Source organism: Streptosporangium sp. H16 (genome assembly GCF_051918855.1).
Classification (GTDB): domain Bacteria; phylum Actinomycetota; class Actinomycetes; order Streptosporangiales; family Streptosporangiaceae; genus Streptosporangium.
In genome coordinates this window covers 1-57,007 of the sequence record NZ_JBPXMD010000034.1, presented here as the reverse complement: position 1 = coordinate 57,007, position 57,007 = coordinate 1, and the positions used below count along the sequence as shown (strand labels likewise).

The 57,007-nt window shown below is 70.5% G+C and carries 49 protein-coding genes, 2 tRNA genes and 1 pseudogene (1 of these 52 cut by a window edge); 23 read left to right on the top strand and 29 right to left on the bottom strand.

What is annotated here, in order from left to right; all coding sequences use genetic code 11:
• From ACTOQ2_RS36355 to ACTOQ2_RS36320, 8 genes and pseudogenes are all read right to left on the bottom strand, one after another.
• Nucleotides 1-103 carry the 5' end (the start) of a cytochrome P450 gene (locus tag ACTOQ2_RS36355; RefSeq protein WP_440105398.1) on the bottom strand. Its footprint begins 1,244 nt before the window's first position, so 103 of the gene's 1,347 nt are visible here — the first part of the coding sequence; it begins with the start codon at nt 101-103; the stop codon falls past the left edge of the window.
• Entirely contained in the window at nt 100-6,054 is a 5,955-nt protein-coding gene (locus tag ACTOQ2_RS36350) for an SDR family oxidoreductase (RefSeq protein ID WP_440105396.1), read from the bottom strand. Before ACTOQ2_RS36350 ends, ACTOQ2_RS36355 begins: the two co-directional genes overlap by 4 nt.
• Nucleotides 6,055-6,060: 6 nt before the next feature.
• Nucleotides 6,061-7,464 (bottom strand): acyltransferase domain-containing protein, encoded by a 1,404-nt coding sequence (locus ACTOQ2_RS36345; RefSeq protein WP_440105394.1) that lies wholly within the window; start codon nt 7,462-7,464, stop codon nt 6,061-6,063.
• A 26-nt stretch (nt 7,465-7,490) separates the two neighbouring features.
• Nucleotides 7,491-8,012: a PaaI family thioesterase gene (locus ACTOQ2_RS36340; protein ID WP_440105392.1), complete on the bottom strand. Its 522-nt coding sequence runs from the start codon at nt 8,010-8,012 to the stop codon at nt 7,491-7,493.
• On the bottom strand, nt 8,012-8,149 hold the full coding sequence (locus ACTOQ2_RS36335) for a hypothetical protein (RefSeq protein ID WP_440105390.1): 138 nt from the start codon (nt 8,147-8,149) through the stop codon (nt 8,012-8,014). Before ACTOQ2_RS36335 ends, ACTOQ2_RS36340 begins: the two co-directional genes overlap by 1 nt.
• 416 nt (nt 8,150-8,565) lie before the next feature.
• Complete coding sequence (locus ACTOQ2_RS36330) at nt 8,566-9,123, bottom strand: AfsR/SARP family transcriptional regulator (RefSeq protein WP_440070052.1); 558 nt, start codon at nt 9,121-9,123, stop codon at nt 8,566-8,568.
• A gap of 54 nt (nt 9,124-9,177) precedes the next feature.
• Nucleotides 9,178-9,339: pseudogene (locus ACTOQ2_RS36325) on the bottom strand (AfsR/SARP family transcriptional regulator); the annotation flags it as partial.
• Between the two features lie 254 nt (nt 9,340-9,593).
• Nucleotides 9,594-11,753: a BTAD domain-containing putative transcriptional regulator gene (locus tag ACTOQ2_RS36320; protein WP_440105388.1), complete on the bottom strand. Its 2,160-nt coding sequence runs from the start codon at nt 11,751-11,753 to the stop codon at nt 9,594-9,596.
• An 823-nt stretch (nt 11,754-12,576) separates the two neighbouring features.
• Here ACTOQ2_RS36320 and ACTOQ2_RS36315 point away from each other — a divergent pair.
• The 3 genes from ACTOQ2_RS36315 (at nt 12,577) to ACTOQ2_RS36305 (ending at nt 17,919) form a co-directional block, all read left to right on the top strand.
• Entirely contained in the window at nt 12,577-14,028 is a 1,452-nt protein-coding gene (locus ACTOQ2_RS36315) for a sensor histidine kinase (RefSeq protein WP_440105386.1), read from the top strand.
• A 110-nt stretch (nt 14,029-14,138) separates the two neighbouring features.
• A complete protein-coding gene (locus ACTOQ2_RS36310) occupies nt 14,139-15,962 on the top strand; it encodes an ABC transporter ATP-binding protein (RefSeq protein ID WP_440105384.1) in 1,824 nt (607 codons plus the stop codon).
• A gap of 268 nt (nt 15,963-16,230) precedes the next feature.
• On the top strand, nt 16,231-17,919 hold the full coding sequence (locus ACTOQ2_RS36305; protein WP_440105382.1) for a PQQ-dependent sugar dehydrogenase: 1,689 nt from the start codon (nt 16,231-16,233) through the stop codon (nt 17,917-17,919).
• Nucleotides 17,920-18,010: 91 nt separating this feature from the next.
• On the opposite strand, the gene ACTOQ2_RS36300 is transcribed toward ACTOQ2_RS36305, so the two are convergent.
• From ACTOQ2_RS36300 to ACTOQ2_RS36290, 3 genes are all read right to left on the bottom strand, one after another.
• Nucleotides 18,011-18,628, bottom strand: coding sequence for a response regulator (locus tag ACTOQ2_RS36300; RefSeq protein WP_440086337.1), 618 nt, complete (start codon nt 18,626-18,628; stop codon nt 18,011-18,013).
• Between the two features lie 61 nt (nt 18,629-18,689).
• Nucleotides 18,690-19,943 carry a sensor histidine kinase gene (locus ACTOQ2_RS36295; protein WP_440105380.1) on the bottom strand — a complete coding sequence of 418 codons (1,254 nt, stop codon included), beginning with the start codon at nt 19,941-19,943 and terminating at the stop codon, nt 18,690-18,692.
• 54 nt (nt 19,944-19,997) lie between these two features.
• Nucleotides 19,998-21,368 (bottom strand): alpha/beta hydrolase family protein, encoded by a 1,371-nt coding sequence (locus ACTOQ2_RS36290; RefSeq protein ID WP_440105378.1) that lies wholly within the window; start codon nt 21,366-21,368, stop codon nt 19,998-20,000.
• A 188-nt stretch (nt 21,369-21,556) separates the two neighbouring features.
• Between ACTOQ2_RS36290 and ACTOQ2_RS36285 the strand changes: the two genes are divergently transcribed.
• Nucleotides 21,557-21,637, top strand: a tRNA-Tyr gene (locus tag ACTOQ2_RS36285).
• A 2-nt stretch (nt 21,638-21,639) separates the two neighbouring features.
• Nucleotides 21,640-21,713: transfer RNA gene (locus ACTOQ2_RS36280), tRNA-Glu, on the top strand.
• Between the two features lie 125 nt (nt 21,714-21,838).
• Here ACTOQ2_RS36280 and ACTOQ2_RS36275 read toward each other — a convergent pair.
• The 3 genes from ACTOQ2_RS36275 to ACTOQ2_RS36265 all read right to left on the bottom strand — a co-directional run bounded on the left by ACTOQ2_RS36275 (nt 21,839) and on the right by ACTOQ2_RS36265 (nt 23,205).
• Nucleotides 21,839-22,225 carry a VOC family protein gene (locus ACTOQ2_RS36275; RefSeq protein ID WP_440105376.1) on the bottom strand — a complete coding sequence of 129 codons (387 nt, stop codon included), beginning with the start codon at nt 22,223-22,225 and terminating at the stop codon, nt 21,839-21,841.
• Entirely contained in the window at nt 22,222-22,515 is a 294-nt protein-coding gene (locus tag ACTOQ2_RS36270; protein ID WP_362844530.1) for an ArsR/SmtB family transcription factor, read from the bottom strand. Before ACTOQ2_RS36270 ends, ACTOQ2_RS36275 begins: the two co-directional genes overlap by 4 nt.
• 408 nt (nt 22,516-22,923) lie before the next feature.
• The gene (locus ACTOQ2_RS36265; protein WP_440105374.1) at nt 22,924-23,205 is read right to left on the bottom strand and encodes a hypothetical protein; all 282 of its coding nucleotides are present in this window, start codon (nt 23,203-23,205) and stop codon (nt 22,924-22,926) included.
• A 564-nt stretch (nt 23,206-23,769) separates the two neighbouring features.
• On the opposite strand from ACTOQ2_RS36265, the gene ACTOQ2_RS36260 reads away from it, so the two are divergent.
• From ACTOQ2_RS36260 to ACTOQ2_RS36240, 5 genes are all read left to right on the top strand, one after another.
• Nucleotides 23,770-24,792, top strand: coding sequence for a LacI family DNA-binding transcriptional regulator (locus ACTOQ2_RS36260; RefSeq protein WP_362675839.1), 1,023 nt, complete (start codon nt 23,770-23,772; stop codon nt 24,790-24,792).
• A 66-nt stretch (nt 24,793-24,858) separates the two neighbouring features.
• Complete coding sequence (locus ACTOQ2_RS36255) at nt 24,859-26,124, top strand: sugar ABC transporter substrate-binding protein (RefSeq protein ID WP_440105371.1); 1,266 nt, start codon at nt 24,859-24,861, stop codon at nt 26,122-26,124.
• Between the two features lie 2 nt (nt 26,125-26,126).
• On the top strand, nt 26,127-27,071 hold the full coding sequence (locus ACTOQ2_RS36250) for a carbohydrate ABC transporter permease (RefSeq protein WP_440105369.1): 945 nt from the start codon (nt 26,127-26,129) through the stop codon (nt 27,069-27,071).
• Nucleotides 27,068-27,877 carry a carbohydrate ABC transporter permease gene (locus tag ACTOQ2_RS36245; protein WP_440105367.1) on the top strand — a complete coding sequence of 270 codons (810 nt, stop codon included), beginning with the start codon at nt 27,068-27,070 and terminating at the stop codon, nt 27,875-27,877. The genes ACTOQ2_RS36250 and ACTOQ2_RS36245 overlap by 4 nt, the downstream gene beginning before the upstream one ends.
• 18 nt (nt 27,878-27,895) lie before the next feature.
• A complete protein-coding gene (locus tag ACTOQ2_RS36240; RefSeq protein WP_440105365.1) occupies nt 27,896-29,872 on the top strand; it encodes a glycoside hydrolase family 127 protein in 1,977 nt (658 codons plus the stop codon).
• A 38-nt stretch (nt 29,873-29,910) separates the two neighbouring features.
• Here the strand turns inward: ACTOQ2_RS36240 and ACTOQ2_RS36235 are convergent, their stop codons facing one another.
• The 3 genes from ACTOQ2_RS36235 to ACTOQ2_RS36225 form a co-directional block, all read right to left on the bottom strand.
• Entirely contained in the window at nt 29,911-30,162 is a 252-nt protein-coding gene (locus ACTOQ2_RS36235) for a TraR/DksA family transcriptional regulator (protein WP_440105363.1), read from the bottom strand.
• A 180-nt stretch (nt 30,163-30,342) separates the two neighbouring features.
• Nucleotides 30,343-30,780, bottom strand: coding sequence for a hypothetical protein (locus ACTOQ2_RS36230; protein WP_440105361.1), 438 nt, complete (start codon nt 30,778-30,780; stop codon nt 30,343-30,345).
• Between the two features lie 275 nt (nt 30,781-31,055).
• The gene (locus tag ACTOQ2_RS36225; RefSeq protein ID WP_440105359.1) at nt 31,056-31,442 is read right to left on the bottom strand and encodes a hypothetical protein; all 387 of its coding nucleotides are present in this window, start codon (nt 31,440-31,442) and stop codon (nt 31,056-31,058) included.
• Between the two features lie 282 nt (nt 31,443-31,724).
• Here ACTOQ2_RS36225 and ACTOQ2_RS36220 point away from each other — a divergent pair, with 282 nt between their 5' ends.
• The 8 genes from ACTOQ2_RS36220 (at nt 31,725) to ACTOQ2_RS36185 (ending at nt 41,180) form a co-directional block, all read left to right on the top strand.
• The gene (locus tag ACTOQ2_RS36220; RefSeq protein ID WP_440105357.1) at nt 31,725-32,078 is read left to right on the top strand and encodes a sulfotransferase; all 354 of its coding nucleotides are present in this window, start codon (nt 31,725-31,727) and stop codon (nt 32,076-32,078) included.
• 115 nt (nt 32,079-32,193) lie between these two features.
• Nucleotides 32,194-33,696, top strand: a complete 1,503-nt coding sequence (locus ACTOQ2_RS36215) for a hypothetical protein (protein WP_440105355.1) — start codon at nt 32,194-32,196, stop codon at nt 33,694-33,696.
• Nucleotides 33,693-35,522 carry a TOMM precursor leader peptide-binding protein gene (locus ACTOQ2_RS36210; RefSeq protein WP_440105353.1) on the top strand — a complete coding sequence of 610 codons (1,830 nt, stop codon included), beginning with the start codon at nt 33,693-33,695 and terminating at the stop codon, nt 35,520-35,522. The genes ACTOQ2_RS36215 and ACTOQ2_RS36210 overlap by 4 nt, the downstream gene beginning before the upstream one ends.
• 41 nt (nt 35,523-35,563) lie before the next feature.
• On the top strand, nt 35,564-36,859 hold the full coding sequence (locus ACTOQ2_RS36205) for a hypothetical protein (protein ID WP_440105351.1): 1,296 nt from the start codon (nt 35,564-35,566) through the stop codon (nt 36,857-36,859).
• Nucleotides 36,860-36,877: 18 nt separating this feature from the next.
• A complete protein-coding gene (locus tag ACTOQ2_RS36200; protein WP_156046007.1) occupies nt 36,878-37,051 on the top strand; it encodes a hypothetical protein in 174 nt (57 codons plus the stop codon).
• Between the two features lie 69 nt (nt 37,052-37,120).
• The gene (locus ACTOQ2_RS36195) at nt 37,121-39,307 is read left to right on the top strand and encodes a hypothetical protein (protein WP_440105349.1); all 2,187 of its coding nucleotides are present in this window, start codon (nt 37,121-37,123) and stop codon (nt 39,305-39,307) included.
• The gene (locus tag ACTOQ2_RS36190) at nt 39,304-40,134 is read left to right on the top strand and encodes a lantibiotic dehydratase C-terminal domain-containing protein (RefSeq protein WP_440105347.1); all 831 of its coding nucleotides are present in this window, start codon (nt 39,304-39,306) and stop codon (nt 40,132-40,134) included. Before ACTOQ2_RS36195 ends, ACTOQ2_RS36190 begins: the two co-directional genes overlap by 4 nt.
• A 5-nt stretch (nt 40,135-40,139) precedes the next feature.
• Nucleotides 40,140-41,180 (top strand): thiopeptide maturation pyridine synthase, encoded by a 1,041-nt coding sequence (locus ACTOQ2_RS36185; RefSeq protein ID WP_440105345.1) that lies wholly within the window; start codon nt 40,140-40,142, stop codon nt 41,178-41,180.
• A 579-nt stretch (nt 41,181-41,759) separates the two neighbouring features.
• Here ACTOQ2_RS36185 and ACTOQ2_RS36180 read toward each other — a convergent pair.
• From ACTOQ2_RS36180 to ACTOQ2_RS36165, 4 genes are all read right to left on the bottom strand, one after another.
• The gene (locus ACTOQ2_RS36180) at nt 41,760-42,278 is read right to left on the bottom strand and encodes a hypothetical protein (RefSeq protein WP_440105343.1); all 519 of its coding nucleotides are present in this window, start codon (nt 42,276-42,278) and stop codon (nt 41,760-41,762) included.
• 84 nt (nt 42,279-42,362) lie between these two features.
• Nucleotides 42,363-43,439, bottom strand: a complete 1,077-nt coding sequence (locus ACTOQ2_RS36175) for an extracellular catalytic domain type 1 short-chain-length polyhydroxyalkanoate depolymerase (RefSeq protein WP_440105341.1) — start codon at nt 43,437-43,439, stop codon at nt 42,363-42,365.
• Between the two features lie 311 nt (nt 43,440-43,750).
• A complete protein-coding gene (locus tag ACTOQ2_RS36170) occupies nt 43,751-44,284 on the bottom strand; it encodes a TetR/AcrR family transcriptional regulator (protein ID WP_440105339.1) in 534 nt (177 codons plus the stop codon).
• A 142-nt stretch (nt 44,285-44,426) separates the two neighbouring features.
• Nucleotides 44,427-45,983, bottom strand: a complete 1,557-nt coding sequence (locus ACTOQ2_RS36165) for an MFS transporter (RefSeq protein ID WP_440105337.1) — start codon at nt 45,981-45,983, stop codon at nt 44,427-44,429.
• 479 nt (nt 45,984-46,462) lie between these two features.
• On the opposite strand from ACTOQ2_RS36165, the gene ACTOQ2_RS36160 reads away from it, so the two are divergent.
• Entirely contained in the window at nt 46,463-49,231 is a 2,769-nt protein-coding gene (locus ACTOQ2_RS36160; protein WP_440105335.1) for an AAA family ATPase, read from the top strand.
• 128 nt (nt 49,232-49,359) lie between these two features.
• On the opposite strand, the gene ACTOQ2_RS36155 is transcribed toward ACTOQ2_RS36160, so the two are convergent.
• The gene (locus ACTOQ2_RS36155) at nt 49,360-49,749 is read right to left on the bottom strand and encodes a nuclear transport factor 2 family protein (protein ID WP_440105333.1); all 390 of its coding nucleotides are present in this window, start codon (nt 49,747-49,749) and stop codon (nt 49,360-49,362) included.
• 2 nt (nt 49,750-49,751) lie between these two features.
• Nucleotides 49,752-50,063 carry a MoaF-related domain-containing protein gene (locus ACTOQ2_RS36150; RefSeq protein ID WP_440105331.1) on the bottom strand — a complete coding sequence of 104 codons (312 nt, stop codon included), beginning with the start codon at nt 50,061-50,063 and terminating at the stop codon, nt 49,752-49,754.
• Nucleotides 50,064-50,145: 82 nt separating this feature from the next.
• Between ACTOQ2_RS36150 and ACTOQ2_RS36145 the strand changes: the two genes are divergently transcribed.
• Nucleotides 50,146-50,262 (top strand): LuxR C-terminal-related transcriptional regulator, encoded by a 117-nt coding sequence (locus ACTOQ2_RS36145; RefSeq protein ID WP_440105330.1) that lies wholly within the window; start codon nt 50,146-50,148, stop codon nt 50,260-50,262.
• On the opposite strand, the gene ACTOQ2_RS36140 is transcribed toward ACTOQ2_RS36145, so the two are convergent.
• Genes ACTOQ2_RS36140 through ACTOQ2_RS36120 form a run of 5 tightly spaced genes read right to left on the bottom strand, consistent with a single transcriptional unit; the run spans nt 50,259 to nt 54,209 of the window.
• Nucleotides 50,259-51,200 carry a DUF5996 family protein gene (locus tag ACTOQ2_RS36140; RefSeq protein WP_440105328.1) on the bottom strand — a complete coding sequence of 314 codons (942 nt, stop codon included), beginning with the start codon at nt 51,198-51,200 and terminating at the stop codon, nt 50,259-50,261. The genes ACTOQ2_RS36145 and ACTOQ2_RS36140 overlap by 4 nt on opposite strands.
• A 48-nt stretch (nt 51,201-51,248) precedes the next feature.
• Nucleotides 51,249-51,974, bottom strand: a complete 726-nt coding sequence (locus ACTOQ2_RS36135; protein WP_440105326.1) for a flavodoxin family protein — start codon at nt 51,972-51,974, stop codon at nt 51,249-51,251.
• The gene (locus ACTOQ2_RS36130) at nt 51,971-52,117 is read right to left on the bottom strand and encodes a hypothetical protein (RefSeq protein ID WP_440105325.1); all 147 of its coding nucleotides are present in this window, start codon (nt 52,115-52,117) and stop codon (nt 51,971-51,973) included. Before ACTOQ2_RS36130 ends, ACTOQ2_RS36135 begins: the two co-directional genes overlap by 4 nt.
• The gene (locus ACTOQ2_RS36125) at nt 52,114-53,880 is read right to left on the bottom strand and encodes an alpha/beta hydrolase (RefSeq protein ID WP_440105323.1); all 1,767 of its coding nucleotides are present in this window, start codon (nt 53,878-53,880) and stop codon (nt 52,114-52,116) included. The genes ACTOQ2_RS36130 and ACTOQ2_RS36125 overlap by 4 nt, the downstream gene beginning before the upstream one ends.
• A complete protein-coding gene (locus ACTOQ2_RS36120) occupies nt 53,877-54,209 on the bottom strand; it encodes an ATP-binding cassette domain-containing protein (RefSeq protein ID WP_440105321.1) in 333 nt (110 codons plus the stop codon). The genes ACTOQ2_RS36125 and ACTOQ2_RS36120 overlap by 4 nt, the downstream gene beginning before the upstream one ends.
• A gap of 151 nt (nt 54,210-54,360) precedes the next feature.
• Here ACTOQ2_RS36120 and ACTOQ2_RS36115 point away from each other — a divergent pair, with 151 nt between their 5' ends.
• A complete protein-coding gene (locus ACTOQ2_RS36115; protein ID WP_440105319.1) occupies nt 54,361-54,783 on the top strand; it encodes an AAA family ATPase in 423 nt (140 codons plus the stop codon).
• Between the two features lie 57 nt (nt 54,784-54,840).
• A complete protein-coding gene (locus ACTOQ2_RS36110; protein ID WP_440105317.1) occupies nt 54,841-56,124 on the top strand; it encodes a hypothetical protein in 1,284 nt (427 codons plus the stop codon).
• Here the strand turns inward: ACTOQ2_RS36110 and ACTOQ2_RS36105 are convergent.
• Nucleotides 56,105-56,530 (bottom strand): TetR/AcrR family transcriptional regulator, encoded by a 426-nt coding sequence (locus tag ACTOQ2_RS36105; protein WP_440105315.1) that lies wholly within the window; start codon nt 56,528-56,530, stop codon nt 56,105-56,107. The two genes, ACTOQ2_RS36110 and ACTOQ2_RS36105, sit on opposite strands and share 20 nt — an antisense overlap.
• Between ACTOQ2_RS36105 and ACTOQ2_RS36100 the strand changes: the two genes are divergently transcribed.
• A complete protein-coding gene (locus ACTOQ2_RS36100) occupies nt 56,504-56,905 on the top strand; it encodes a helix-turn-helix domain-containing protein (protein WP_440105313.1) in 402 nt (133 codons plus the stop codon). The two genes, ACTOQ2_RS36105 and ACTOQ2_RS36100, sit on opposite strands and share 27 nt — an antisense overlap.
• Nucleotides 56,906-57,007: the final 102 nt, after the last annotated feature.

Sequence of the window (57,007 nt, the reverse complement as noted above, 5' to 3'; positions counted from 1 at the left end):
ACCCCTGCAGTTCGGTGATCAGGCTCAGCGAGTCGCGCTTGAAGCTGCTGAGCGCGCCCATCAGGTGGCGACCTTCCGGCCCTGGCGCGGGAGGTGCGGTCATCGTCCATCTCCTGCAATGGCCGCGAGGGCCGAGTCGGGGGTGTGGAACTCTCCGGTGTCCACGCTCAGGTAGCCGAGGACGGTGGCGGTGATGTCCTTGATCTGTGCCACCACCCTCCCGTCGGGTCTGGCGGCCACGAAGCGGTTCTCCACCGGGCCGTCCGTCTCCAGGGCGAACCCGGCCGGCGTCGCGTAGAGCTCGATCGGCCCCGAGCCGGCCAGCGACAGGTCGTTGGCCTCCTGGTAGAGGTCGATGCGGCGGATGGACAGGGGGGCGGCCACCGGCACCAGGTGCCCGCCGATCAGGTTCAGCACGCCCATGCGGGCCATGCCGTCCAGGAGCAGGCTCGGCATCGCGAAGCGAGACCACACCGGGTCGTCCCGCCGGAGGGACGGCGCGAACCTGGCGCGCTTGCCCCTGGGGTGCAGCCGGGTGCCGGCGGTGGTGACGAACGGCCCGGTGAGCAGGACGGGAGCGTTCTGGACGTGGTACGGGTCGGGAACGGCCACCTCCGCGGCGTCGGGTGCCCACGGGGTGATCCGCGGCGTCACGCCGAAGGTCGCCGCCAGCAGGACGCGCGCGCTGAAGTGGACGCTGCCGGTGCTCAGGACGACCCCGCCGGGGGCGACGACGTCGGTGACCAGCCGCACGTCGACCGTGACGAGGTCCCCGGTCGCGTGCGCGACACGGGCGTGGATCCGTTTGGGGACAGGGTCCACGTTCTCGAAGATCCGCAGGAACCTCTCGAAGCGCAGGTCGGTGAAGCCGATGACCCGCAGGCCGGGCCGCAGGGACCGCGCGGCCTCCGCGGCGATCTCGGTGATGAACGTGCCGGGCAGGGTGGGGTGCCCGTGAACGGCGTGGTGCCGCAGATAGCCGTCGCCCGACAGGTCGAACCGGCACTCGTAGGTCACCGCGTCGCTCTCCCGCGCCACGAGCCGGCGCAGGTAGAAGGGAGAGGGGGCCTCCGGCGCGGCGAAGAACGCGGGGTAGAACTCCCCGACCGTGCGCCGCTCCGCCTCGCCCAGATAGACGACGTGCGCCTCCGGCGTGCCGGTGTGCAGCTCGCGGACGAAGTGGTGGACGCCCTCGGCCGCCGTCATGGGCGTGTAGAAGCCGCGCCGCTCGTAGTAGTCGCTCACCAGGGGCGAGGCGCCCATGCCGACGCCGCCCCACAGCGTCCAGGCCAGCGTGACCTCGGCGGCGCCCTCGGCTGCCGCCGCGTAGGCGGCCGCGGCGGCCAGGTGGTCGTTCCCCGAGGCGTAGTCGGCCTCGCCGCGCTGGCCGAAGAAGCCCAGGAGCGAGCCGAAGCTGCACCACAGGCCGGGCGGCCGCCCGGCGAGGGCGCGCTTGAGGTTGCGGTGCGAGACCAGCTTCAGGTCACGGACGGCCTTGAAGGTGCCGAGGTCCTTGTCGGGCATCAGCGCCGACCCGTTGCGCCCGGCGGCGTTGACGAGCAGATCGATGTGCCCGCCGTCCTCCAGGACGGTGCCGACGGCCGCGCGGACCGCGTCGGGGTCGGTCACGTCGCAGGTCAGGTAGCGCACCCGGTCCGGCCCGCAGTGCTCGATCATGGCGTCGAGGTTGCCGCGCGCGGCCCGGGCGTCGGCCATCCGGTCGTACTCCCGGCTGAGCACCCCGACGGGCGTGCCGGGGCGGGCGCCGAGCTGGGCGCGCAGGTAGGCCTTCCTTCCCGCGGCGAACTCCTCCTCGCTCGCCTCGAACACCTCGGGCGGGTAGCTGTCGATCGGGTTGCTCCCCACCAGGTAGAGCCTCGGCCTGAACCGCTCGGCGAGCGCCTTCATCAGCTCGGCGGTGATCCCCCTGGCGCCGCCGACCGCCAGGACGACCGAATCCTCGGTGAGCCGGACGGCGGTCTCGTCGCCCACCTCGGCCGGCCGCTCGACCAGGGTGAACACGCGGCGTTCCCCGTCGACGTCGAAGACCACGGGCAGCGCGCGCTCCGTGCCCGACTCGCGCTCCGCCGCCCGCTCCGCCGTGCGGACGTCCCGGGTGCCGGTGGCGAGCATGAAGCGGGCGGAGTCCGGCGACTCCAGATGGGCGACCTTCGTCAGCCCGGAGAACAGGCCGGTGTAGGGGTGCGGCACGCCGCCGGGCACCGCGCCGAGCAGCACCGTCGTGACGGAGGCCGCCGGGCAGCGGCGCAACACCAGGAAGGTGAGCTCGTGGAGCGCCTCCAGGCCGGGCGCGCCGGCGGCGACGCATTCGGCGGGCGGCGCGGAGGCCGTCAGGTCGGCCAGCACCCGCACGTGCGAGGGGATCCGCTCGCCCAGGACGGCGTCGACGGCCTCGGCGGTGACCTCGGCGAGGTGGTGCCACCCCGGCCGGGACGCCGTGAGCGGGGCGCAGGACACCACGCGCGCGCCGGCGGGCAGGCGGGAGAGGTTCTCGGCGAGTTCCGGCCGGTCGACGAGCACCAGGACGCCGTCGGGAAGGAAGGGCTCGCCCTCCCCTGTCACGGGCGCGGGCGCCGCCACCAGTTCCGGCACGTGCCGGCGCACCTCGACGGCGGCGCCGGGAGCGTACCGCTCCGGGTCGGAGAACCCGGCGGCGAGCACGGGTTCCGCGTCCCGTACGGCGGGCGTCAGGTGGACGGCGGGCGCCCCCGGCTCGCCGGAGCAGGCGATGCGCACGGCGGCGGCGTCGGCGGAGTGCAGCGCGCGCAGGATCGCCATGCCCCCGGAGGCGCCGAGGTAGCGGGCGTTGTCCGGCGCGCCCGCGCCACAGTCCACGTCGGTGCGGGCGTCTGCCCGGACGTCGATGGGCCCGCTGGTCGAGATGTCCGCCCGTTCCTCGGCGGGTCCGCCGGTCGCGGCGCCTGCCCGGTCCCCGGTGGGCCCGCCGGCCGGGATGCCTGCCCGGTCCCCGGTGGACCCGCCGGTCGAGGTGTCGATCCAGCCGAGGACCGGCAGGCCCGCCTCGGCCGCCACCCGCTCACGGGTGATCGCGAACAGGAAGGCCCCTTCCGCGGCCACCGGCTCCCCCGCGCCCGCGAACTCACGGGCCAGCAGGGGCAGCAGTTCCGGGAGGTTGTTGCCGTTGATGCCGCCGACCAGCGCCAGGTCGACGTCTCCCGTGCGGAGGTAGCGGCAGGCGACGTCGAAGGAGGACAGCGCGGAGGCCAGACCGGAGTCGATCATCAGGTTGGGGCCGTGGAAGCCGAAGTAGTTCGCCACGCGCGCGGAGACGATGTTGGGCATCATGCCCGGGAAGGAGTCCTCGTTGGCGGGCGGGATGAGCCGGCCCATGTCCTCGCGCAGGCCGTCGACCAGCGCCGGGAGCAACGCGGAGGAGACCAGGCGGGGGTTGGCCGACAGGGTGCGGTCGATGCTGTCGAGATAGCACCGGTTGGCGTAGAGCATGCCCGCGCGGGTGGGCCCGAGATGCCCGACGAACACCGCGGTGCGCTCGGACAGGTCCGTCCAGGCTCCGCCCAGCTGCGCCTGGAGCTGGTGGCCGCATTCGAGGATCATGAGCTGGCAGCGGTCGATGGTCCGCACCGTGCGCGGGGGCAGGCGCACCTTCTCGAATCCCGGCACGGGGTAGACGTCGCCGAAGCTCGCGTCGGGACCCGCGCCGTCACCGCGCAGCCAGGCCGCCACCGCGTCCCGGTCCGGCAGTCCAGGCAGGTGCGCCGCCCAGCCCACGATCGCGATGCGATCGCGGTCCACGCGCGGGGTGGGGACCGTTCTCGCGGCGGCGGGGGGCGGCTCGTCGACGACCAGGTGGGCGTTGGTGCCGCCGAACCCGAATCCGGAGACGGCCAGCGCGCGCCTGCGGCCGGGGCGCGCGGGCCAGCGCCGCGCCTCGGTGGGGATGTACAGGCCGGACTCCTCGATCCTGAAGTCCTCGGGTGGCGCGGTGAAGCGGAACTGCGGCGCGATCGTCTCGTGGCGCATGCCCAGCGCGCCCTCGATCACCGACACCAGACCGGCCGCCCACCCCGTGTGCCCGACCAGGGACTTGTTGGAGGTGACCGCGCAGGTCCTGTCGCCGTGATAGCCGCGCAGCGTGGTGAACTCGGCCATATCCCCGGCCGGGGTGCCGGTCGCGTGCGCGATGATCCAGTCCACGCCGTCCGGTCGCGCCCGTTCCATGGCGAGGGCCTGGCCGTCGGGGTTGGGCGCGTAGACCGCCTTGCCCTTGCCGTCGGAGGAAGTGCCGATCGTCCTGATGATCCCGTGAATCCGGTCGCCGTCCGCGCGGGCCCGGCTGAGGCGCTTCAGCACGACCACGGCGGCGCCGTCGGCGAAGATGACGCCGTCCGCGTCGGCGTCCAGCGCGCGCACCTCTCCCCGCTTGGAAAGGCCCTGCAGCTTGGAGAAGAGCACGGTGCCACGAGGCCCCAGCGCGAAGGCTCCCCCGCACACCGCCACGTCGGCGTCGTCGGCGAGCAGCGTCTTGGCTTCGATGTCCACCGCGTAGAGGGAGGAGGAGCAGGCCGTGTCCACCATCTGCAACCTGGTCTCCGGCGGGAGCACCCCTTCCACGGCCAGCCGCCCCACCTGGTACGGCAGGAAGCGCGACGGGTCCGCTCCGGCGCCCCGGCGGTAGCGTCCGGCGAGCGTGCCGTCGAGTTCCTCGAGCAGGCTCTCACGCGCCGCGTCCGCCAGGTCCAGGCCCGCGAGCAGCCGCTCGGCCCTCGCTGCCACCGCGGCCAGGACTCCGGCCTCCTCCAGGTGCTGGTTGCCGTCGGGGGTGTAGCCGATGCTGCACGAGAACCGGTCGCCCGGCCGGGTGGTGACCTCGCGCATCGCCTGCACCATCGAGTGACGCAGCCACGCCGTGGTGAGCTCGTGCTCCTCGGCGTCACCGGTCTCGTCGAAAGTGCCGGGGCCGGGCTGGAAGCCGGTGATGAAGACGCAGCGGTCCTGGTACGACTTGTCCTCGGCCGCGAGGTCGTCGGAGTGGAACTCCTCGCTGGCCCAGCGGTCGGCCGGCACCGGCACGAACAGCTCCTCGCCGTCGAGCCGGAGCCGCCAGTACTCCTCGGGGCTGTTGGCGCCCGCCACCACCAGGCCCATGCCGACGATGGCGACGCCGTCCGGCTCGTCCTGCGCAGCACCGCCCGGCTCATCCCGCACGGCACCGCCCGGCTCATCCCGCACGGCACCGCCCGGCTCGCCTTCCGCGACCGGCTCCACCGGCGGCGCGGCGAGCATGCTCGTCCCGAGGGACAGACCGCCGTCGGCCAGGACGACCTGGCCGGTCATCCAGCGGGACTGCTCACCCGCCAGGAAGGCCACGACCTCGGCGAACTCCTCGGGCGTGCCGAGACGGCCCATCGGCGTCGCGCGCCTGACGGCCTCCTGCATCCGTGCCGCGTCGGGGAACCGGTCGGCCACCTCGCTGACCAGCATGGCGGCCGAGGCCGTGTTCACGCGGACGTTGCGCGGGGCGTACTCCGCCGCCAGATACCGGGTCAGCGCCTCCATCGCCGCCTTGGCCGGCGCGCAGGCGAAGTAGTTGGCCATGACGAACTGGGCACCGCCAAGGGCCGAGACGTTCACGATCGATCCGCGGCCCCTCCGTTCCATCAGCGGCAGCGCGTGGCGGGCGCACTCCAGCGCCCCCTTGACGTTGGTGTTCCAGCCCTTGTCGAGGTGCTCCGCCGTCACCTCGGCGAGCGGCAGCAGTGCTCCGGAGGCCGCGTTGTTCACCAGGATGTCGAGGCCGCCGTGACGTTCCCCGATCGTGGCGAACATGCGCTCGACCTGCTCTGGTCTGGCCACGGAGGCTCTGATCAGGTCCACCGGGTAACCGGCGGCGGTCAGTTCCGCCATCGTCGCCTCGGCCTGCTCCCGGGCGTGGAAGTAGTTCACGATCACGTGCGCGCCACGCCTGGCCAGCTCGGTCACGATGGCCTTGCCGACGTTCCTGGCGCCCCCGGTGACCAGCGCCACCTTGCCGTTCAGCTCTCCCATGGACATGGCCGCTCAACGCCCGGCCGTGGCGTGCTCGTCCAGCATGGAGCGCACGTAGTCGATGACCTTGCCCATGGTGGCGACCTCGTCCAGCCGGAAGTTTCCCGGCCTGGCGGGCAGGCCGTACCTTTCCGAGACCCGGGCGAGGAGCTCCACCTGCTTGACGGAGTCGATGCCGAGCTCGGCCTCGAGAAGGACGTCGTCGGTGAACACCTCCACCGGGTACTCGAGGGCGTCGGCGTACAGCTCGCGGAGCTCGTCGCCGAGGTCGGCCGTCGAGTCCGCCCGCGGGGCGGGCTCGGCCGGGCCGTACTGGGCGAACTCCTGGCGGATCCGGTCGAGGATGGCACCGCCCCGCTCGGCCCAGAACGCGCTGAGCCGCTCGGGGTCCGCGTCGGGCAGCAGTCCGCCGGGCATGATCGGAGCCGCGCCCAGCAGGCCCAGGCCGCGCAGCCGCGCGGCGGCGCTGTCGATCGACTGGTCCGCGTCACCCACCCCGGGCACCACGACGGGGTCCGTTTCCGCGAGGTTGCGGCGGACGAGCTTGCCGAGTACGCCGAGCGCGCCGCACTCCACGAACGTGCGCACCCCGTCGGCGTGCAGGGCGCGCACCGCGTCGGCGAAGCGCACCGGCTCCACGAGGTGGGCGGCCAGCACGCCGCCCAGGTCCTCGTCCCGCCCGTAGTAGCGTCCGGAGATCGCCGAGTAGACCGGCAGGCTCGGTGCGCGCGCCGGGATCCTCCTGACCGCGGCGGCGAAGGGGGCGACCGCCCCCCGCAGGAGCGGGGAGTGGAACGGCACCGCGGAGTCCAGCCTGCCGAACGAGACGTTCAGCGACCCGGCGACCTGCCGGAGGAGGTCCATCGCCGTCTCCGACCCGGACACCACACTCTGCGCCGGATGGTTCTCCGCCGCCACCGCCAGCGACTCGTCGGCGATGAGGTCGATGAGCAGGCGCACGCGGGCGGGGTCCGCGGACAGCGCCGCCATGTAGCCCCCGCGCAGGTCGAGGCTCTCCACCGCCCGCACCCGCTGCCAGATCACCCGGGCGCCGTCGGCGACCGTGTAGACGTCCGCGCACGTCAGCGCCGCGATCTCGCCCAGGCTGTGGCCGGCCAGCGTGTCGGGCCGCCAGCCCAGCTCGGACAGGGCGCGGAAGACCGCCACGTCCATGCCGTAGACCGCCAGTTGCGAGACCCAGTGGTCATCGGCCAGCAGCCCCGCCATGGTCGCCGGTTCACTGCCGAGGACGATCTCCGACAGTTTGCGACCGCCCTCCGGGGCGGTCACCGTGTCGATCTCGGTGAAGACGGCACCGATGGCCGGATAGCGCTCCGCGGCGGCGAGCAGTGCCCTGCCGTCGAAGGCGCCCTGTCCGGGGAAAAGCCCGGCCGATTTCGCCGCGCGACCCTTCATCGTGATTCAACTCCCCTGGTTGTTTCTCACCGTTGGTTGCCGCTGTTCGGCGGTCGCAGAATCAGGCAGGTGGTCGTGGCGTGCGCGCACAGGTCACCGGAGGCGTCGGTGACCCTGCATTCGGCGGTGGCCGTCCTGCCGCCCAGGTGGATGACCGAGGCGAGGCACCGGAGCGTCCCGGAGTGCACGCTCACCTGACGGACGAAGTTGCTCTTGACCTCGAGCGTCGAGTAGAGCACCCCGGCCGCCAGCATCGTGTGGACCGCGCAGCCCATGACCGTGTCCATCAACGTGACGAGCACGCCTCCGTGCACACCGCCGAACGGGTTGTAGTGGTACTCGGCGGGTTTCATGACGCCGATCGCGTGCCCCTCCGCCACTTCCGTGAGGCGGAAGTTCATCATCGAGCACGCGGGCGGCGGCGGCAGTTTCCCCTCGATCAGCGCGTTCATGCAGTCCAGGCCGCTCATCGACAGCCCTTCGCGGGCGAGGATGCCGGGATCCTCCCAGGAGATGACGTGCTCGCGACCGCCCGCCACCCGGCTCATCACCCGCTCTCCCTCAGCGCGTGGCCGACCTCCAGGCCGGTGCCGAGGAAGGTGACACCTTCGGCGATCGGGGTGCCTGCGGCCTGGAGACCGGTTCCGCCGGCCACCGCCGTTTTTCCGGAAAATCGCAGATCCATTTTCCGCTTCTCCTATGGATTGGATCCGAGTTCAACCTGTGTGGCTGATTCCGAAAATATCGGCCGCCAATAACCTGGCACTCATTTGTGATTCACGGGCTATTCATTGCCCGTCAACTCGGGCCGGTGACCTCGCGATCCACCAGGTTCTTCCGTTGAGATCGGGCGGCGGGAGTCACCGCGCGTGACCGGCTCGGGGACGCCACCGCCACCGCCACCGCCACCGCCCCCGGCGCCGTGGCCACGCCACGACGGACGCAACGGAGGGGATGAGGACATCGTGACCATCGTTCGCGCACGCTCGCGCACGCTCGCGGGAGCCGGCGCTCCCACGCGATCCGGGGCGCCGACGAGCCGCGAGCGAGCCAGGCCGGATGTTTCCGTGTCGTCGCGCCTTCCGGTGGACGCCGTCGACGTCAGCCGGTGCGGGCCAGTCCGGGCCTCGCGGCCTTGACCTCCGTGACGTCAAGCTCGGGCAGGCCGGCGAGTATCGCCTGGTGCAGCTCGCGCACCGTGGCGGAGGGCTCGATGCCGAGCTCGCGGACGAGCGTGGTCCGCAGCTGGCGGTAGGCCGCCAGCGCGTCACCGCAGCGTCCCGAGCGGTACAAAGCGATCATGAAGTGCCTGCAGAGGCTCTCGTTGTCCGGGTACTGCCGGACGAGGACGGTGAGCTCGCTGAGCACCTCCTGGTGCCGGCCCAGATGCAGGTCCGCCTCGATGCGCCGCACCAGGGCGCACAGCCTGGCCTCCTCCAGCCGCTCGATCTCCAGTCGCAGGATCGAACCGACGCCGATGTCGGCGAGCGCCGGCCCCCTCCACAGGGCGAGCGCCGACCGCAGCTTCCGCGAGGCCACCGCGTGATCCCCGGAGTCCATGGCCCGGTAGCCGGCGAAGGCCTGGCGCTCGAACTCCCACATGTCCACCGACCCGCCCATGGGGGCCAGCAGATAACCCCCGGGCCGGGTGATCAGCACATCCTTGGGGCTGCGACGGTGAAGCTGGCCGGACTGCGACAGCGCGGCCCTGACATGGCTGCGGATGTGGGCGATATACGTCTGCAGCGTTGTCTGAAAGCTCGGCGGAGGCGTATCCCCCCACAGTTCTTTCACCAGAGTCGCGGCCGGAATAACACGATCGGCGTGTGTGGCGAACATGGCGAGAACCTGGCGCGGTTTTGCCGCCGTCGGCATGAAGGATATCCCCGCCTCACATGCCGAAAGCGTGCCGAGCACCGCAATCTTCATTCGACTCCCCCTATACCCTGGACCCCGACCTTTCCAACCTGGTTCGCTCCTTGGTAAGTGGAGGCCAGGTTGGTCGCGATTGTCAACAGCATCGAATTCGGAATCGGCCGACCGTCTCACCGGTCGCCGGAGACCGCGATCGGGACCGGGCCGTCCCGGACACCGGGCGTGGGTGGTCCTCCCCGGGTGCGGGCCGCGATTCAGCTGTACGGCGCGCTGCGCAGCAGGCTGCCGCGCAGCCAGCTCCGCGAATCGATCGCGTCGTTCCGCGTCGCGAACTGCAGGAACTCCTCCGCCCGCGGCGAGGCGGACTCCACGGCGGGGTCCATGGTGATCGTGGTGAATCGTCGCTTGCCGCCGCCCCACCCGGGGCGGCGGGTGAACAGGTCGGGGCGAGCGGTGGCGATCACCAGCAGAGACACCGGCTTCATGTGGTCGGCGAGGTCGTGAACGAAGTCGAGCACGACGTCGTCGGCCCGGTGCAGATCCTCCACGATCATCACCAGCGGGCAGTTCCGGGCGATCTCCCCGAAGAACCGCAGCGCGGCGGCCCGCGAGTCGCCAAGGGCGCAGGGTGGCTCCCGCTCAGTCTCCGCTGCCTCCGCTGCCACGAGCGGGCCCAGCAGGGAGAGCAGCCTGCCGGACTTCTGCTCACCCGCCGTGAGGTGCCACAGCGCCCTGGCGGCCTTGTCTCCCGCCGTCCTCGCCGGATCCCTCCGCATGAGACCGTCGACCGACGCCAGTATCGCCTCCTGGATGGCCAGCACGTTGTTCCTGGCGAAAAGCGGCGCGTGGCCGATCAGGAACTGCGTCCGCTCCGGCTGCCCCATGACCCGGCGCTCGAACTCCATGATCAGGTGGCTCTTGCCGATGTTGGCCTCGCCCAGCAACGTCACGACGTGCGGCACCCGGCGGTGCCGTACCCGTTCGAGCAGGCCGAGCAGGACGCTCAGCTCGAGCTCGTGATCGGCGACGGGCGTCACGGGCGCCGCGGGCGCCACGTGGCGCGGATCCGCCGCTTCGAGCCGCCATCGCGCGGGCGAATCGCCGACCGCCGTGTAGGTCATCGTCGCGGCGGTGGCCCGTCTGGTCTCGTCACACGCCCAGATCTCACCGGGCGGGACGAGGGACAGCAGGGAGTCGCACTCGTCCAGCAAAGGCCCGTCGGCCGAGAGCAGGGCACCGGTTCCGTTCGGGTCGTAGCGGACGATCGCCTCCCCCGTGGTCACCGCCGCCTGGACGATGACCCGTGGCGTGGACGGGCCGTTCCCGCCGTCCGCACCGGAAGCCGCGCCGAGACCGCCGCGGATCGCCGTGGCGGCGCGCACCGCGTGCCGGACGTCCACCGCACGGTCGCCGGTGGCCCCGAACAGCGCCAGCGTCACCGATCCGATGGAGGCGACCGTGGTCCCGTCCATCGAGCCGACGACGTTCTTGATCAAATCGGTGAGGCCCTCGCGCACCCGGTGCCTGTCACCGAGTTCGGGCTGGGCGCGGACCAGCAGCACGCTCACCTGGCGGCACTCGGCCGCCGGCACCGCGGGTGGGGGTGGAGGGGGAGCCGGGGGCGAGGTGTCCAGCGTGGTCAGCGTGATCGGTTCCGCCTGCGGTTGCGTGCCGGGCAGATCCAGCCCGGCGTCCTGGGCGAGGATGGCCTGCTGCAGCACCTGCAGTTCCCTGCAGGGCTCGAGCCCGAGGTCCTCGACGAGGGCGGAGCGCACGCGGCTGTAGACGTTCAGCGCGTCGGCCTGGCGACCGCACCGGTACAGGGCCAGCATGAGCTGACCACACAGGCGCTCGCGCAGAGGTTCCGTCCGGACCATCGCCGTCAGCGCGCCCAGCACGGACTGGTGACGGCCGCAGGCGAGCTCCGCCTCGAAGCAGTCTTCCGTCGCGTCCAGCCTGGCGTTCTGCGCGGAGGTGATCTCGGGCCAGGTGATGCCCGCCTCGACCAGGTCGGCCAGCACGGACCCCTGCCACAGCGAGAGGGCCTCGCGCAGCCGTACGGCCGCCGCGGCGGCCGAGCCTGCGGCCAGTTCGGCCCGCCCCTCCGACACCCAGCGGTTGAACAGGTAGAGGTCGATCTCGTCGGTGTTCACGCGGAGCATGTATCCGGGCGGCTGGGTCAGCAGCTCCACGGACTCATCGGCGCAGGCGCGCGAGCAGAGCGCCCCCCGCAGGCTCCACACCGCGTTCTGCAGGATCTTCCGCGCCGTCACCGGAGGCTCGAGCGACCACAGCGCCTCCATCAGCTGGCTGACGGGCACGGCTCTGTTCGCGTGAAACAGCAGGAACGCCAGAGTCGCTCGTTGCTTGATGCCTCCCAACGCGAGCCGCTGATCGCCGTCGACGGCCTCCAACGGGCCTAGCATGTGAAACCGCATCGCTTCCCCCAGACAAAGGGCCACGACCCGGTTCCCCACATGGATCTTCGCCGTGAGCGGACCTGGTGTCGTGACCAACCCCCTGCTGATTGCTTTTGGTGCGCTTTGCCCTCATATTTCACTACGCCGCTGACACCGGCCTGACTCCGTCCTGATCTCTCCCCACCGAGGGGCGGACCCGCGAGCGGCTCCGGCCGTCGAAGCCGGCCGGGCCGGGATCGAAGGTGCCGGGCCTTCCAGGCCGACCCGGGCCGGCGCGGCCCCCGGCGAAGTCGCCGAAATCACCGAGGTCGCGCGGCCCGGAACTCGCCGGACACCGTCCGCCAGTACGGCGTCGCGCCCGTCGGACGACCGGGCTATCGCGGTAGTCCGGCCGACGTCCCCGGCCCGGTCCATTTTGGGGGAGTAATCGGACCGCCTGGGGACGGTAGGCCACAGGGAGATCCATTTGAGGTTTTGCACCAAACCGCACTCCCCGTTGTCGCGACTTTCCCATTTCTTCAGATAATCGACTTAAGACGCCACTTATTGGCGCTTACCAAGGATGCCGATTTACCTGGGCAACATGCCGGTCTTGCCGTGGACAGAGGTGATGACGCTGTACTCCCGATGCCGACCTCTCACGACCGTCCCTCCGCTTCGGACGTCTCAGCCGGCCGGATGCCGCCCGCGGGCGCGACCGCGCCGGTACCGGCCTCGGTCTCGGCCTGACGAGCGCTCGCGAAACAGCCCGGGCCCGTCAAGACCCGCGACGCTGAGGACCCCTCCATCAGGTGCTCCCCGTCTGGGGGATTGAAACATGAGCGTCAGACACCGCGTTTCACTTATAACGCGTATCACCCTGTTCACCGCCGCAACGGCGGCCCTGCTGTGCACACTGGTGGCCACAGTTCTCATGATCGCCATTCACCGTTTCAGCACGGAGGCCCTCACCGCGGAGATCGTCGCGGATAGCGGCCGGGTGGCCATGCAGGTGGAGCGGGGCAAGGTGGCCTATCCCCTTGCGCGAAACCCGTTCCGCCACATCCAGGTCGTCGACTCACAGAACCGGGTCGTCGTCTCGACCCCGAAGATGCAGGGCAAGCCGCGCATGGCGACATTCACCCCCGGTAACAGGGCCACCGCCGAATCCGTCGTGTGCGGCGGGGTCTTTCCTCCCGGCCAATGCGAGATCGTGGTCGCCCAGTGGGCCTATCGGGAGGGCGGGAACTGGATCGTCTACTGCGCCACCCCCGTGGTCCCCTTGTGGGTCGATCCGCGGCTGGCCGGGCTTGTCGGCGGGGCCGCGGTGGTGCTCACCGCAGCCATCACCTACCTCGGCCGCCGGATCGCCGCCGAGTCCCTCAAGCCGGTGACCGCCATCCGGGCGGAACTCGACGAGATCAACGAGACCTCCCTCAGCCGCCGGGCACCCGTACCGTCCAGCGATGACGAGATCCATGATCTGGCCGTCAGCATCAACCACACGCTGAGCCGCCTGCAGAACGCGGTGGAACAGCAGCGCCAGTTCGCCTCGGACGCCTCCCATGACCTGCGCAGCCCCATCGCCGCCATCCGCGCCGAGGTGGAGGACGCCCTGCGCGCGCCTCAGGAGACCAGCGTGACCAAGCTCGGGCGCACCGTTCTGGGCAGCATGGAGCGCCTTCAGGCGATCGTGCACGACCTGCTGACCATCGCGCGGCTGGACGCGGGGAGTCCGTGCGCCCGCGAGGAGATCGACCTGGCCGAACTCGTCGCCGCGGAGTGCCGGATGCGCCGCCACATGAGAAACAGCTGTGAATTCTCCCTTGAGCCCGGCGTGGTGGTGATCGGCGACCGGTTGCGGATGGGCCGCCTCCTCACCAACCTCATCGACAACGCCGACCGGCACGCCGACAGCAAGATCATCATCAAGGTGCGGCGTGCGCCGGGCGACGAGTGCGACGACCGGCGCTTTCCGCACGGCACCGCGGTGCTGGAAGTGATCGACGACGGGCCGGGCATCGATCCGGACAAGCGCGAGTCGGTGTTCCAGCGGTTCACCCGGCTGGACACCGCCCGCAACAAAGACGCCGGAGGCACCGGGCTGGGCCTGCCGATCGCCCGGCAGATCGCCGAGACGAGCGGAGGCACCCTGCGGATCGAGGACAGCCCCCGCGGCGCGCGTTTCGTGCTCCGCCTCCCGCTTCACGAGGGCGCCGCGCCCGCCTCACCTCGAGACCCTGACCTGTCGTTGAGGAGCGCGTCACCAGGTACGCGTAAAGCAATATGACAGGAAACGCGCACCTCGCCCCATCCCGCTCCCAAGAAAATCGTTCGCCTGCCCCGCCCGCTCTGCGCCACCATGGCCATAGCCATAGGTGCTCAGAGGGGCGGATGGCCGTGCCGGAATTACTCGATTCCCCCGAAGACAAACCGCCCGCCCGCAGGTCGGCCGTTCTGCTGGCGCTGCGGTATTACAACAGGGAGCTGCTGAGCCAGTGGCGGGTCGCCGCGCCCGCGCTGATCCTGCCGGCGTTGGGAAACACCTGCCTGTTCTATATCGCGCCGCTGGCGGTGGGCGCGATCGTGGGGCGGCTGGCCGACGGCGGGGACGCCACCATCGCCGTGCTCGTTCCGTACGTGCTCGGCTTCGGGGCGGTGCTGCTCGCAGGCGAGATCCTGTGGCGGGCAGGCATACATTTCCTGAACCGTACGGATGCCCGGGGCATCGAGCATCTCGGCGTGAAGGGCATGGACGAGTTGCTGGCCAAGGACGCCGCGTTCTTTCACGACAACTTCGCCGGCTCGCTGACCAAACGGGTGCTGAGCTTCTCCGGCGGGTTCGAGAGCTTCGTGGACACGCTCACGTTCTCGATCATCGCCAAGGTGGTGCCACTGGCGTTCGCCTCGGTGGTGCTGTGGCGGTATCACCCGCTGCTGGTCGTCGTCCTCCTTGGTCTCATCATCGTCACCGTCCTCCTCGTCGCCCCGCTCATCCGCCGCCGCCAGAGGCTGGTGAACCGGCGTGAGGCCGCCAAGGTACGGGTGTCCGGGCACGTCGCCGACGTGCTGGCCAACATGGAGACGGTCCGCGCGTTCGCCGCCGAGGGCCGCGAGGCCGCGCAGCACCGGGCCCGGGTCGCCGAGCAGCGCAGGCTGACACTCCACTCCTGGGACTACGGCAACCTCCGGGTGGACACCGTCATCGCACCGCTGTCGATCCTCACCAGCACCGTCGGCCTGCTGCTCGCCGTCACCCTCCGCGGCGGCCTGGGCGTGGAGGCGATCGTGGTGACGTTCAGCTACTACTCGACCTCGATCGGCATCATGTTCGAGTTCAACCAGATCTACCGTCGCATGGAGAGCGTGCTCACCGAGTCCGCCCAGTTCACCGAGCTTCTCCTCACGCCGCCGGGAGTGGCCGACCCGGACGACCCGCAACCGCTGCGCCCCGCCGACGCCGGCGTCCGGTTCGAGCGGGTGACGTTCGCGCACGCCGGCGCTCCGCCCCTGTTCGACGGCTTGGACCTGCACATCCCCACCGGCACCAAGCTGGGCCTGGTCGGCCGGTCCGGCGGCGGCAAGAGCACCCTCACCCGGCTGCTGCTGCGCCTCATGGACATCGACGGCGGCCGGATCCTGATCGGCGGCCAGGACATCGCCAGGCTCCGCCAGGCCGACCTGCGCAGCCTGATCGCCTACGTCCCCCAGGAGCCCGCCCTGTTCCACCGGTCGTTGCGCGACAACATCGCCTTCGCCCGGCCGGGCGCCACCGACGCCGAGATCCACCGGGTCGCGCGGGCGGCGCACGTCACGGAGTTCGCCGAGGCTCTGCCGGACGGCTTCGACACGCTCGTCGGGGAGCGCGGCGTCAAGCTCTCCGGCGGCCAGCGGCAGCGCGTCGCCCTCGCCCGCGCCATCCTGCGCGACGCGCCGATCCTGCTGCTGGACGAGGCCACGAGCGCACTGGACTCCGAAAGCGAGACCCTCGTCCAGGAGGCCCTGTGGGGCCTGATGCGTGACCGTACCGCCCTCGTGGTCGCGCACCGGCTGAGCACCGTCGTCCGCATGGACCGCCTGGTGGTGCTCGACCAGGGCCGCATCGTGGAACAGGGCGATCACCACGAACTCCTGCGGGCCCAGGGGCCGTACGCCCGCCTGTGGCACCACCAGTCCGGCGGCTTCCTGCTCGAGGAGGACACTTCCGACGCCGTCCGCCGCTGACGCGCGGGCGCCCCCGTCCTCCCCCGGCGATCTCGCGGAACCGGCCCGCCGCCGAGGAAGCGCGACCCCCTGTCGCGCCTGTCCCCGAGGAGCCGAGCATCCGTCGATCCGCAACTTTCGCCGCGTCCATGAAATTTTCATCGTCGCGGGGCCGTCCTCCCAGATCGTCAGGGCGGGCCGACCGCGGTGTTTGAGGTTCCACGACCCGCGTGCCTACGGTGCTGGCACCCGCACAGTGGTCCGGCCATGGAGTCCCAAGGAGCCCATCATGCGCGCCCGCGTCGTCCCGGCCCTGATTCTGGCGCTGCTCGCGCTGTTCGTCACCGCTCCCGAGGCCCGCGCCCAGGTGGTGGGCGGCTTCGACTTCTCCCGGGCGCAGGTCTCCGTCACCGGCCTTCAGGTGCCCTGGGGCCTGGCGTTCCTGCCGGACGGCAGCGCGCTGGTGTCCGAACGCAACACCGGACGCATCCTGCGGGTGCGGCCGGGCCAGACGCCCACCGCGGTCGCCACCGTCAGCGGGGTGAGCGCCTCGGGTGAGAGCGGCCTGCTCGGCATCGCCGTGTCGCCCGCCTACGCCCAGGACGGCTGGGTGTACGCGTACTTCACCAGCACCGCCGGGGACAACCGCCTGGTCAGGCTGCAACTGACCGCGCCCCAGACGCAGACGGTGGTCTTCTCCGGGGTGCCGAGCAGCACCTTCCACGACGGCGGCCGCATCGCCTTCGGGCCGGACGGCATGCTCTACGTGGCGACCGGCGACGCCGGCAACACCGCCAACGCGCAGAACCTCAACAGCCTCGCCGGGAAGATCCTGCGCATGACGCCCACCGGCGGCGTGCCCGCGGACAATCCGATCGCGGGCTCCCGCGTCTGGACCTACGGCCACCGCAACGTCCAGGGCCTGACCTGGGACTCCCAGGGCAGGATGTACGCCGCCGAACTGGGGCAGAACACCCGGGACGAGATCAACCAGATCGTCGCGGGAGCCAACTACGGCTGGCCGACGTGCGAGGGCACCTGCACCAACCCCTCCTTCCGCAACCCGATCGTCACGTGGACCACCGCCGAGGCGTCGCCGAGCGGGCTGGCCTGGGCCAACAACACGCTCTTCGTCGCCGCGCTGCGCGGCCAGCGGCTCTGGGCGGTGCCGCTGACCGGCGCCGGCACGCCCGGCACGCCGCTGGCCGAGTTCCAGTCCGCCTACGGGCGGCTCCGCACGGTCGCGGTCGGGCCGGACGGCTGGCTCTGGGTGGCGACCAGCAACCGGGACGGCCGCGGCACCCCGGTGGCGCAGGACGACCGCATCGTCCGCGTCCCGCCGGCCACCACCGGAGGCGACACCACCCCGCCGACCGCACCGGCCGGCCTCGCCGCCTCGGGGACGACCTCCACCGGCACCACCCTGACCTGGACCGCCTCCACCGACGACGTGGGCGTGAGCGGCTACGACGTCCTGCGCGCGCCGGGCGCGTCCGGCGGCGCCTTCACCCAGGTGGGGACCTCGGCCACCACCTCGTTCGCCGAGACCGGGCTCACCGCGAACACCACGTACCGCTACCAGGTCCGGGCTCGCGACGCGGCGGGCAACCTCTCACCGGTGTCGAACACGGCGACGGTCACCACCACCCCGGGCGGCGGGGGTCCCGGCGGGTGCTCGGTGACGGCGACCGTCCAGACGCAGTGGGGAAACGGGTACGTGGTCCAGCCGGCCACGGTCACCAACACCGGCACGTCCGCGATCAACGGCTGGACGGTGACCTTCACGCTGCCGACCGGCCACGCCGTCACCGGCTCGTGGAACGTCGCGCTGTCCGTCATCGGGCAGACCGTCACGGCGAGGAGCTCCGGGCACAACGGCGCGCTCGGTCCCGGCCAGAGCACCGCCTTCGGCTTCCATGCGAGCCGTCCGAACGGCGACGTCCAGACGCCGTCCGGCTACCGCTGCACGAGCTCCTGAGTCCCGGCCGCGCGGCCCGGTTCGGTCGCGGGCTTCTGATCGCGGGGAGCCCCACCACGCCGGCGGCCGCCCCGAGAGCCAGAGGCCGTGCTCAGATCCAGCCGTACTGGCGGGCGATGCGCGCGGCCTCGTGACGGTTCGCGGCACCGATCTTCCCGGCCGCGGAGGAAAGGTAGTTTCGTACGGTACCGGGCGACAGCGCCGCCCTGCGGGCTATCTCGTCCACCGGCGCTCCCTCGGCGGCCAGTTCCAGCACGTCGGCCTCGCGTGGAGTGAGCGGGCTGTCGCCCGCGCCGATCGCCTCGGCGGCGAGCTGCGGATCGACGTAGCGGCCCCCGCCGTGAATCGTGCGCACGACGTCGACCAGCACGGCGGCGGAGACGGTCTTCGGCAGGAAACCCCGCACGCCGGCGGAAAGCGCCCGCTTCAGGTGCCCGGGGCGGCCATGGCTTGTAACGATCATGGTGTGGCACCCCGGCACCTCCTCATGGATCATGCGGGCCACGGTCACGCCGTCCAGATCGGGCAGCTGCAGGTCGAGCATCGCCACGTCCGGCCGGAAGACGCGGGCCATGGCGAGCGTGTCGGCGCCGGTGGCCGCCTGGGCCACCACGCTCAGATCCTCTTCGAGGGCGAGCAGCGCCACCAGGGCACCCCGGATGAGGTGCTCGTCCTCGGCGAGCAGGATCCGGATCGGCGCGCCGCTCACCGGACGTCCTTCCACCGGCCCGGGAACCGCCCGGTCTCCGTGTGCGGCGGCACCACAGCGGTCACCGGGTCTCCTCCTGAGTGGCCATGGGCAAGGGAAGCTCGGCGGTGAGACGGAACCGGTCGGGCGGCTCCCGCGTGGTGACGACACTCCCGCCGAGCGCCGCGAGACGTTCCGCCACGCCGGGGAAACCGTTACCGATCGGCCGCCGGCCATCGGGAGACTCCGGGCCCGTCACTCCGTCGTTCTCCATGCTCAGCGTAAGCCGATCGGTGCCGCCGCTCGTCGACCGGTGCAGGGAAACCGTGCACGTCCGCGCCTCGCTGTGCCGCAGCACGTTCGTCGTCCCCTCTCGCACCACCCAGCCGAGCGTGCTCTGCACCTCGGCGGACAGGCCGCGCCCGTCGCCGACCACCTGGCAGCGCACCCCGGCCGAGGCGAGCACCGACCTGGCACCGGCCAGTTCCGTGTCCAGGTCGGCGGTACGGTATCCGCGTACCACCGCACGCATCTCGGCCAGCGATTCATGCGCGATCCTGCTCACCTCGCGCATCTCGTCCACCGCCCCGGACCGGCCACGCTCGACCAACCGCGCCGCGAGCTCACTCTTGAGGGCCACCACCGACAGGTTGCGGCCGATCACGTCGTGCAGATCGCGGGCGAAGCGCAGCCGCTCCTCGGCCACCGCCAGCCGAGCGTGCGCCTTCCTGGAGTGATCCAGTTCCCAGACGCCCTTCAGTCCCCACATCGAGACGCGGTAGGTGAGCAGCCAGGCGAGCACGAGGCTGCCCAGGCCGATCGCGGCCGGGACGGCGATCGGCATGGGAGCACCCTCCGCCCGGGACACCGCGAGCTTCGTCGCCACGGCCGCCGCCAGCACGCCGGCGGTGACGGGGAGCGGCACCGCCGATGACACGGCGACGACGAACGCGGTCGCGAGGACGACCACCAGGCCAGATGCCGGGCCGTCGGGGTGACCGGGCTGCGCGTCGGGGTAGGCCACGGCCCCGGCCACCACGCCCACGACCGTGAGCCCGGTGGCCAGAGCGATCAGCCGCACCGGCCGGGACCGACGCCCCAGATAGTGGTCCAGGCCCGCGTGGACGAGCAGCGCGCAGGTGACGGCGTGCAGGGCGATACCGGCCGTCATCACCCACCGTGCGACCGGCCCCACCGCTGGACCGATCATGACGGCGGCCCACAGCGGTTCGAGGACATACGCCCCGGAGAGCGAGACGCGGGTCCACAGGTCCCAGCGTTCCGCCTGACCACGCCGCCGCCACCGCCGCGACCGGTCCGTGAGCCCGCTTCCCATCCCACCCACCCCGTCATGATCGCACCCGTTCTCGCGGGACGCTCCTACGGCCCGCTATGGCACGAACCGCATCTCCGGCCAGCGCGTGGACGGCCCGGCGAGCAACGCGCCCGGCCGTCCCAGCAGATGGCGGTCGAAGAACGCGCGGAGGTGGACGCGCTGGATGAGCACCGAACGAGGGCCGTCGATCTCGCCGATCATCCCGGTGACCTGATCCGGCGGCAGTCCCAGCGAATGCTGCCGGAGCAGCACCTGAAGGTCGGTGAACGAGGTGTGGCCCGCACCGTCCAGCCGTAGCTCCAGCCGCCAGCCTCGCAGGCGGGCCCACAGCGCCGCCCAGCTCGGGTCGTTGCCCCGGCCGTGCTCCGAGCTGCCGACCTGCAGGAACGGCCGGTCCAGCCCTTCCCGCAGAACCGGCCCGAACATCGCGCCGTCCAGGTTGACGCCGGCCCTGACCCGCGAGTCCGCATGCATGGTCGCGGCGGCGGTGGCACCACCCAGCGAATGCCCGAACATCCCGATACGGGACAGATCAAGCACACCGCGCATCCCCTTGGGCACAGACCGGCGCTCGGCGTCGACGGCACGTCCGCGATTGAGCGCGGTCAACCGGCCCATGACGAAACGGGTGTCGGCGAGGCGAGCGGCCACCGCCTTGGTGGCGACGGGATCATCGGGGTCGTCGAAGTTCGGTGGCGGTGAGCTCGCCGCGTGGATCCTCACCCGCCCGTCCGGGAACTCCACCGCTCCGGCATCGTGGGTGTGGTCGATGGCGGCGACCACGTAACCGTGGCTGGCGAGATCCTCCACCAGGGCGGTGCTGGAGGCACGGTCGGCGCCGAAGCCGTGCGAGAAGAGCACCACCGGCAGCGGCCCTCGCCCTCGATACACCGGCGCCCCCACTCGCCCGTGCGTGACCGGCAGGCGTACGGTTCCGGCCGGAACACCCGCCAGGACGGCCTCTGCCAGCCGGGGCGTGAGCCATGGCGCCCGGGGATACGCCGCCGCCTTCCGCGCCGGATACCACAGCTGGACCATGAGCTCCCGGGACGGCGTGGCGGGCACCCACGGGTCGGGCCGTGAACGGTCGACCAGGTGGAGCGACACGGTCCCGACCCGCAGCGGGCCGGTGGGTTCCGGCAGCGTGAGCCGGACGGGCGCCACCTGGCCGGCACCGAGGCCGGAGCCGACCTCGGCCGACGTCGTTCCAGCGAGTGGCGTCGTTCCAGCGAGTGCGGGGCGGCTGACACCGGGGCCGGCGAACGCGGGACCGGCCACGAGCGCCACCCCCAGCGCGGCGCGGCAGAGCGTCGCGACTCCTCGCCGGGGCGAGCCGGCCTGTCGTGGAGCCGCATCGGCCGGCCGGGGTGCCGCATCGGCCGGTCGGCGCCGGAGCATCGGGGAGAGTCGATCGGGCATCGTCATGATCCCAGCCTCCGGCGCCGCCCGGCCGTGCAGTAGTGCCGGTCCTCACCGGCTCGGGTGCGTCCCTCCTCGCCGGCCGATGACAAATCTCATGGGCGGCGCGGACGAGGCCCGCCTTCCGGGACCGGGCCCGCGCGCGAAAACGAGGTGAGACCGCCGGGGCTCCCTCGGTAGCCTCATCTCGACACGCAGGGGCTGAGCACATGGTGAGCTCACCCGGTTGTAACCCGGACGCTTCGGCTGTGGCGGTTCGACTCCGTCCCCCTGCACCGCTCTCGTCGTCCAGTGGCCGAGGACACACGCCTTTCGAGGCGGCGGGCGCCGGTTCGAATCCGGCCGAGAGCACCGGCGGACCCACTCGGTTCGAGCACGAACAAGATGCGTCTCCCCCGGCTCGGCCCGGCCGGACCGCGGCTCCCGCCGGACGGCGTCGACGCCGAGCGCCAGCAAGGCGGCCGCGGAGGCAGGTCCTACTTGTGGTGCACGATCTGGATCAGGTTGCCGCAGGTGTCGTCCAGGACCGCGGTGGTGACCGGCCCCATCTCCAGCGGCTCCTGGGTGAAGTGCACCCCGAGCCCGCGCAGCCGGTCGAACTCCGCATGCACGTCGTCCACGGCGAAGGCGGTGGCCGGAATGCCGTCCTCCACCAGCGCCGTCTTGTACGGCTTCACCGCCGGATGCTCGTCGGGCTCAAGCAGCAGCTCGGTCCCGTCGGGGTCGTCCGGCGAGACGACGGTCAGCCACCGGTGCTCGCCCAGCGGGACCTCGGTCTTCTTCACGAATCCCAGCACGTCGGTGTAGAAGCGCAGGGCCTTGTCCTGATCATCGACGAAGACGCTGGACAGGTGGATCTTCATGGGGTGCCCTCTGGTTTTTCTGGCCTGAGCCACCGGGTCACGATGTGCTCAAGCGGTTCGGTGTTCAGATCGTGGAACTTGTAGCGGCCCTGGCGCCGCGAACGGACTAAACCCGCGGATTCCAGGACGGCCAGATGCTGACTGACCGCCTGGCGGGACAGCCCCAGGCCGTGCTTGGCCACCAGCCGCGCGCAAATCTCGAACAGGGTCTGGCCGTCCCGGTCCACCAGCTCATCGAGGATGCGCCGGCGGGTGGGATCGGACAGCGCCTTGAAGACGTCCTCCGCCACACCCCAAGCATAGGCAAGTGAAGACTTGCCTATCAAGAGGCAAGCACTGACTTGCCTGTCACGTCGGCCATCCTCGCGTCACCCGCTCGAAGGGACGGGCTCCACCCGATGGGAGCCGTGCGCCGACCCGAAGGGCCGCCCGACCCCGGCCGGCCGGATCCGGACGGCGTTCCTCGCCGTGGGCGGATATCTGCGCGCCGGGACGGATAGTCCCTCGACCGCGGGGCAGGGAGGCCCGCATGGTGAACCCCCTGGACATCCTGCTGGTCTTCCTGCTTCTCGCCGCGGCCGGCCTGGCCGTCCGCTCCTGGAAACGGCAACACCGCTGAAGCGACGGCCCCCCGCCCGGAGGGCAGAGGCGTCGCCAGGGCGTCGGCGACCCGAAGAGGCGGAGGCCCGGCGCCCGCGTCAGTAGCGCAGATCCGCCAGGACGCCGTAGTGGTCGGACGGCACCACGCCGCCGACGGGCTCGTCACCGATCACCTCGCAGCGCACCGGATGGCCCGCGCCGCCCCGGCGCGGCCAGGCCGACAGCACGTGGTCGATCCTGAGGTCCGGCCACAGCGCCGGGGCCGCCCACGGGTTGGCCCCGGCCCAGGTGTGCCCGCCGGCCGGGTCGGTTCCGGCGGTGGCCCAGGCGTCGTAGAACACCAGGCCGGGCGCGGCCGCGGCGGACTTGCCGGTCAGCATGCGCAGCTCGTCGCCGTCGGGGTCCGATGGTGCCGGACCCAGGCGGTGCGGCAGGGCGAAAACCGTATCCAGCCGATGATGTGGCGGGAGATGGGCGGGACGCCGACCAGCAGTCCGTCGTCCCAGGAGCTCATCCTGAAGCGATCGGTAAAGGGCACGGCGAATCGCGGACGGCAAGGAGCGTCGACGCCCGGCCACCTCGGGGGCGGGAGAGGGCGGCGCCGGTCCCGCTTCATACATGTGAACGCAGGCAACGCTTCGGGGTCAACCCGCACCGCGATGTGAGTTCCGAGTAGGTCACGTAGCCGCGCGCGTCCCGTCAACGCCACTTTTCCGGCAGGTTACGATTCGGTATCGCCGGCAACTTTCCGTCTTGACACGCACCTCCCGCTCGGGCCAAAGTCGAGCAACTTCGTTGAACCGGTTCGCCTCTTCTTCCAGGACACCATTCCGCGACGGCGTCGAGCCGCGGCCGAATAGAGGCTGTTCAACGTGTCCCCCTGAAAGCAGCTATACAAAAATTCACGGCAATGTGTCGAACCGGTTCGATGATTGGAGCTGAGAGTGTCGACGATCGGAGACGTGGCCCGGGAGGCAGGGGTGAGCCGGAGCACGGCGTCATACGCGTTGTCGGGCAAGCGGCCCATCTCAGATGAGGTCCGCCGGCGCGTTCTGGCGGCGGCCGAAGCGCTGGCGTACACGCCGAACGCGGGCGCCCGGGCGCTGGCCACCTCCGAGACCATGGTTCTCGGCCTGCTCGCGCAGTTCCACGAAGACGAGTTCGCGCCCGCGATGCTCCAGTACATCCTGGGCGTCACCGACACGGCACGCGACCTGGGCTATGACACGCTGCTGGTCACCGAGGCCGACGGGGCGCGGGCGCTGCGGCGCATCACCGACTCGCGGATGGTGGACGGCGTCGTGCTCATGAACATCGCACAGGAGGACCCGAGACTGCCCATCCTGCGGGCCGCTCCGCAGCCGGGCGCCCTGGTCGGCCTGCCGGGCGACTGCTCCGGGCTCGACGTGTTCGACCTCGACTTCGAGGAGGCCGGCCGGGTCATGGTGGACCACCTGCACCGGCTCGGCCACCGCGAGCTGGTCCTCATCTCGCAACCCGACCACGTGGTCGAGCGCGGCGGCGCGTACGTGTGGCGGCTGCGCGACGCCGCGCTCGAACGGGCCCGGCTTCTCGGCGTCACCCTGCACGCCGTGTACGGCGAGTCGCGCCAGCCCGCCGTCGGGCGCCTGCTCAACGGGGTGCTCGACGCTCACCCCTCCGCGACGGGCCTGCTGATCAACAACGAGGCGGTCGCGGCCGCGCTGCCTTCTGTCACCTACCAGCGCGGGCTGCGTGTGCCCGAAGACCTGTCGGTCATCGGGCGCTACTCGGCCGAGTTCGCCGCGACCTTCTCCCTGCCCTATTCCTTCATCGAGAGCGCACCCGACCGCCTCGGTTCCATGGCGGTGCGACAGCTCGTGCGCCGCGTGGAATCCCCGGCGGCGCGCAACGAGCCGTTCGTCGTGCGCTTCATCTCCCCAGAGCTGGTGTCCCTGAAGAGCACCGCACCCCCCCGTCCGCGCTAGTCGCGCGGACGACCGCCCATCACCGACGAGAGCGCTCGATGTGAGCGCTAACACAGGAGAATTCAGATGACCCGTACCTCGCTTCCCACCAGGGTGGCGGTCTTCGGAACCGCCTTTCTGGCCCTGTCCGTCCTGACCGCCTGCGCCTCCGCCCCGCAGCCGGGCAGTCCCGTGGAAGACGCCGCGGACAGCGCCTACACCTGGTGGGACCCCTACCCGCAGCACGACGCGAACTCCGCGTGGGCCAAGCGGGTGAACACCTGCGGGCAGCAGGCCGGCGTCACCATCAAACGCACCGCCTACGACACCACCGCCCTGACCAACCAGGCTCTGCTGGCCGGGCAGGAGGGCAACGCACCCGACGTCATCCTCCTCGACAACCCCGTCGTCTCCACCCTGGCGGACGCGGGCATGCTCGCCACGATGTCGGACTTCGGGCTCGACACCGCGCGCTTCGACAAGAATCTCATCGCCGCCGGCGAACTGGACGGCAAGGCGTACGGCGTCCCCATCGGCGCCAACACACTGGCGCTCTACTACAACAAGAAGATCCTCGAAGACGCCGGTGTGAACCCCGAGTCGATCAAGGACTGGGACTCGCTCACCGCGGCGCTGAAGAAGGTCAAGGCGGTCGGCAAGAAGCCCATCACCTTCGCCGGGATCGGCACCGAGGAGGGCTCCTTCCAGTTCCTGCCCTGGTTCTGGGGCGCCGGCGCGCAGCTCACCCAGCTCGACTCGCCGCAGGCCGTCGAAGCGCTGAAGTTGTGGAACTCCTGGCTCAAGGACGGTCTCGCGCCCAACTCCGTCATCAACAACTCCCAGAACACCACCTGGGAGGAGTTCCTGACCGGCGACTTCGCCTTCGCCGAGAACGGCACCTGGCAGATCGACAGCGCCGCCAAGGCGAACTTCCCCACCGGCATCGTGCAGATCCCCGCCAAAAACGGTGGTGCCGCGCCCACGCCGACCGGTGGCGAGTTCCTCACGGTGCCGATCCAGAAGGACACCAAGCGCTACGACGCCACCAAGAAGATCCTTGAGTGCATGACGACGCCGGAGGGCCTGGTGGAGACCGGCACCACCTTCGCGTACTACATCCCCTCCACCACCGGCGGACAGGAGGCGATCCTCGACAAGGAGCCGAACCTCAAACCGTGGGTGGAGGCCGTCCGCAGCGCCAAGGGCCGTACCAGCGACAACCTCGGCACCAAGTACCCGAAGATCTCCGAGGCCCTGTGGACCGGCGTGCAGAAGGCCCTGAGCGGCTCGGCCAGTCCCGCCGACGCGCTCAAGGACGCCCAGGCCCAGGCCAAGCAGGCGACCGGTAACTGATCATGGCGACACCCCGAACGGGCACGGTGCGTGCCGGCCGGCAGGCCCGGCCGGCGCCCCGGCGCCGGTGGACGAGCCGGTGGACGGCCCTGGCCTTCCTCGCGCCGCTGATCGTCTACCTGCTGCTCTTCTACGCCTATCCGCTGTACCGCAACATCGACCTCAGCGTGCACGACTACACGCCGCGCGCCTTCATCCAGGGCGATCCGGAGTTCACCGGACTGGACAACTACCTGGCCATCGTCTCCGACGACGCCTTCCTGCGCGCCCTGGGCAACACCGCCCTGTTCACGCTGGCGTCGATCGCCGCCCAGTACGTCCTCGGCCTGGCCCTGGCGGTCTTCTTCCACCGCAGATTCCGCCTGTCGGCCGTGCTGCGCGCGATGTTCCTCGTGCCGTGGCTGCTGCCGCTGATCGTCTCGGCCTCGACCTGGTCGTGGATGCTCAACAGCGACAACGGCATCGTCAACGCGGCCCTGCAGGCATTCGGGATCGGCCAGATCAACTGGCTGACCTCCCCGGACACCTCGCTGCTGGCGGTCACCGTCGCCAACATCTGGCTGGGAATCCCGTTCAACCTGGTCATCCTCTACGCCGGGCTGCAGAACATCCCGGCCGAGCTGTACGAGGCCGCCGGGCTGGACGGCGCCAACGCCTGGCAGCGGTTCCGGCGCATCACCTTCCCCCTGCTGCGCTCGGTGTCGGCGATCACCCTTCTGCTCGGCCTGATCTACACGCTCAAGGTCGTCGACATCATCTGGATCATGACCAGGGGCGGCCCGGCGGACGCCTCCACGACGCTGGCCGTCTGGTCCTACCGCGAGGCGTTCGGCACCGGTCAGCCCGACTTCTCCCCGGCGGCGGCGGTCGGCAACCTGCTCATCCTCATCGCCTTCGCCGCCGGGCTCGTGCACGTGCGCCTGCAGCGCAGGGAGGAACGCCGATGAAGCGCTCGTGGCAGACCGTGGTAGGCGTCGTCCTGGTGGCGCTGATGCTTTTCCCGGTCTACTGGATGTTCAACGTCTCGCTGACCAAGACGAGCGACATGCGGGCGGACCCGCCCCACTGGTTCCCCTGGGATCCCACGTTCGAGGGCTACTCCGCCGCGCTCGGCCAGCAGCTGCCCGCCCTGGCCACCAGCCTGCTCATCGGCCTGGGCACGGTCGCGCTCACGCTGGTCGTGGCCCTGCCCGCCGGGTACGCGCTGGCCAAGCTGCGGCCTCGTGGCGGCCGGACCATCGACTTCCTGCTGCTGGTCGCTCAGATGATCCCCGCGGTCGTCATGGCGATGGGCTTCTACGCCATCTACCTCAGGCTCGGGATGCTCAACACCGTCGCCGGCCTGATCCTCGCCGACTCGACGCTGGCCGTGCCGTTCGCCGTGCTTCTGTTCCGGGCGTTCATGGCGAGCATCCCCCATGAGCTGCTGTCGGCGGCGCAGATAGACGGGGCGAGTACCTGGCGCACGTTCCGCTCCATCGTCCTGCCGCTGAGCCGCAACTCGGTGATCACGGTCTCGCTGTTCACGTTCCTGTGGGCGTGGTCGGACTTCGTCTTCGCCTCGACCCTCAACCGCAACAGCGACACGATCCCGATCACCCTCGGCATCTTCCGCTACATCGGCAACAACACCACCCAATGGAACTCGATCATGGCGACCGCCGTGATCGCGTCCGTTCCCGCGGCCTTCCTCCTGATCCTCGCGCAGCGCTACATCGCCGCCGGGGTCACCGCGGGCGCGGTCAAGGACTGACCAGAAAGGCTCAACGACATGACCGAAGGCACGACGGGCGGCTGTCCCGTGCTGCCCTCCCACGGCCGGATGCGCCCTCTCGGGCTCGCGCAGGTCTCCATCACCGGCGGCTTCTGGGGTGCCCGTCAGGCCGTGAACGCCACGGCCACGCTGGCCCACTGCGAGTCGTGGATGGAGCGCCTCGGCTGGCTGGCCAACTTCGATCGTGTCGCCGACGGTACGACCGGCCCCGGCCGGCCGGGCTGGCCGTTTTCGGACTCGGAGGTCTACAAGCTGCTGGAGGCCCTGTCCTGGGAAGCGGGGCGCACCGGCGACCCGGACGCGGAGGCCGCGATCGAGCGGCTCACGGCGCGCGTCGCCCGCGCCCAGGACCCCGACGGGTATATCAACACCTGCTTCGGCCACGGCGGCCAGCAGCCCCGTTACAGCGACCTCGAAGACGGCCACGAGCTGTACAACATCGGCCACCTGCTGCAGGCCGCCGTCGCCCGGCTGCGCACCTCCGGTGAGGACGACCTGGTACGGGTCGCCCGCCGGGCCGCCGACCACGTGTGCCACACGTTCGGCCCGGACGGCCTGACCAAGATCTGCGGCCACCCGGAGATCGAGGTGGGCCTGGCCGAGTTCGGCCGGGCGCTGGGCGACGAGCGTTACATCGAGCAGGCCCGCCTGTTCCTCGACCGCCGCGGCCACGGCACGCTCAAGGACATCCCGCTGGGACGCGCCTACTTCCAGGACGACATCCCCATCCGCCAGGCCGAGGTCTGGCGCGGCCACGCCGTACGCGCCCTCTACCTCAGCGCCGCCGCCGTCGACGTGGCCGTCGAGCGCGGCGACGACGAGCTGCTGCGCGCGGTGGAGCGGCAGTGGGAGCGCTCGGTCGCCCGCCGCACCTACATCACCGGAGGCATGGGCTCCCGCCACCAGGACGAGGGCTTCGGCGAGGACTGGGAGCTGCCGCCGGACCGCGCCTACTGCGAGACCTGCGCCGGAGTCGCCTCCATCATGGTGTCCTGGCGCCTCTTCCTGGCCACCGGCGACGTCCGCTACTCCGACCTCATCGAGCGCACGCTCTACAACGTCATCGCGGCCTCCCCGAGCCCGGACGGCCGGGCGTTCTTCTACGCCAACCCGCTCCACCAGCGCACCCCCGGCCGGCCCACCGACCCGGACGAGGTCAGCCCCCGCGCCGAGGCAGGCGTACGGGCCGCCTGGTTCGACGTCTCCTGCTGCCCCACCAACGTCGCCCGTACCCTGGCCGGCCTCCAGGGGTATCTCGCCACCACCGACGACGACGGCCTCCAGATCCACCAGTACGCCCCCGGCGAGATCCGCGCCGAGCTGCCCGGCGGGCGGCAGGTCGCCGTGGACGTCGAGACCGGCTACCCCGAGACCGGCACCGTCCGCGTCCGCGTCGCCGCCGACACCACCGGCCCCTGGACCCTCACCCTGCGCGTCCCCGCCTGGGCGGCCGGCGCCACGCTGACCGACGAGGGCCGTACCCGGGAGGTCGCCCCCGGCACCGCCGAGATCACACGGACCTTCCGCGCAGGCGACGTCATCGTCCTCGACCTGCCGATGGAGCCGCGTTTCACCTGGCCCGACCCCCGCATCGACGCCGTACGCGGCTGCGTCGCCGTCGAACGTGGCCCCGAGGTCCTGTGTGTCGAGTCCCACGACCTCCCCGGCGCCGCCGGACTCGACGCCCTCGTGATCGACCCCTCGCCGGGCCTGCGCGCCGAGCCCGGCGGCGCCCGGGGCCGCGCCCTGCTGCCCGCCCAGCCGGACCGGTCCTGGCCCTATCCCGTACGTCATCCCGCACATCCGGCCGCCCCCGCCGGGGACGCCGGATGGTTCGACGTTTCGCTGCGGCCCTACCACTCCTGGGCCCGGCGAGGCCCCTCGGGCATGCGCATCTGGCTGCCCGTGTCCACCCCCGCTGAACCACGCCGGTCTCGTGGAGACTCCGATGTGATCATGGTCAGCTCCGGGTGATCGAAGAGGGGCAGACTGCTCCGCCCCCTTTCATGGTGTCAGGCGGCCTCGTGCCGTCGTTGGCAGTCGATACAGGTGCGTGCCGGCGGCCGGACCTCGAGCCGTTCGAACGGGATGGGTCCCTGGCAGTGGGCGCGGGGGCCGTAGGTGCCGGGACGGCCTGCCGCCCCCGAGGGGACGGTCGCAGGACGTCTTCGGGACGCGACATCACGCCCGAGCAGACGGGCCGCGTCGGGCGAGCGTATGCGCCTGCGGGCGTCGCGCGCGCTCCACACCTGGTGGACCTCCATGCTGAGCGTGGTGGTGGCACGTTGACGTCACCAGGACGTCACCGGCCCCAACGCCCGGCGGTACGCGCGGCCGTAACCAGACGAGCGCGGCGGCCTGGTCGCCGACGTCCGGGACCATCCGTACGACGAACCAGGCCGCCACGCTCGGTCGAGGTGGGCGGGCGGGGGGCTCAGACCGTGTCAGTCCAAATAGTCGCTGATGTAGTCCTCGCACTCGACCTTGAGGTTGCTCTCGGACTGCTTGCAGCCGCGCCAGATGAACTTCTGCCTGCTCACGTCACCGGAGATGGACACGCTGAGTTCTCTGGTTCCTCCGTTGCACGACACCCCGTCCGTGTAGCGCCAGCTCACGACAGGGTTGTTCCACGAGCTCTTCTTGTACTGGGCGTACACCGTCCAGCCGTCGTCGCAGAGGCCGTCTCTCACCGTGAAGGAGTTCCGGCCTTTCGCCATGTTCGACGTGCCGGAGTTGAACCAGACCGTGCCCGCCACATTGCCCGCCGCGTGATAGACGTTCATGCTGCTGGTGGCCGCGTGCGCCACCCCGGTCGTCATGACGGTCATGGCCGCCACACCGAGCACGACCACCGCTTTGGCCATCTTGAGCCGCTTGGGCATCACCGCACCTCTTCCTGTTCTTCGCGTCTCCGGGCCCTGCCGGATACCTTTCCGTGGATCATCGGCGATGTCCCACGGGCCGGCGTTCGAAAAAATCGAATATCGCACATCATTCATGGCGACATTTTCTGTACGGCGGAGTTGTGAAATACGCGGGATCCGACCCGCTCGCTCCCCGCCCCCCGCGTCCGCATATGCCCGGCGGGGAGCGGGCCGCGTACCCCGCTCGCTCCCCGGCGAAAACGCCTCAGGGACCGCCGAGCGCGGCCGGGCCGTCAACGGTTTGCGATACCGCCGTAGGTGTCGAAGCAGGTGTTGTAAACCCTCACCTTGTAGAAGCCGTACAGTCCGAAGATCCGGCCTGAGCGCTTGTGCCCGCTGCCGACAAATCCTTTCCCGACGGTTGCGCCGTTTGCCGCGTCATAAACCGTGAAGTCGGCACCGCAGAACGGGGATGTGATGATCTCGTACCAGATCCAGTGTTCCGCGTGGGCCTGCACCGCCGCCGAGGTGCAATGAGTTCCGGCGACCCGGCACCACTGCAGCTCTCCGGCGGCGGACGCCGACGCTGACGCCGGACCCTGCATCCCCAGCACGAGTGCCGCGAGACCGATCCCGACGCCGAGACGCTTGAGGATTCCGCGAACCGACACCTGCACCACTCCTTTATATTCGAAATTTCGACTACCCCTGGTGGCGATCGGTGAGCGTCGTTTCCTACCGAGGACCACCCGGAGGCAAATAGTCGGTGAAGATGCTTCCGGTGAAGGAGGAACATCGGCGTCAGCGCCTGTCCCCGGCCCCACCCCGTCCCTCTTCGCGAAAAACTAAGCATCCCTCGTCTTCACCGAGGCCGGACAAACAACGAAGGTTCCTGAAGATAATCACCGCCTGGCTGACATTCCGGGAACCCATAAGCTTCCAGTACTACATCTGTCGATCATGTGGTAAGGGATCGCCTCGCCGGCGGTGGTGGTCGAGCAGGGCGCACGCCTGGTGTACCTGCCGGGAAGGGATGCACCTTCCCGGATGGGCGGAAGGGGTCGAGGTCCGGCCGGCGGACCTGGCCGTCCCGACCCGGCCGGCCTGGAGCCGGCCGCCACCGTGGCCGAAGGTGCGGGCGGCCGTTCCGGCGGAAAGGCTGCTCGTGTTCGGGGGGCGAGAGCGGCCGGGAGCCGCTTTGTCGATTCCTGGGCGCGCCGATTCCGGATATGCCATTTCCTCAGACGAATGAGCGGGCCGCGTTTCACCGGAAGAGACCACGTCGGCAGTTGAAGCTGATCGTCCGGGGTCGATGAGACGTCACATGCCCGAAACATAGGCCTTGCGGGGTAAATCGGTCGACGGTATTCTGAGCCCATGGGAGCGCTCCCACTAAATGTGGAGATGTTTCGGCCCCGATTACGCGCTGACGTGCGGTGGGTCGAGTTCCCCGGGGGGGTTCATGTTCACGGGGATCACGGGGCGGCTACACTGCGCGGACCCCACGCGCTGGCCCTGCTGGAGCGGCTGGCTCCACGCCTCGACGGGGCCCTGACCCTGGGCGAGCTGACCTCGGGCCTGCCCGAGGCCCAGCGCGACCTGGTCACCGGCCTGGTCGGACGGCTGGCCGACCTGCGGTTCGTCGTCGACGACACCGGGGCTCCGGCTCACGGGTTGTCCGCCGAGGAGCTGGAGACCTACGCGGCCGAGATCGCGTTCGCCGGGCACCCGGGGCGGTTCGCCCGGGTACGGAACTCGGCGCTGCGCGTGACGGGGACCGGGGTGCTGGTCCCGGCGCTGGTCAAGTGCCTCCGGTCGGTGGGCTGGCGCGAGGTGGTGGCCTCGGGCGGGGACGTTCTGGTGCAGGTCAGCACCTCCCGGGAGGAACTACTGGCCGGGGCGCTCGCCTGCCCCGCCGACGTGGTGCTCGCGCAGGTGCTGATCTGCGACGACGAGGCCTGGCTTACCTCCGCGGGACCGCCCGGGGAGACCGACGCGGCCACCGGGTGGGGGCGGTTGTCCCTCCGCGAGGGGACGCGGGGCGACTGGTTGCGCGGCGCGGTCCCCCGCGTGCTGGCGTCCCAGGTGGCCCTGGGGGTCTTCTCGGCGGTGACGGGGCTCACGGAGGCGCGGCGCGCGTTCACACGCGTTGATCTGCGCAGCTTGGAGAGCACGATCCACCGTTTCGCGGGGCTGCGCCGGGATCCGGCGGAGGTGTCCGGAGCCACCCACGCGTCGCGAACGTCGGCGGGCGGCGGGGACCGCGACGCCGGCGGTGAGAGCCCGGAGCTTCCGGGTGCGGCGGGGTTCGGCGGGCACGATGCCTCGAGCGAAGCGGGCGCTCGGGACCGGTTTTTCGCGCTCTGTCGTGATCTGGTGGACCCCCGGATGGGGGTGATCGCGGTTCTCGACGAGGGTGCCTATCCGCAGGGGCCGCTCTCCGTCGTGCGGGCGCTGGTCGGTGACCGCGAGGTCGTCGGGTGGGGCGCGGATCACGACACGGCGCGGTTGCGGTGTCTGCTGGCGGTGTTCGCGGCGGACTCCGGCGACGGTTTCGTCGGTGCGGGGCTGACCTGGGAGGACGCCGTCTCCGCGGCCCACCGGCAGCGGCTCGAAGCCGGGGCGGCGCTGGTGGGGGCGGGGGGCGAGATACCCGTGCCGCAGGACGGGCCGCTCTGGCGGCAGGTCGTGGCGTCCGGTGAGGTGCCGGTCGTCCGGGAGATCCCGGGGTCGGCGGTGTTGCGGTTCGAGGTGCCGGACCGCCCGCCGATCGTGTCGCTCGGGTTGCACGACGGGCTGGAGCGGGTGTTGCTGCGGGCGCAGACCGGCCTCGAACCGCCCGTGCGGTGGGCGAGCGAGGGGCATCCGATCGGCGGAACCGCCGTCTCGTTGCCCGCCGACGGGCCGGCGTTCGTGGCGCGGGTGACGTCGTGATCGCCGGCGTGGTGGGGTCGGGGCGGCTCTTCGAGGCGATCAGGGCGCGGGTGCGGCCGGGCGGGGTCGCCGGGGTCGCCGGGGTCGTCGTGGTCGCCAGCGACGCCGACGACATCGGGCGGCGGCGTTACGAGGTGCCCTGGTTGCCCGTGCACACCGAAGCAGGACATGTCGTGATCGGCCCCACCGCCTTCCCCGGCAGGCCGGGCTGTCCCACCTGTGTGGAACGGCGGCGCGCCGGGAACCGGGAGCACTTCCAGGTACGTCTGCGTGACCGCCCCGCCCTCCTCACCTCCCTCGTGGCCGGGACGGTCGGCGAACTGGTGGCCGAAGAGGTCGAGAACCTGCTGGCCGACCCGTCGGCCGCGCTGACGAGCGGCGCGATGCTCCGGATGCCGGTCCGGACCGGCGCGCTGGAACGCCACCCGTTCCTGCCCGACCCGTTCTGCGAGGTCTGTGGCGACCGGCCGCCCGACGGGCCGCGCCCGTTCGTCTTCACGCCGCAGCCGAAGGTGTCGGGTTTCCGGGTCGCCACCCTCGACCTCGCCGACCTGGAACGCCGCTACGTCGACCCGGAGACGGGCGTCGTGCGCTCGGTGGCCGCCGACGCGCGGGACGGCGCGGTCGCCGTGGCGCGGCTGAACCCCGCGCGGGCCGCCCACGAGAGCCACCACGGGTTCGGGCGGTGCGAGGACGTGCCCGCCGCGAAGGCGACGGCCGTCGCCGAGGCACTCGAACGGCTGGCCGGGTTCTCGCCGCGCGGGCGCAGGACCACCGTCAGGGCCGCGTTCGACGACATCGCCGACCAGGCGCTCGACCCGCGCCGCCTGGGGTTGTATCCCGACGACTGGTACGACCGGCCCGGTTTCTGGTTCACCCGGTTCGACCCGGCGCGGGAGACCGCCTGGGTCTGGGGCCACTCGTTCCAGCGGGGCGGGCCGGTGCTGGTGCCGGAGACGTTCGCCTACTTCGGCCCCCGGCCCGACCGGGGCTTCGCCTACGAGTGTTCCAACGGCTGCGCCCTCGGCGGGTCGCTCGCGGAGGCGATCCTCTACGGCCTGCTGGAGGTCGCCGAACGGGACGCCTTCCTGACCACCTGGTACGCCCGCCTCCCGCTCCCCCGAGTCGACCTGCGTTCGGCGCGCGACCGGCGCGTCCCGATGACCGCCCAGCGGATCGGCGACCGGCTCGGCTACGACGTCCACGCCCACGTGGTCACCCTCGAACAGGGATTGCCGGTCTTCTGGGTCACCGCCGTCGACCGGTCGGGGCGGTCGGACCGACCGAAGGCGATGTGCGGCGGCGCCGCCCACCTCGACCCCGAACGGGCCCTGCGCCGGGCCCTGGACGAGCTGGGCCCGATGCTCGCCAACCACGTCGCCCGTTATGACGAGAGCGAGGCGGCCCGGCTGGTGGCCGACTCCGGCGAGGTGCGCCTGCTGGAGCACCACCCGATGGTGTACGGGCACCCGAAGGCGTACGAGCGGCTGGAATTCCTGTCGGGCGGCGCCGAGCTGACGGTCGGTGAGCTGCCGGAGTGGCCGGCCCACGACGACCTGGCCGACGACCTGCGTGACCTGGTGGCCCGGTTCCTGGCCAGCGGCATGGACGTGATCGCCGTCGACACCACCTCGCCCGAGGCGGCGGCCGGCGGATTCGCCTGCGCGAAGGTGATCGTGCCGGGGGCGGTGCCGATGACGTTCGGCCACCACCACCGGCGGGTGCACGGCCTCCCCCGGCTGCTGACGCGGGGCCGCGCGATCGGCTACCTCGACCGCGACCTCGCGGTGGGCGATCTCAGCCCCCACCCGCACCCGTTCCCGTGAGGCGCGCGATGACGGACGCGGCAGCACGTTACGTGGCGGCGATGGCGGATCGCGGGCCGCTCGACATCCGGTGGGACCTGGCGCCGCTCCGGCACAAACGCTATCCGTCGGCCGAATGGGCCGAACCGCGGCACCCGCTGGGCGCGCTGCTCCAGGGCATGCTCGGCATCACCCGCGTGATCTGGCGGCACACGGACGCGGGCCCGATGGCGATTCCGGGCCGTCCGGCGCCCTCCGGGGGCGGCCTGTACCCCATCGAGGCCTATGTCGCCTGCCCGGACGGGCTGTTCCACTACGACCCGGTCCACGAGGTCCTGGAGGTGCTGCGCACGGGTGACCACGGCCCGGCGCGGATCTGCCTGACGGCGGTCTTCTGGCGTTCCATGTTCAAGTACGGCGACTACGCCTACCGCCTGATCTGCCAGGAGATCGGCGTCCTGCGCACCCAGGCGGAGGTGGTCGCCGCCACCCTGGGCCTGACCGTCACCCCCGGCGACGCCGACCACGCCCTCCTCGGTCTGGACGAATCCCGCGAATCCCCTCTGGCCGTCCTGCACGTGGAGCCGTACGAACGGGTCCTTCCGCCGGAGCCCGCCGAGGCCCCGCGGAACTCCGGCGACCTGCCGCGGGAGGCCCGGCCTCTCCCCCTGCCGTTTCCTCCGGGCGCGGCCCGCGACCTGCACCGGGCCGCGGACGCCACCTCGCGGGCGAGGCGTCCGAGCCAACCGGCACGGGGCATCCGGATTCCGGCCGAAGTGGTGGACCTCCGCGACGGTCTGCGCGCACGCCACTCCCCCGTCGACGGTTTCCGCCCGGTGCCCGTCCCGCTGACGGAGATCATCGCGATAACCGGCCTGGCCGTCTGCCCCGGCCTGGACCTCTACCTGCTGGCCCTGCGCGTCGACGGCCTCCCGAGGGCCGCCTACCGCTACGACGGCGACCTCCGACGGGTCCGCGCCGCACCGCTGGAGGAGCTGGGCACGGCCCCCCTCGTGGCGAACACCCGGGAGGCCCTGAAGACGGCCGCCGCAGTGATCGTCCCCGTGGGCGACCCCCTGGCGGGCACCGCGCGCGACCACCGTGACCAGCTCGTGGAGACCGGCGCGTCGCTGCAGCGGGCGACGCTGGCCGCCGCCGCGCTGGGTCTCACCTCCCGCATCCACTCCGACGGCGCCGGCGAGGCGACGGACCGCGTACTGGGCCTGACGGGCCCGGCGCGGAGCCTGTCGTCCCTGCTCGTCGGCGTCCCCAGGTCCCGGGGGCCAGACCTGGTCCTCCGGTTCCCCGATCCGCAGGAAGGAGGTCCGAAGGCACGTCCGCAACACACCGATCAGTGAAAGAGAAGGAGAAACGTCATGGACAAGCTCCCCCTTGACCTGTCCGGTCTGGAGGTCGAGGCGATCGACGTCCTGTCGGCCGACTCGATCGTGATGGAGGGCCACGGCGCCATCGAGACGGGCGCCTCGTCGGCGATGGGCTACTGCTCGTCGTACATGCAGGCGAACAGCTGCTGGGCGCCGGAGGCGTAGCAGGTCCCCGCCAAACGCCGAGGGCGCCCACGGCACGGGCGCCCTCGGTCACGGGATGAAGGAGTGTCCTTGTCGCGAACAGCTCAGCCCGCCGACCGAGATTACGTCGTGGCGCCCATCTTCGCCATCCGGGTGGCCGGGCTGCCCGCCGACGGGTTGCGGCAGTTGCGGTGCGAGCGCACGTGGAGGCTCGTCGACGAGCTGCTCGAGGTCGCCCGCACGCTGGCGGACGAGGGCCGGGCGATGTCCGGCCCCCTGCACGAGGTGATCGGCGCGGGCGTGTTCAAGCCGGTCCTGGTGGCGCTGCGCCGCGACCTCTTCCGGGGCCGCCGCCCGGACCGGCGGGCGACCGCGCCGCAGGTGCTCGCCGCCCTCCCCGAGGAGCTGCGGGTACGGGTCCTCGCCTGGATCGCCCTCAAGGACCACCACGACACGCTGGCGGCCGGCCTGCCCGCCGTCTACGAGGCCGAACGGCGGGAGAAGGCCGAGCTCCTGCGCGTGCTGGCCGAGGACGCGACCTTCCGCCGGGGGCTCCAGCTCGGCAGCCCGATCCTGGCCGCGCGCACGTCCCCGTCGCGCCAGGAGGCGGTCAAACTGGCCCGCTACCTGGCCCGCGCCACCATGAAGACCAGCCCTTACGCGACGTTCGCGTGGAGCGGTTTCGGCACCTGGACCGACGACGGCCCCATGGCCGCCCCGCCCGCCGACCTGACGTGGCGGGAGGTCGTCGACCTCGACCGCGCCGTGTTGCGCCCGCTCTGGGTGACGTTGTCGCGGCACGCGGAGGCCGCGGAGACGCGGGTGAACCCGACCGCGTTCGAGGAGGACGGCCGCATCTGGTTCCTCGGCCCGACCGCGACGGAACCGCTGCTCAGCGTGCCCGCGACCGAGCCGGTGAAAGCGGCGCTCGCGGAACCGGCCAGGGCGCTGGCCGACATCGGGCTGGTGGAGCTCGTGCCGCCGTACGGCGAACACGACGACGACCCGCTGGCCAAGCTGGGCGTCGAGGAGGACGCGAAGGTGATCCGTGACCTGCTCGCCCCGAGGGAGATCCCGGAACGAAACCTGTTCTGGCACAACGCCGTCATCCCCGGCGACGCGGGCCGGTGCGGCCGGGAGGCGTGGCGCCCGGCGCTCGACGACCTGAACCGGCTGCGGAAGGGGCTGGCCCTGTTCGACGGCGATCTCCCGGTGAAACTGGCCGCCGCCGACTTCTTCCTGCGCCGGTACGGCCCCGGCGCCGCCGTCCCCGTCATGAGCTTCTACCGCGCCGTTCACAGTGCCCCGGGCCCGCTGCGCGACCTGGTCCGCGATCCCTTCGCGGCCGGTCCCGGTCACGCGGACCTGCGCGAACGTTTCCTGCGGACCGGCGAGCTCCCCGACGACGACCGGTTCCGCGCCCCAGGTTCGATCTGCGTCTACGCCCAGGCGCTCCCGGAGGGCCGCCTGGTCGTCAACACCGTCACCGCCGGTTACGGGAAGGGGCTGTCCCGTCTCCACCACCAGCTGCGCCGGATCGGCCACGCCCCGGACGCGTCGGCGCTGCGGGCCCCGCAACGCGACATCAGGATCGCCGAGGTCGCGGGCGCCCTCGGCAGCGGCCTGAACCTCCGCACCACCACGGCCGATGTGACGATCGACTACCCGTACACCACGGGTGGAGGTCTGCACCCCTCGGCGTTGACGGTGCGGCTCGACGGTTCCCGGCTGGCGTTGTGGGCCGACGGCGGGAAGGTGCGCCCGATGCACCTGGGCATGACCGCCCAGCACTGGTTGCCGCCGTGGTTGCAGTTCCTGGTCAGGGTCTTCGGCGAACCGTCGGTCGCGATGGTGCCCGGCTGGGTGTTGCGCCCCGGCCCGGTGCCGCCGCGCGGCCGGATCGACCACCTGCCCCGCCTCGACCTGGGCGTGGTCACGCTGGCCCGCGAGTGCTGGCGGCTGCGCGCCGCCGACTTCCCCTCGGGCGGCCCGCCCGAGCTGGCGTCGTGGTTGCGCGACCACGGCATGCCGCGGCGTTTCTTCGCCCGGGTCCTGGACCTGCGCGACGGCCTGCTCGCGGGCCTGCTCGGCAAACACCGCAAGCCCATGTACGTCGACGTCACCGACCCCTTCCTGCTCGCCGGCCTGCGCCACGCGGCCGGGAACCCCGACGCCCTGATGGTCGTCGAGGAGACCCTGCCCACCCCCGAGGACGCCCCCGTCTACCCCGGCGGCCCGCGCGTCACCGAGTACGTCATCCAGGTGAGCGCCCCGTGACCCCCTGGCAGAGCGCCCACCTGTTCCACACCGGCGACCTCGACGACCTGATCCGCGACGTCGTCACCCCGCTGGCCCGGTCGGCGACGGCCTGCTTCTACCTGCGCTACTGGGAGTCGGGCCCCCACGTGCGGCTGCGCCTGAAAGGGGTGCCCCGCGACGAGATCAGTGCCCGGGCCGCCCGGTGGTTCGCCGACCACCCGTCGCCCGGCGTCGATGCCCCGGCCTACCGGCGGCTGGCGGCCGTGCTCGCGAAAGGGGAACGCCGCGAGAGTTACGACCCGGTCCTCCACCCGGCCGGCAGCGTGGCATTCATCCCATATGAGCCGGAAAAGCGCGTCTACGGAAACATGCCCGCCGTCGAACGACATTTCGGCATCTCCAGCTCCCTCGCGCTCGACGTCCTCCACGGCGCGCCCGCGATGGAACGCAGGACCGCCGTCGGCCTCGCCGTGCTCACGCTGACGATGGCCGCCTGCCAGCCCGACCTCGCCGAAGCGGCCCGCCGCCTGCCCCCGCACGACCCCGGCGACCTCCCGGCCGCGCTGGTCACCCAGACCGAACATCTCTGGCACCTGAAGGACGGCCCCGGCCTGCTCGGCACCTGGGCCGCCTCGATCAACGACCTGGCCGCGAGCCTCCCGGCGACGACCGGCGACGCGGGCTCAGCCCACGCCCACCTGGCCGTCATCGGCGACGACGCACAACGGGCCCGCGTGCTGCTGCGCTGCGCCCACCTGTTCCACAACCGGATCGGCCTGCGCCCCGGCCCGGAATCGCACATCTCGACTCTCGCGGCCCGCGCGCTGGCCGCGCTGCGGAGGTGACCGTCATGTGGCACAGCGTCCACGTCTTCTACCACGAGCCGGACAAGGACCCCCTGCTCCTCGACGCCGTCCGGCCCCTGCTGGCCGACATCCGCGACCACGTCGAGGCGGCGTACGTGGTGCGCCACTGGCGGCAGGGCCCCCACCTGCGCATCAACGTGAAGACCGACCGGCGGACGTGGGAGGAGGTGGTGCGCCCCCGCGTCGACGCGGTCGTCGGCGGATGGTTGCGCGACCACCCGTCGACGTACGTGGTGGACCAGGCCGAGAGCCTGGCGCGGCACCGCCTCATGGCCGCGCGCGAGCAGGAACACGGCCCGCTCACCCCGTGGCCCGCCGACAACTCGATCGTCGAGTTCCCGTTCGACGACCGCCGCCACGTCCTGGGCGGCGACGAGGGCGTCGACCTGCTCACCGCGTTCTACAGCGACAGCACCCCGCTCCTGTTCGCGATGCTCGACCACTGCCGCGACGGCCGCGACACCAAGTCGGACCTGGCCATGGCCCTGCTCCTGACGGTCGCGCACACCTCCCATCCGATCGAGCGCAGCTACCTGTCGTTCCGGGTGCACGCCGAGGGCTACCTCACGTGGTCCAAGGACCCCGAGGCCGCCCGGCGCTCCTTCGACGAGGTGTACGGCTCCCGCCGCGCCCTGCTCACCCAACGGGTCAGGCAGGTCGTGGACACCATCGACGCGGACGGGGACAGCCCGTTCGTCCGGGAGTGGGCGGCGCTCGTGGAGACCTACCGCGCGAGGGCCGACCGCGTGGTGCACCTGCTGCCGACCATGGACGACACCCCGGCCGAGACGAGGGGCGAACTGCACACCCTGATGTTCGGCACCCCCGGCTACCGCCGCGACATGTTCGCCCGCCCCGACTTCCTGCGTTACCGGGTGGTGCTCAACTACACCTACCTGCACCTGACGAGGCTCGGCCTGACCCCGCTCGACCGCTTCCGCACCTGCCACCTGCTCGCGAACGCGGTCGAGGAGGTCTACGGCGTCTCCGGCCTGGAGTCGATGCGCCGCTACGCCTCCGGCTAGCGGGAGGGATCACCAGTCAGCTGCCTTCATGCGGCTGGCCTCGATCCGCCGCCCCGTGACGATGTCGGTGGCCAGGGTGCGCATCACCCGGCCCGGGCCGCCCTTATCAGGCCCGCCCTCACCACGGGCATCCAGGCCATAGACAAGATCTTCTGGACACCTTGGGAATGCGGCACAGCCTCGTCTCGCTGCTGTCCGACTCCGGCGTCCCCTGGAGAACATCGCGCGCCTCGTCGACCACAGTGGAACCGCCGTGACGGAGGCGGTCTACCGGAAGCAGATCCGCCCGATGCTCCTCGGCGGGGCGGAGGCGATGGACCGGATCTTCACGTGAGGAGCCATAGGCACACCCAGAACCAAGAAAGGGCGCCTCCCTTTCGGGTGACACACTTGCCGACCAGCTAAAACCTGGTCGGGACGACAGGATTTGAACCTGCGACCCCTTGACCCCCAGTAGCCCGGTGGCCCAGCGGCATGCTCACGCACGTTTGTCCAGGTCGCGACCAGCATAAGTCAGCCGAGTTCAGGAGTCGTGCCGGCGGTCTTACCTGGGTGCTCAGTGCGGGCCGCCGCTCAGGGTCAGTCCGCCGCGTACAAACGATCCAAGTCGACGAGCTGGACGCCGAGGTCCGTGGCCGCCGCGGACCGAAGGTCGTCGGCGAAGCCGCCGCCGCTGAACAGCAGCAGCCGGCATCGGTCGGCCCGGACACCGTCCCGGACACGCAACAGGGTACGGACATGCGCCAAGCGTCGCAGGTGGCCGGTCCCGACCGTATCGTGCCACTTGGCCTCGCCGATCGCGAGGAGTTCCTCGCGGCCCTGCTCGTCGCGGCCGAAGACCGCCACGTCCACCTCGTGCTGAGTACGCGCGGCGGAGTCGTTGACAACCCCGGCCGCGACCCCGGTCGGAAAACCACCAAGAACGTCCGGCTCGGCTTCCCCGCGAGCCCAGTCGCGGCAGATCGTCTCGAAGTGCGGGCCAACGACCTTACTCAGAAACGTGCGCTGCAGCCGAGGCCAAACCTGCCGCGACCGGCCCGCACGCTCCAGATCGCCACAGGCCGGCCGCATCACGGCGTGCTCGCGCGCGTACTTCACACCGCCATCACAAGGCCGAAGATCACGTCAGCGCTCCGCGCCGCTTCCGCAGCCGACGCGACGGCGGTTGGCAGGTCATGGGACTTACGCCGGTGATCCTCTCGGGTGGCGTCGGGCGAAGTCCCAGACGATGGCGCTGGCGTCCGGGCCGGCGCGATCGGTGAAGAGGCCGTCGCCGGCAGGGCCCGGCCAGACGTGCCCCATCTCGTGGACGAGGTACGACTCGACGACAGACGTGCCGTCCGGCGTGATGATGGTGGTGTGCGTGTACGCATTCCTGCCCGGTTCCGCAGGCACCGTCGTCGTCTCTTCGACCAGGTCCAAACTCTCGTTGGGCAGACCATCGTCAATGAGGTCACTCACCGCGGTCCAGTGCTCGACGAGGCGAGTGGCGACGATTGGTGGGACGACGTCATCCTCCTCGCCCTGGATGACGAGCAGCGGCACCTGCCGCGCCCGGTCGCCCATCTGGGACCACGCCTGACGTGCGGTGTAGTCCGGCGGTGTGGCGCCGGGGTCGTTCGGGTCCACCTGGTTCAGCCCATACTCGCCACCGGCGACCGACGTCGCGGTCGCGAAGACGTCGGGGTAGGTCGCCGCGAGGATGACGGCGGCCCCCGCACCGGACGACGCGCCGGCGACGTGCACGTGGTCCGGATCCGCGTTGTACTCCTCGACCACCTGCCGAGCCACGCCTGCGAGCAGCGCGGGTTCTCCGTCGTAACGGTGCTGTTCCCGCGGATCAGCCGAGTTCCAGCAGTTGATCGCGCTGCGGAACATGCGCTGCGTCGGATAGACAACGATGAAGCCCTCGCGGTCGGCCAGGTCGTCGAACTGCGTCGTGAACTTCATCGAGTTCCAGCCGTACCCGGACATCCCGCACCCGTGAATCGCCATGATCACCGGCAACCGGGTGGTGCCGTCGTACTGTGGCGGTAGGTGGACCTGGTAACGCTGAGAGCCGACGTCGCTTTCGTACTTGTGATTGCGGTCTCCCTCCCCCATCCACCATGGCAGGCCAAACTGGAAGACCGCAGCACCGACACCGACCACGACCACGACCACCAGCACGACGCAGGAGGCGATCCAGGGCCATCGCCGCCGCCGAAGCCGGTCGGACCGCAGCTGATCGGACTCGAGCGCCTGGCCCAGTGCAGTCATTGAGTGTTCCTTTCGTCTTGACACCAGGCTCCCGCCACCGCCGGCACCTTCGCGTCGGTATGAGCCCCTTAGCTGTCACAGTCAGCGCGCTGCCGCCTGCTCGAAGCCGGTCTCGACCCGCGGGCATCCGGATCATCAGTCCGTTCACATGGAGAACGGGGCATTGCGGAGGGGTATCAGGAATAGAGACGATCCGCGTCGGCACATCTGCCTACTCCGACACCGACAGACTCTCGCCGTCGAGCACCTGCTCGCCCCGGCAGAGGCCGGACGCAGCGGGGTGTTCTGAGGTTCGGCGGGTCGCCAGCGCGTCAGATGGGCGTGTGAAAGGTGCCGTCAGTGGCGAGCTCAAGCAGCAGGCGACGAGCGGTGGCGATGCTCGCGTCGTTCTCTTCCCCGTATACGGCGGCAACGACGACGCCCTCGGCGGCTCGGCGCACGATCTGGATGCGCTCGAGGCTCAACCCATCGACGGCGAACTGCTCGCTCCACCACGCACTGTGTTCTTCCGTGACCGCCGCAACGCCGGGAATCGCGTGCAGACCACCCCAGATCGCCGCTGACGTGAAGTCGTGCGCAGCTCCGGCATCCGAACGTCCCGCGCAGAGTGCGCGAACGTAGGCACGGAGCATCTTGCCGGGGTGGTTCTCTGACAGGTCGAGGTGGCTGAGGACCGTCTGCCTGAAATGTTCCTGAACGTCTTGCACCACGGCGATCACAAGCTGGTCCCGACTACCGAAGTGGTGAATCAAGCCGCTCTTCGACACACCGGCGACCGAGGCAACCTGATCCAGCGTGACAGCGGCACCTTTCGCCAGGATCACCTGAGTGGCCGCATCGAGCACGGCCCGCCGCGTGCGCTCAGTGTTCCGCGTCCGTCGCCCCTCAGCCACACCAGACCACCCGCCGCACATCGACGTCATTACTGACCGAGCGTTCTACAGTACGGCACGAGCGTACGGCCCCATGGTGGCGGGGAGCTCCGAATCAAGGTACGAGTTCGTGCTCGTGTTCTGCGGCGAGATCCTTGTTCGCAGCCGCACCTCGGAGCGTGACAAGGGCCCAGATCGCTGTGAGGACCATGATCCCGGCGCCGGCTATGCCGGTGACGATGATCGCTTCGGTGAAGGCGAACTCGGCGATCTCGAGGATGGACGCCCCGTCATCGCCACCGACCTCGGCCGCTACCAGCAGTGCCTCTGCCATCGTCGAGGACGCCCGTTCGGCAATCGACCTGGGTAGATCGAGCGCATCGGTTCCGGCGGTGACCACCCTGGTGTACCAGGCGACGAGTATCCCGCCCAGTACGGCTGTCCCCAATGTCGTGCCGATCTCGTACGCGGTCTCCGAGGTCGCGGCGGCCTGTCCTGCACGCTCAGGCTTGACGGAGCTCATGATGATGTCGTTGCTCAAGGCAAGTCCCATGCCCGCGCCCAGCGAGACCAGGGCGAGAGACGCTGCGATCAAGGCGGGGCTCGATGTTGGCGACAGGAAGTTGGTCAGCCCGAAGCCAATAGCGGCGATCAGGAGTCCGGCGGTGATGACGTAGGCGGGGAGGAGGCGCTTGACCACCACTGCCGCGACGAATGCGGCGGTAGCGGCGAAGATCGCCTGGGGAATGAGCCAGATGGACGCCTGGATCGGGTTGAGGCTGAGTACAAGCTGGAGGTACTGGATGAGTGCTACCAGCGCGCCGACCATCGCGAAGATCGACAGCAGATCCGCGATGACGGCGCCTCGGAAGTAGCGCACCTTGAACAGCCTGACATCGAGGAGCGGAGCGGGAAGCATCAGTTGCCGGTGGACGAACAGGGTGATTGCGGTCAAGCCGACGACGAGAGCAGCGATCCCGAGAGCGATTTCCTTGCCGCCGGTGAGGGTCTTGATGGCGTAGACCACGCCGATCATGCCCACGAAAGAGAGCACGACACTGAGGATGTCAATCTTGTGCAGCTCGGGGTTACGACTCTCTGGCAGCAGCAACGGGCCAAGGATGAGCAGCAGCAGCATGACGGGGATGTTCATCAAGAACGCGACCTGCCAGCTGAATGTCTCAATGACCCAGCCGCCGACAATCGGCCCGACCGCCGCGCCGACCGAAGCCATCGCCGCCCACGCGGCCATCGCGTAGCGGCGCTGCTGACGGTCGAGGAACATGTTGCGCACCAGTGACAGCGTCGAGGGCATCATGATCGCACCGCCCACGCCCAGAAGCACACGGGCGCCGATCAGCATCCACGGCGATGTCGCCAGCGCGCCGGCCACGGACGCGGTCGCGAAGACGACCGCGCCGATGAGCAGGTTGCGGCGCCGACCGAAGCGATCGCCCACGGTGCTCATCGCCACGAGCAGACCGGCGAGCACGAGTGAATAGATGTCGATCATCCATAGTTGCTCGACACCTGTGGGGCTCAACTCAGCGGAGATCGCGGGCAGACCCAGGATCAGGACGGTGCCATCGATCGTGATCAACAGCAGGGGCAGGACCAGTACGGCAAGACCGATCCAGCTCCTGGCGGTCGCCTTGGGGGCTGCGTCATTCATGAAAGTTCCTGATCAGGAGGTCGGGTGGGCTGTCGCCACAGCGTACAGTCCAGTTGGTCGGTTCGACAACACGTCCATACTGTTGTGTAGCCTGATCGTTCGACTAGCTGAGGCGTGGTTGCCTGACGCGTCCCATCACTTGGCCGCGGGTCCACGCTGGGGCCACCCCACGCCGATCACCTCGGCACCCCTCGTTGCCGGTCGTTGTCGTGTTGTCAGGCTCGCAGCAGTGACGGCGCCTTGGCGTCGGCGGAAGCCCCTTTAGTCCTTCGCCGGTCGCCACGGTGCCGCGATCTGGACCATCGCCGCCCGACACAAGCCGGATCAGCGATCGACCACCGGCGCGCCTACGCGCCTGCGCCACGCGAATGCAGTTCGCATCGGCGATAATTGCCTAAGTTATAAGTTCCTTTGAGAACCGGCTCTGGCGGCTGTGGTTCGCAACGGCGATAATTACCTAAGCTATAAGTCCTTCTGCGGTGCCGACAGACTCAGGTGAGAACGAACTGGCGAACCTTCTGGGCCGGCGCGCAGAGCGCGTCGCCGTCGAACACCTACTCGCCCAGGCACAGACCGGACGCAGCGGGGCATTCGTGGTGCGCGGGGAAGCGGGCATCGGAAAGACCGCGATCCTGGAGCATGCCCGCGAGACCGCGGCTCCCTTGGGGTTCCGGGTCGAGCACTCGGTCGGAGCGGAGTCCGAGACCCAGTTCGCATTCGCCGGTCTGCATCAGCTGTGCGCGCCACTGCTTGACCACACGACTGCGCTACCCGAACCACAGCAGGCTGCCCTCGGCGTAGCGTTCGGCTTACGCGCCGGACCTGCGCCGGACCGGTTCCTGGTCGGGCTGGCCACCCTCAACCTGCTGGCCGAGATCGCCGAGGAACAGCCGCTGCTGTGCCTCGTCGACGACGCCCAATGGCTGGACCAGGTCTCCGCGCAAGTCCTGGCGTTCGTGGCACGCCGGGTCGCGGCCGAACGGATCGCCCTACTCTTCGCGCTACGTGACACTGGCGATGGCCCCGTCGACGTGTTCGCCGGACTGCCGGAAATGCGCCTGGACGGGCTCGGCGGCACCGATGCCGAAGCGCTGCTGGCGACCGCGGTCCGCACCCCGCTGGACGACGAGGTCCGTGACCGGATCGTCGCCGAGGCACGCGGCAACCCGCTGGCGCTGCTGGAGCTCCCCCGCAGCGCGCCGCCGACACAGCTGGCCGGCGGGTTCGAGCTGCCCGACACCCTCAGCGTCCCGCACCGCGTCGAGGACGAATTCCGGCGCCGCTCCGGCAGCCTGCCCCCCGACACCCAGCTGCTACTGCTGGTCGCCGCCGCCGAGCCAACCGGCGACGTGGCGCTGCTGTGGCGCGCCGCCGCGCAGCTGGGCATCGCCCGCGAGGCGGCCGCACCCGCAGAAGCCACCGGACTACTCAAGATCGAACTTCGAGTGCGGTTCTGTCATCCGTTGGCGCGCTCGGCGGTCTACCGGGCCGCCACGCCACCCGACCACCGCCTCGTCCACGGCGCGCTGGCCGCCGCCACCGACCCGCAGACCGACCCGGACCGGCGCGCCTGGCACCGCGCACAATCGGTCTTGGGCACCGACGAGGACGCTGCTGCCGAACTTGAACAATCAGCCGACCGGGCGCGGGCCCGCGGCGGGCTGGCCGCCGCAGCCGCGTTCCTGCAGCGGGCCACCGAGCTGACTCCTGAGCCCGCCGTCCGTGCGGGCCGGGCACTGAAAGCCGCGCACGTCACGCACGAAGCCGGTGCATCCGAAGGCGCGCTGGAACTGCTCATGGCGGCACCAATCGGGTCGCTGGTTCCCCTGCAGCGTGCGCGGCTCGACTTGCTGCGAGCCCAGATCGCGTTCCACCTGACCCGTGGCACCGAGGTGCCGGGCATGCTGATGGATGCCGCCAAGGCACTCGCCCCGTTGGACGCCGCGCTGTCCCGCGAAACCTACCTACATGCGCTGGATGCGGCCATCATCAACGGTGGGGGCGACGCGGTGCGCATCGCCGAGGCGGCCCTGGCCGCCCCCGCACCCGAGGTGCCGCCGCGACCGGTAGACCTGCTCCTCGATGGGCTGGCGACGACCCTGACAAGGGGATATTCGGCAGGAGTGCCCGGGCTGCGGCTCGCGCTGGCAGCGTTCCGCGACGGCCCGCACGTGGAATCTGGGCAATCCAGCCAGAGCGACCGTTGGCTGTGGCTGGCCGGCCGCAACGCCGTGGCGGTCCTCGACGACGAACTGCTCTACGTGCTGGCCAGCCGCAACGTCCAGCTCGCTCGTGAAGTCGGCGCGCTGGCCGCGCTCCCCGCCGCACTGAACTTCCTGTCCATCACGTCGGTCCTGCTGGGCGATCTCGCCCACGCAAGCGAGCTGGCCGCCGAGGCCACAGTGATCACACAGGCGACCGGGGGCGTGCCGTTGCGCCATGCTCACGTCATTCTGCACGCCTGGCGTGGTGACCAGGCCGAGACCACCGCGCTAAACGCCATCATTGCCCAGGAGGACATCTACCCCGACGGGGGTACGGATGTCGCCTTGGCCCAGTACGCGGTGGCAGTACTTCACAACGGGTTGGGCAACTATTCGGTCGCGCAGGAAGCGGCGGAGAGAGCGTGCAGGTCCGCCGAACTGTCGATCAGCAGCACGGGCCTGCCCGAGCTCATCGAGGCTTCCGTCCGTGCCGGCGAACCGGCACGAGCGGCGCTCGCGCTGGAGCAGTTCAGCTCACGCGCGGATGCGTGCGGCACCTCATGGGCGCTCGGCCTGGCCGCGCGCTCACGAGCGCTGACCAGCACGGGGCCTGATGCCGAGAAGCACTACCGCGAGGCGATCGAACGGCTCGATAAGTCCCGGATGGCCGGCGACACGGCTCGTGCTCACCTCGTCTACGGCGAGTGGCTGCGCCGCGAAGGCCGCCGCCAGGACGCGCGCAAGAGCCTCCGCACCGCCCACCAACTGCTGTCGGACATGGGTGCAGAAGCGTTCGCCGAGCGAGCCGCCCGCGAGCTGCGCGCCACCGGTGAGCACCCGCGCAAACGCACCACCCAGCCGGTCCACGCCCTCACCACCCACGAGCTGCACATCGCCCGATTGGTCGCCACCGGGGCAACCTCCCGGGAGATCGGCGCACAGTTGTTCCTGAGCCCGCGCACGATCGAAGCCCACCTGCGCAGCATCTTCCGTAAGCTCGGCATCACCTCCCGCAGGCAGCTCAAGGAACTGCCGCTGCGCTGACCGGCCGGGCACACCACGGCCAGAAGCCCGGGAAGGCCGGGCAGCCAGGCGTCGGTGCTCGATCTACCAGCCGCATTAGGCTGCTTTGACAGCGTCGGCCGGGCTCATACAACTTGCGGCACGGGGTGTCAGATCATCGGGTTACCGGTGACGGTCTCCTCGGGGGAGGTGAGGTCCTGAATAACATCCCAGTGTTCGACGATACGGCCATTATCGAGCCGGAAGATGTCAACGATGACGACTGGGTTCGGTGCCCAGCCATGGACGATGCTGTGGGTGAACACGAGGTCCCCCTGTGCGGCGATCCGCTTCGGCTCCCATGAGAAGCCCTCCAGACCCGGCACGACGGCGCGCAGCGTGTCCAGACCGTTGGCCATCTGAGGACTGTGCTGGACGTAAGGCTCAGACCAGTACCGGTCGAGCGCCGTGACGTCCTTCTCGGCGAAGAGTTCTCGCATGGCGGTCAGTACGATTTCGGTGTTGCGTTGCGCCTGGTCGGTCGCCGTGTTCGCGTCCATGGTCATGCCTCCTCGATAGTCCCGACAAAGTTGTAGAGAGTGCCGCCGACAGTCACGTTGGAATACAGCGTCGCGTTGGCGAAGTCCTCGACGTGGGTGACGGTGGCACCGCTGGCCTCCGTCCACGAATTCAAGTAGACGCCGTCGCGGATCTTCCTCAGGTCGAGCTTCACGGTCTCCGCGTGACCGTCGGGCGCAAGCCCACCGCCGCTCTCGACGACGAAGCTGCCCTGTGTCTGCGAATCGAAGGTGAACCGGACCTTCAGTTCACCCAGGTTGAACCAGTAGCTTCTGCCGATTATCTGCTCAATCATGATGTCCTTCCCTCTTCAGCCGGTCTGGGTGCATTATGCGGACCACCTGCTCGCCCCTTGCCTCTTTCATCTCCGATACGGGTTGATCAGCCCTCGTACGATCGGCCACCACCTGGCCAACGTCTATCCCCGGCTGGGCATCACCTCTCGTGCCGAGTTGGCCAGGATCGACTTCGAGGGAGAGCTGCGGCTCAGCTAGACCTCCGGGGTGCGGTGCCACCGGCGTGGGTTGTCCTCCAGCGCGGAGCGGTCCCAGTGCCCAAGGTCCGCGGCGGCTTCGTAGGTGGTGCGGAGGAACTCGGCGACCGCGCGGTCGGGGTCCGGTGCGGCGCGGGCGGCCTCGTAGGGCAGCAGGAACTGCTGGTACTCGGTGCTGAAGTACGCACCTTCGGGGCTGACCTGCTGCTCGGCGAACCCGTCGGGTTCGGGGTAGGCGTACGAGTAGAAGGCGCCTTCCTCGCCGCCGCCGGGCCAGAACCCGCAGCTGGACAGCTCGCGGGAGTAGCCCTCGACCATGACCCAGTCCCCGCAGTTGGGCACGCCCCCAGGGTGCGGCGGGGCCGACCGGCCGGAGAAGCGGGTGCAGGCGAGGTCCATCGCGCCCCAGAAGAAGTGCACCGGACTGACCTTGCCCACGAAGTGCGACCGGAACTCGCCGATCACCCGGTTCGCCTGCAGCAGCTGTCGCCAGAACAGGGCGGCCGCCTCGCCGTCGTAGGAGGCGTGGTGGTGGTCCTCGGCGAACGGGATCGCCGGGTCGACCTCGTTGGGGTGCGGCCGGATCGGTGCCTCGATCCCGAGCCCGTCGAGCATGGCCATGACCCGCGAGTAGAACTCGGCGACCGGCATCGGCCGGAGCGGGAGGCTCTGCGCGCCGCCGTTGCTGGTGCGAACGTCGAGCCGATGGCCGATGAAGTCGAACTCGATCTCGAAGGCTCCCGTGCCGTACGGGATGGCGGACGTCGTCAACCCGCGCGGGCTCACGTACAGGGTCACCTGCCACCAGTGATTGACCAACGGGGCGTGCGCCATGCGGATCTTGCCCACGATCTGGGTCCACATGTGCAGGGTGTCGCGGGTGGCGGTCCAGTCCGAGACCCGCAGGCTCGGCCAGCTCATCGTTGCCGGGATCGTCATCGCTACTCACATCCTTGGCGCTGTCACGAGAGGGTGACGGTCGTCGGGTCAGCGGTACTCGGGGTTGGCGGCGCCCGGCTGAACTCCTGCGTCCCAGGCAGTGCGCTGGTTGCCGTAGGCCGGGAATCCGCCGGCACGACGGATCATCGCCGCGAGGTGGAGCAGGTTGTAGGTCATGAACGCGGTATTGCGGTTGGTGAAGTCGTTCTCCGGCCCGCCAGAACCCTCGTCGAGGTAGGACGGACCGGGACCGACCTCACCGAGCCAGCCCGCGTCGGCCTGCGGCGGGACGGTGAAGCCGATGTGCTGCAGGCTGTAGAGGATATTCATCGCGCAGTGCTTCAGGCCGTCCTCGTTGCCGGTGAGCAGGCAGCCACCGACCCGCCCGTAGTAGGCGTACTGGCCCTGCTCGTTGAGTACACCGGAGTAGCCGTAGAGCCGCTCGATCACCCGACGGGTCACCGAACTGTTGTCGCCGAGCCAGATCGGACCGGCGATGACCAGGATGTCGGCTGCCAGCACCCGGGTCAGCAACGCGGGCCATTCGTCGGTGTCCCACCCGTACTCGGTCATGTCCGGTCGCACGCCGGTGGCGATGTCGTGGTCGACGGCGCGAATCTGGTCCACGCTGACCCCGTTCGCCTCCATGATCGCCACACTCCGATCGACCACTCCTTGGGTGTGGCTCCGGGCGGGGGAACGGTTGAGGGTGCAGTTGATGTACAGCGCGCGCAGCCCGGTGAAGTCGGGCTTCTCGATCGTCGTCGCGGTCATGATGTCCTTCCTGGTAGCAAGTGATCAATAACATCGATGACCGCGAGCCGGACACCGTCGCCGGGGTCGGGGTTCGGGATCATCATCTCCGGATCGGCCGCCGAGCACGTAGACACCGCTTCCACGCTCTCATCGGCGGTCACAGCCGGGTACCTCCGGGGGGCACGCCACCCACGACAACCCCGCCGGAGGTTTCCCGGCCGTCGCCGGGATGACCGCAGCCACCGGAGGAAACTCGCGCGACCCGAGACAGCGGCTTCCCCGAACTCGCTGCCAGGGCATGGGCATGAGGCGGCATCTTCCCCAAGGTTGCCGGCAGGGCGGACTCCTTGATCGCGTTTCCGCCGAATGGGGCGGTGGTCCGGCGGCGCAGCCGGTCGAGGGTGTCGGCGCGCCGCTGGGCGGCGCCGGCGTCGAGCCTCCGGGGCGCGGGGCCGCAGAAGGTGTCCCTCGGCATCGTGCCGTCAACCAGGTACGCCGTGGTCACATTCAGCGCGCACGCGTTGTCGCCGTACACGTAGACGCCGTGCCCGCTGCCGTCGACGCTGACCAGCCGGGAGCGCTTGGCGAACTTCTCCCGAAGCAGCTCGCCGCCTCGGTGCGGCGTGCCCGGGTCGCGCAGGTTCTGCACGATCAGCACATTGCGCGGCCCCTTGTCGTTGATCCGCACCGGCGGCTCAGACGGCTCGTGCGCCCAGTACGCACAGGGGGTGATGCTCGCGCTGGCCGCGCCGAACATCGGGTATCTCTTGCGGTCCTCGGCGACCGCGCGTCGGTAGGTGCTGACGTCCTCGGGCCAGTTGACGTCGTTGCAGGTCACGGCGAGGTACGCCGACAGGAAGTTATCCCAGGGCAACAACTCCGGCGGCGTCGCGGCACGGTCGCCCGACCCGGTTACCGCCGCATCGTCGGCGCGGGGCAGCGACTGCCAGTATTGTGCCAGTGCCGGATAGTTGACCTTCCCGTAGAGCGCCGCGAAGGTGGTGAACCGGAAGACCGCCCCGGTGATGAAGCCCACCGGAGCCTCGTCCAGCCGCTCGGCGAGCCGGAAGTAGGTCCGGCGCACCTGCGCCGGGGTACGGCCCAGGCCGTAGGCGCCGTGCCTGGCCGCCGCCCACGCGGCGAAGTCCGGGAACGTCTGTTCCACACCCAGGCCGAACCGGCGCATCGCGGCATAGTCGAGGTGAGTGTCGCCGAGGTTGCTGTCGATCACGACTCGGTCGGTGGTGTCCGGGAACATCGACGCGTACGCGGCACCCAGGGCCGACCCGTACGACGCACCGAAGTAGCTGGCCTTCTCCTCGCCGAGCGCGGCACGGATCGCGTCCAGGTCACGGACCGTGTTCGCGGTCGTGATATGCCGCAGCCGACCCTCGGTGTCGTTGGCCGCACACCATTCGGCAGCCGCCTTCGCGGTCCTCGCCCGCTCGATAACCGCCGCGTCGTCGACCGCGTACGGCGGAACGTTGCTGAAATAGTCCAGCTCGCCGGTGAAGCCGCAGCTCACCGGCGCCGAACGCCCGACCCCACGAGGGTCCATGCCGATCAGGTCGTAGCGCTCCGACACGCTGCTCGGCAGGCCCAACCCGACCAGGTCCGCCGGCATCGTCAGCCCCGAGGCGCCCGGACCTCCCGGATTGAGCAGGAGGATGCCACGACGCTCGGCCGGCTTCGCACTGGCGATGCGCGACACCACAATGTCGATCTTGACACCGTCGGGATCGCGGTAGTTCAACGGCACCGGCACCGTCGCGCACTGCAACGTCGGCGAGACAACCGCGACCTCCTCGGGGCACACGCCCCACTCCACCCGCGTCGCCGGACCACCGGCCTGCGCCGGTGCCGCCGCCAGGGACGCGGCGATCCCGGTGACGACGGTGACGGCCACGCTTCGACGCAACTTCATACCCCTGCCCTCGACTGTTGACGGCCGTTTCCTGACACTCCCGCAACGGTGAGGTCGGCTGCAAACCCACTCTCCTGCAGCCTCATCCCCATCCTGAGACGCAGCGCGCGCCGATCCGTAGGGCTCTTGCCGAAGACGCGCACCGTGCCCGCCGACGCCGTCCGGCGGCCCTCGACGATCTCGAGAGTCGAGGTCTTGCCCGCCCCGTTGGTGGCGAGGAGTGCGTGGAGCTGCCGGCGCGCGACCTGAGACGAGAGCTCCTCGACGGGGTGGAACTCGCCGTCGGTAGCGTTCAGTTGGGCGACTTCGATGAATGGGCTGACGAGCATCGCGGATCCTTCCGTCTCGGCACAAGACTTCCGTCATTGGCCGCACCTTCGCGTCGGTACAAGCCCCTTAGCTCCCAACCTCAGCGCACTGCGTCGCAAGCGAGCTGGTCGCTGTCGGTGGAGTAAGCCGGTTTGGGCGGCCTGTACGCGGTTGACCAGCGATGACAGCCGCGGGCTCGGGGCTTGTCTCGACCTGCGGTATCCGTTTCATCAATCGCTTCGCGTGGAGATCACGGCCTTGCCGTGGCGGCCGAGATCAGGAAAAATTGCGATTCCCATCGGTGACAACTACCTACTCCGGTCCTGTCGGGCCTCATCCCAGCCTTGGGCGGGAGCGAAACTGACCGACCTCCCGGGCCGGCGCGCAGAGCGCGTCGCCATCGAACACCTGCTCGCCCAGGCACAGGCCGGACGCAGTGGGGCAGTAGGGCTGCGTGGGGAAGCGGGCATCGGGAAGACCGCGATCCTGGAGTACACCCGTGACGTCGCGGCCGCGTCGGGGTTCCGGGTGGAGTACTCAGTCGGGGTGGAGCCTGAAAGGCAGTTCGCTTTCGCCGGCCTGCACCAGTTGTGAGGGCCGCTGCTGGACCACGCGGATCCGCTGCCCGAGCCGCAGCAGGCTGCCCTGCGCGTGGCGTTCGGTTCACGTGGCGGGGCGGCGCCGGACCGGTTCCTGGTCGGGCCGGCCACCCTCAACCTGCTGGCCGAGGTAGCCGAGGACAGGACGCTGTTGTGCCTCGTCGACGATGCGCAGTGGCTGGACGAAGCTTCCGCGCAGCTGCTGGCGTTCGTGGCGCGTCGGGTGGCAGCCGAGCGGATGGCGCTGGTGTTCGCGCTGCGCGACGCCAACGAGAGCGATGTTCACCCGTTCTCCGGATTGCCTGAACTGCGCCTCGACGGGCTCGGCGAGACCGACGCGCGGCAGTTGCTGACCGGCGCCGTCCGCGCACCGCTCGACCCGGGAGTACGCGACCGGATCATCGCCGAAGCACGCGGCAACCCACTGGCGCTGCTGGAACTGCCACGGGGCACGCCATCAGTGCAGCTGGCCGGCGGGTTCCAGGTGCCCGATGTGCTGAACGTCCCGAGCCGCATCGAGGACGAATTCCGGCGCCGCTCCGGCAGCCTGCCCGCCGACACGCAGCTGCTGCTGGTGGTCGCCGCGGCCGAGCCGACCGGCGACGTGGAGTTGCTGTGGCGCGCAGCCACCCAGCTGGGCATCCCCCGCGAAGCGGTCGAGCCAGCCGAGGCAGTCGGCCTGCTGGCGATCGACACCCGGGTGAGGTTCCGCCATCCGCTGGCGCGCCCGGCGGTGTACCGGGCCGCCACACCGCCCGACCGGCGCCGCGCCCACGGCGCCCTGGCCGCCGCCACCGACCCGCAGACCGACCCAGACCGGCGCGCCTGGCACCGCGCACAATCGGCCCAGGGCACCGACGAGGACGCCGCCGCAGACCTTGAGCGTTCCGCCAACCGGGCCCGCGGACGCGGCGGGTTGGCCGCCGCAGCCGCGTTCCTCCAGCGGGCCGCCGAGCTGACTCCTGAGCCCGCCGTGCCCCGCTGGACCCGGCACTGGCCCGCGAGACCTACCTGCAGGCGTTGCAGGCATCCTTCCACGCCGGCCGCCTCGGCCGTGGGCGATGGCTGCAGGAAGCGGCCGAGGCCGCCCAAGCCGCGCCCGCACCGCCCACGAACTCCACATCGCCCGGCTGGTAGCCACCGGGGCGACCTCCCGGGAGGTCAGCGCACAACTGTTCCTCAGCCCCCGCACCATCGAAGCCCATCTACGCAATATCTTCGGCAAACTCGGCATCACCTCCCGCAGGCAGCTCAAAGAGATGCGGCTGCCCTGACCCGGCCGACAACACGCCAGCACGGTCTTCTGAGCTTCAGAGTCACCGTCGAGGCGGGTTGATTCCCTCCAGGGCGAGACGAACCAGCCGCTCCGCCTCGGGCTCACTGGCCGACTCCGCAGCCAGTGCGATCGCTTTGACGAGAGTCACCAGGTCGACCATCGCGACGTCCGAGCGTACGAATCCCTCCTCGGCGGCCCGGCACCGAAGCGGTTCGCCTGCCGCCACGAGCATCGCGGGGCAGGACTCGCTCTCCTGCGGTGCCTTGAGCAGCGAGGTGACCAGGCCGCGGGTCGTCGTGCAGTACGCCGCCAGCTCGCACAACCAGGTCGTCAGTGCCCGATGGGAGTCCGGCGCGGCCAACAGTTCTCCAGCGCGGGCGCACAGCGCTTCGACCCGCTCGTGAAAGACCGCCTCCAGCAGGGCCCAGCGGGACGGGAAATGCCGGTGCAAGGTCGCCGAGCCCACGCCAGCGGCCCTTCGTCGACGAGGGATCCATCCTCACCTCGGCGGGGGCCGCCGCCGGTCTCGACCTGTGCTGAATGGGCCATAATTCGGCTCGACCAGCGGCTCACGATCGCCGGACTCGCCGCACACGCGCGGATGTCGCCCCGCACGTTCCTGCGCCGCTTCACCGAAGAGACCGGCAGCACCCCGCTGCAGTGGATCCTCCGGGCGCGGGTCGACACCGCCCGCGAACTCCTGGAGAGCACGAGGCTGTCGGTCGACCGCATCGCGGACCAGGTCGGCCTGGGAACCGGATCGAACCTCCGGCTGCATTTCCGCCGGCTCCTGGATGTGTCCCCCTCGGAGTACCGCGCCACCTTCTCCGGGCGGAGCTGACCACCGCGATCATCGCCTGAGTGCCTGGAGCGTTCCGCTACGAGATGCGAGGGGGAAGCGCGACAGTTTCGCCCGCCACATCGATCGCGACCTTGCCGCGCA

What these genes read in the sequence shown, in the direction of transcription:
- ACTOQ2_RS36295 (WP_440105380.1), bottom strand. Translation starts at nt 19,943, where the DNA reads ATGGGAAGCGGGCTCACGGACCGGTCGCGGCGGTGGCGGCGGCGTGGT.
- ACTOQ2_RS36250 (WP_440105369.1), top strand. Translation starts at nt 26,127, where the DNA reads ATGGCGACACCCCGAACGGGCACGGTGCGTGCCGGCCGGCAGGCCCGG.
- ACTOQ2_RS36230 (WP_440105361.1), bottom strand. Translation starts at nt 30,780, where the DNA reads ATGCCCAAGCGGCTCAAGATGGCCAAAGCGGTGGTCGTGCTCGGTGTG.
- ACTOQ2_RS36205 (WP_440105351.1), top strand. Translation starts at nt 35,564, where the DNA reads ATGGCGGATCGCGGGCCGCTCGACATCCGGTGGGACCTGGCGCCGCTC.
- ACTOQ2_RS36140 (WP_440105328.1), bottom strand. Translation starts at nt 51,200, where the DNA reads ATGACGATCCCGGCAACGATGAGCTGGCCGAGCCTGCGGGTCTCGGAC.
- ACTOQ2_RS36155 (WP_440105333.1), bottom strand. Translation starts at nt 49,749, where the DNA reads ATGGACGCGAACACGGCGACCGACCAGGCGCAACGCAACACCGAAATC.
- ACTOQ2_RS36245 (WP_440105367.1), top strand. Translation starts at nt 27,068, where the DNA reads ATGAAGCGCTCGTGGCAGACCGTGGTAGGCGTCGTCCTGGTGGCGCTG.
- ACTOQ2_RS36200 (WP_156046007.1), top strand. Translation starts at nt 36,878, where the DNA reads ATGGACAAGCTCCCCCTTGACCTGTCCGGTCTGGAGGTCGAGGCGATC.
- ACTOQ2_RS36265 (WP_440105374.1), bottom strand. Translation starts at nt 23,205, where the DNA reads ATGCTGACCGGCAAGTCCGCCGCGGCCGCGCCCGGCCTGGTGTTCTAC.
- ACTOQ2_RS36335 (WP_440105390.1), bottom strand. Translation starts at nt 8,149, where the DNA reads ATGGATCTGCGATTTTCCGGAAAAACGGCGGTGGCCGGCGGAACCGGT.
- ACTOQ2_RS36120 (WP_440105321.1), bottom strand. Translation starts at nt 54,209, where the DNA reads ATGCTCGTCAGCCCATTCATCGAAGTCGCCCAACTGAACGCTACCGAC.
- ACTOQ2_RS36185 (WP_440105345.1), top strand. Translation starts at nt 40,140, where the DNA reads ATGTGGCACAGCGTCCACGTCTTCTACCACGAGCCGGACAAGGACCCC.
- ACTOQ2_RS36350 (WP_440105396.1), bottom strand. Translation starts at nt 6,054, where the DNA reads ATGTCCATGGGAGAGCTGAACGGCAAGGTGGCGCTGGTCACCGGGGGC.
- ACTOQ2_RS36100 (WP_440105313.1), top strand. Translation starts at nt 56,504, where the DNA reads ATGCCGGTGCAAGGTCGCCGAGCCCACGCCAGCGGCCCTTCGTCGACG.
- ACTOQ2_RS36135 (WP_440105326.1), bottom strand. Translation starts at nt 51,974, where the DNA reads ATGACCGCGACGACGATCGAGAAGCCCGACTTCACCGGGCTGCGCGCG.
- ACTOQ2_RS36240 (WP_440105365.1), top strand. Translation starts at nt 27,896, where the DNA reads ATGACCGAAGGCACGACGGGCGGCTGTCCCGTGCTGCCCTCCCACGGC.
- ACTOQ2_RS36255 (WP_440105371.1), top strand. Translation starts at nt 24,859, where the DNA reads ATGACCCGTACCTCGCTTCCCACCAGGGTGGCGGTCTTCGGAACCGCC.
- ACTOQ2_RS36290 (WP_440105378.1), bottom strand. Translation starts at nt 21,368, where the DNA reads ATGACGATGCCCGATCGACTCTCCCCGATGCTCCGGCGCCGACCGGCC.
- ACTOQ2_RS36315 (WP_440105386.1), top strand. Translation starts at nt 12,577, where the DNA reads ATGAGCGTCAGACACCGCGTTTCACTTATAACGCGTATCACCCTGTTC.
- ACTOQ2_RS36175 (WP_440105341.1), bottom strand. Translation starts at nt 43,439, where the DNA reads ATGACTGCACTGGGCCAGGCGCTCGAGTCCGATCAGCTGCGGTCCGAC.
- ACTOQ2_RS36305 (WP_440105382.1), top strand. Translation starts at nt 16,231, where the DNA reads ATGCGCGCCCGCGTCGTCCCGGCCCTGATTCTGGCGCTGCTCGCGCTG.
- ACTOQ2_RS36150 (WP_440105331.1), bottom strand. Translation starts at nt 50,063, where the DNA reads ATGATTGAGCAGATAATCGGCAGAAGCTACTGGTTCAACCTGGGTGAA.
- ACTOQ2_RS36340 (WP_440105392.1), bottom strand. Translation starts at nt 8,012, where the DNA reads ATGAGCCGGGTGGCGGGCGGTCGCGAGCACGTCATCTCCTGGGAGGAT.
- ACTOQ2_RS36235 (WP_440105363.1), bottom strand. Translation starts at nt 30,162, where the DNA reads ATGGAGGTCCACCAGGTGTGGAGCGCGCGCGACGCCCGCAGGCGCATA.
- ACTOQ2_RS36275 (WP_440105376.1), bottom strand. Translation starts at nt 22,225, where the DNA reads ATGAAGATCCACCTGTCCAGCGTCTTCGTCGATGATCAGGACAAGGCC.
- ACTOQ2_RS36165 (WP_440105337.1), bottom strand. Translation starts at nt 45,983, where the DNA reads ATGAATGACGCAGCCCCCAAGGCGACCGCCAGGAGCTGGATCGGTCTT.
- ACTOQ2_RS36125 (WP_440105323.1), bottom strand. Translation starts at nt 53,880, where the DNA reads ATGAAGTTGCGTCGAAGCGTGGCCGTCACCGTCGTCACCGGGATCGCC.
- ACTOQ2_RS36345 (WP_440105394.1), bottom strand. Translation starts at nt 7,464, where the DNA reads ATGAAGGGTCGCGCGGCGAAATCGGCCGGGCTTTTCCCCGGACAGGGC.